Below are 57,671 nucleotides of genomic sequence, written 5' to 3' on the forward strand. Positions count from 1 at the left end.
GTGGCGCAGGCCGTGCATATCTACAACCACGAACGGCCTCATCTGGCCTTGAAATACAAAACGCCCGATGCGGTGCATCGGGCGCTCGGAGACTGAGCACAGTGTCAACCTATGGCAGGACTTGACACCGCAAAATGGGTGCTCAAGCGGGGTAGATCGCGCCAAGGACGCGAGCGCCCGATGCGCCTGTCGCGGTGTGCAGGTTGCCGTGGGCGCGGAGCACGCACTGGCGCGCGAGCCATGCGAAGGCGAGCGCCTCCACCTGATGCGCGGGCACGCCGAACGCATCGGTCGGAGCAACTCTAACGCCCGGCAACTGTTGCCCGATACGTGCCATCAGCGCGCCATTGCGTGCGCCGCCGCCGCAGACGAGCAGTGACGCTGCCTGCGGCGCATGCGCACGTACGGCATCGGTGATGGTGTCAGCAGTGAGGGCGAGCAGCGTGGCTTGAACATCTTCAGGGCGGGCGGTGTTCAGCGCATCGCCGAGGGCTTGTTGCAGCCACGCCGGGTTGAACAGATCGCGGCCGGTGCTCTTAGGCGGGGGCGCCGCAAAGAACGGCTCGGCCTTCAGGCGCTCGAGCAGGGCTTCGTCGACGCGTCCGCTGCGGGCCCACGCGCCGTCGGCGTCGTACGGGCTGTCGCGGTGCGTATGGACCCAATAATCCATCAGCGCGTTGCCGGGGCCGCAGTCGAAGCCAAGTACGGCGTCGCGCGTGTCGGAAGTTTGCGGCGGCAAGACCGTGAGGTTGGCGATGCCACCAATGTTGCATACCACGCGCCATGCATCCGGCAGGCCGAACAGCGCGCGATGCAGCGCCGGTACGAGCGGTGCGCCTTGGCCGCCGGCCGCGATGTCTCGGCTACGGAAATCGGCAATGACGTCGATGCCGGTGCGTTCAGCCAATACCGCGGGGTGCTGGGTCTGGCGCGTGTAGCCGATGCCATCATGCGTGCCGGGCTGATGACGAATCGTTTGCCCATGGGCGCCGATGGCCTGTACATCGTGCGCGGCCAGGCCGGTGGACGCAAGCAGCCGGGCGACGCATTCGGCGTAGATCATGGCCAGCGCGTTGGCGGCCAACGCCTCGCGATGGATCTCGTCGTGGCCGGCGTGCTGCAGGTCCAGAAAGCGCTGGCGCAGTTCGGGCGAGAAGGGTACGTAGGCGTCGGCGAGGACGGCCGGGTGTTCGCCGGAAAAGTCCGCCAGCACGCCATCGACGCCGTCCAGGCTGGTGCCCGACATCAAGCCGATATAGCGATCGGCGGGGAGTGCGGTGGGGTTGGGATGGCTCATGCGCGACAGCTTACCAGCGCAATGGCAGGCCAAATGGACACATCACGGTAAAATCCCCGGATCGCGCGGCCGGCACGCCTGAATCGATGTCGGCTATCGTGCACGCACCGTTTCCCTGATTGTTGATCCGTTCGCGCCGTTTTCCACGTGCGGCGCGGTGACCTTTCCTTTTGCCATGACTGCATCTGCCACTCCCGCCGCTTCCGACAACGCCACGCCGGGCACACTCAAGTATCCGGTCACCCCGGAGGTGGCGCACGCGATGGAAGTCTCGCTGCGCGGCTGCGACGAACTGCTGATCGCCGCCGAGTGGGAGCAGAAGCTGGCCAAGAGCGCTGCCACCGGCGTACCCCTGCGCATCAAGCTGGGCCTCGATCCCACGGCCCCTGACATCCACATCGGCCACACGGTGGTGCTCAACAAGATGCGCCAGTTGCAGGACCTGGGGCATCAGGTGATCTTCCTGATCGGCGACTTCACGTCGACTATTGGTGACCCGTCCGGCCGCAACGCCACGCGCCCGCCGCTGACGCGCGAGCAGATCGAAGCCAACGCGCAGACGTACTACCGCCAGGCCAGCATGGTGCTGGACCCGAGCAAGACCGAAATTCGCTACAACAGCGAGTGGTGCGACCCGCTGGGCGCGCGCGGCATCATCCAACTCGCCGCCAAGTACACCGTCGCCCGCATGATGGAGCGCGATGACTTCACCAAGCGCTACAAGGCCGGCGTGCCGATCTCGGTGCACGAATTCCTCTACCCGCTGATGCAGGGCTATGACTCGGTCGCGCTCAAATCGGATCTGGAACTGGGCGGCACCGATCAGAAGTTCAACCTGCTGGTCGGCCGCGAACTGCAGAAGGAATACGGCCAGGAGCCGCAGTGCATCCTGACGATGCCGCTGCTGGTGGGCCTGGACGGCGTCGAGAAGATGTCCAAGTCCAAGGGCAACTACGTCGGTATCAGCGAGGCGCCCAACGAGATGTTCGGCAAGCTGATGAGCATCTCCGACGACCTGATGTGGACGTACTACACGCTGCTGTCGTTCCGCCCGCTGGCCGAGATCGATCTGATGAAGCAAGAGATCGCGCTGGGCCGCAACCCGCGCGATTGCAAGGTGATGCTGGCGCAGGAGATCGTTGCCCGCTTCCACAGCCAGGCCGATGCCGAGCGCGCACTGGAAGATTTCAACCACCGTGCCCGCGGCGGTGTGCCGGACGACATTCCGCAGATCGAGCTGTCGGGCGCACCACTGGGTATTGCACAACTGCTCAAGCAGGCTGGGCTCTGCCCGTCCACGTCGGACGCCAACCGCAACATCGAGCAGGGCGGCGTGAAGATCGACGGCACCGTCATCAGCGACAAGGGCCTGAAGGTCGACGCCGGCACCTTCGTGATGCAGGTCGGCAAGCGTCGCTTTGCGCGCGTGGTGCTGAAGTGATTGGGCTGATCCAGCGTGTGTCCGAGGCGGCGGTCCGTGTGGACGGCCGCGTCGTCGGCGAGATCGGCCCGGGTTTGCTCGCACTGGTCTGTGCAGAACGTGGGGACACCGCCGCCGAGGCCGATCGTCTGCTGGAGAAGCTGCTGAACTATCGCGTGTTCTCCGACGCGCAGGGCAAGATGAACCTGCCCGTGCGCAACATCGACGGCAACGGGCAGGCGGGCGGCTTGCTGGTCGTATCGCAGTTCACGCTGGCGGCCGATACCAAGTCTGGCACACGGCCGAGCTTCACGCCCGCTGCTGCGCCGGAAGATGGGCGCCGCCTGTACGAACACTTCGTGGCGCGCGCGCGTGCCCAGCATCCCATCGTGGCAACCGGCGAGTTTGGCGCCGACATGAAGGTGTCGCTCGTCAACGATGGCCCGGTCACGTTCTGGCTGCAGATTGCGCCGCAAGCCGCAGCATCTGTTGCCAAGACTGCCGCGCCGGAAGCGGCCAAATCTGTCTGATTCGTCCAGGAACCCTGAGATGCCACGCGCCGCCGCCATCCCCCTGCCGATGCTGCAGATCACCCACATCGTGCTCATCCGCCACGGCGAGACCGACTGGAACCGTGAACGCCGCCTGCAAGGCCAACTCGACGTGCCGCTGAACACGCAAGGGCTGGAGCAGGCTGCGCAGTTGGGCAAGGCACTCGCGCGCGAGCGGTTCGATGCGGTCTATGCGAGCGATCTGTCGCGCGCCAGGCAGACGGCGCGGGCGCTGGCAGATGAAGTGGGCGTGCCCGTGCGCGACGACGCCGGTTTGCGCGAGCGCTGCTACGGCCAGTTCGAAGGTCTGACCTACGCCGAAGTTGCCGCACGGCATCCGGACGACTTTGATGCCTGGCAAAACCGTGTCCCCGAATTTGCCCCGCCCGGCGGCGAGACCCTCACTGAATTCCACGAACGTGCGGTCGAGACTGCGCTCCGGCTGATCCGTCGCCACCCCGGCGAGCGCATCGCGCTGGTCAGCCACGGCGGCGTGCTCGATTGCCTGTACCGCCACGCCAACGCCATGACGCTCACCGAGCCGCGCCAGCACGAGCTGCGCAACGCGAGCATCAACCGGCTTTCATCCGATGGTCATCAACTGACCGTGTTGCAATGGGGGGATGTCGCGCACCTGGATTTGCTGGAGCTCGACGAAGTGGACCGCCGTGTTCCTTAAACCTTCAGCCGGAACGGCGTGAAGTTGGTGTCGCGGTCGTAGTAATCCTCGTTCTCGGCGCGCTTGAGGAAGGCGACGACGCGGTAGGTGAGCGGCGTTGCGACGATTTCCCAGCCAGTCTTGAGGATGTATTGCGCAATGGCGACACGCAGCACCTGTTCGTGGGGCCAGATGCCGTAGAAGGCGATCACGTAGAACAGCGACGAATCGACCGCCTCGCCCACCACGGTGGATCCGACAAGGCGCGTCCACAGCCATTTTCCTTCCGTCGCGATCTTCATCTTCGCCAGCGTGTAGCTGTTGGCGAAGCTGCCACACCAGAACGCAATGAGCGACCCGGCGACGATGCGCGGCGTGTTGCCGAACACGTCGTTCAGGCTCTTCTGATAACCGGCCATGAAGGGCGCCACCGGTAGCGCCAGCACGACCAGCGACATGAACGACGCAAAGATCAGTGCGGCAAAGCCCGCCCACACCACGCGCCGATCACGCCCGTAACCGTACACCTCGGTGAGGATGTCGCCGAAGATGTAGGAAATTGGAAAGAACAGCACGCCAGCGCCGAAGGTGACCGATCCGAGCACCGGCAACGTGACCTGCGCCGCCTTGGACGCGCCGATCAGGTTCGAGCACAGCAGCACTGTGACGAAGGCCGCCATGATGAAGTCGTAGTATCGGAACGTGCGGTTCGGGTGGTGCGGGGCGGCAGACATGTCGGGGTGCGCGGAGGTTATTGGTTGTCGTCCCAGAGGTCCCGCACCGGGCCGCTCTTGGGAGCGCCCAGCCCGAAGTGCTGGTATGCCGAAGCCGTGGCCACGCGGCCGCGTGGCGTGCGCTGCAGGTAGCCTTGCTGGATCAGGTAGGGCTCGAGCACGTCTTCGATCGTGTCGCGCTCTTCGCCGATGGCGGCTGCCAGGTTGTCGATGCCGACCGGCCCGCCATTGAACTTGTGCAGGATCGCTTCGAGCAGCTTGCGGTCCATCAGGTCGAAGCCGACCGCATCCACGTCGAGCATGGCGAGGGCGGCATCGGCGACTTCGCGGGTGATGATGCCGTCGGCCTTGACTTCGGCGAAGTCGCGCACGCGACGTAGCAGACGGTTGGCGATACGGGGCGTGCCACGCGAGCGCTTTGCAATTTCCAGCGCCCCCTCGTCCACGATGTGGGCGTTCAGCAGGCCTGATGAGCGCGTGACGATCTTTGCCAGTTCGGCAGGCGTATAGAACTCCAGCCGCGCGACGATCCCGAAGCGATCGCGCAGCGGGTTGGTCAGCATGCCGGCGCGCGTGGTGGCGCCCACGAGCGTAAAGGGCTGCAGATCGAGCTTGACCGAGCGCGCCGCCGGGCCCTCGCCGATCATGATGTCGATCTGGTAGTCCTCCAGCGCCGGGTACAGGATTTCCTCCACCACGGGCGAGAGCCGATGAATCTCGTCGATGAAGAGGACGTCGTTGGCTTCGAGGTTCGTGAGCAGCGCTGCCAGATCGCCCGGGCGCTCCAGCACGGGGCCGGAAGTCTGGCGCAGGTTGACGCCCATTTCGCGCGCGATGATGTGCGCCAGCGTCGTCTTGCCGAGACCCGGCGGGCCGAACAGCAGCACGTGGTCCAGCGCTTCGCTGCGGTTCTTGGCCGCGGTCATGAAGATGTCGAGCTGGCCGCGCACCTTTTCCTGACCGACGTATTCGTCGAGCAGCTTGGGGCGCAGCGCGCGCTCGAACGCCTCCTCATTGGGGGAGGCGGGGGAGGCTGAGATGATGCGCTCAGCAGAGACAGCCTTGGCGGCGAGCTTGTCGGTTTCGATCATGACGGGCAGACGGCGCCGGAAAGGCGCGAGCAGGCCATTCTACCGTCTTGCCGCGCCCGGGCGTCAGCCCTTGGACAGCGCCTTGAGCGCCAGCTTGATTCCCTCGGACACGCCCGTGCCGGCCGGCACCTGCTTGATGGCGAGCGCCGCTTCCTTGTCGGAATACCCTAGTGCCAGCAGGGCGTTGAGCACGTCGACCGCGTCGTCCGAGACGGCGGGGCCGCCGGGCACCGTACCCAGGTCGGCGCCGAGCTTGCCCTTGAGTTCGAGCAGCAGGCGCTCGGCCGTCTTCTTACCGATGCCCGGGATGCGCGTCAGCCGCCCGGCTTCCTGCAGCGTGACGGCCTGCGCGAGTTCGGCCACCGACATGCCCGACAGCACCGCCAGCGCGATGCGCGCGCCGATGCCCGAAATCTTGATGAGTTGGCGGAAGGTTTCGCGCTCCGCGGCGGTGCCGAAACCGTAGAGCAGGTGCGCATCCTCGCGCACGATCTGCTGCGTGAGCAGGACGACCTTCTCGCCGGTGGCGGGCAGGTTATAGAACGTGCTCATCGGCACGTCGATCTCGTAGCCGACGCCGTGGCAATCGACCAGCAGATGCGGCGGGTTCTTTTCGATCAGCGTCCCGGCGATGCGTCCGATCATGGGTGGGGTTCCTCCTCCAAAACGGGACGCAGTGTAGCCCAAACCTACTGCGCGGCCCGATCCAGGCTCGGCCGCTCGCTACGGTTCCGATGCGCGAAGACTAGCGCTTGAAGGTCGACACGGCTTGCCGCCCGACCGCCGGATCGTCGGTAAAGAAGCCATCGACGCCCGCGCGCAGGAACGCCTGGATCTCCGTGATCGAGCCGTTGACGTTGCGCGTGTTGTCCGCACCGCTGCGCAGCGACGGCGGCAGGAAGGTGTTCTCGGGGCGGAACGTATATGGATGGACCACCAGCCCGGCGTTGTGCGCGTTGCGGATCAGGTCGGTCGGATCGGTCAGCTTGCCGTTCGCATCCAGGCCCATGATGCTGCTCTTGTCCGGGCCGACGCCGTTGGCGTATGCGGCGATGTCGCGCATGCCTTGGCTCGTCATCATGTCGCCGAAGGTACGGCTGTCTTTGGCGACCACAAAATCGTAGGGCTGTCGGCCGGATGTGCCCATCAGCTGCACGAGTTTCCAGTTCGGTTGGCTGCCGCCGATCTTGTTGCGAATGGCCTTGAGATTGGCCACCTCGAACGACTGGATGTAGACCGTCGTGCGGCTGGCCGTGAACGCGTCACGGCGCAGGCCGTCGATCAGCCGGTCTTCCAGCGGCAGGCCGATCGACTGGAAGTACGTCGGGTGCTTCGTCTCCGGATAGATGCCGATGTTGCGGCCGAGCTTGGCGGATTGATCCCGCGCCAGCGCGATGATCTCGTCGAGTGTGGGGATGTCGAACTGGTCGTTGTAGGCGACGTTGTCGGGGCGGATGTTCGGGATGCGCTCGCGTGCGCGCAGCGTTTTCAGTTCTCCAAGCGTGAAATCTTCGGTGAACCAGCCCGTGACGCTCTGGCCGTCGATCGTCTTGGTGGTCTTGCGCCCGGCAAACGCTGCCACGTCGGCCACGTTGGTCGTGCCGGAGATCTCGTTCTCGTGGCGCGCAACCAGCACGCCGTCTTTGGTGGAGACGAGATCCGGCTCGATGATGTCCGCGCCGTCGTCGATGGCTTTCTGGTACGAGGCCAGCGTGTGCTCCGGTCGCAATGCGGAGGCACCGCGATGGCCGATCACCTGGATGGTGGCGATGGGCGTGGTGTTGCCACCGCCACCGCTGCCGTGGTGGTACTCCAGCCGGCAGGCGTAGAGGGCGACGGACGTACTCAAGATCAGCAGGCTCGGCAGGATGAGGCGGCGAGGCATCGGGGGCTCCTGAATACGGGTACCCGCATGGTAGTCGCCGTGCCCGGATGCCGCTACCTGCGGGCTTCAAGAATCCTGTCAGCCGACGAGGCGGCCACGCCGCACGCGCAGCCCCTTTTGCGCAAGCTGTGGCGCCAGACCGGCCATGGCGGCCAGCGTCTCGCCGCCGTGCGCATGGCAGATCGCCACGCCCAGGGCGTCGGATGCGTCCGCGCCGGGTTTGCCCTCGAGGTTGAGCAGGCGCACGACCATCTCCTGCACCTGATCCTTGTTGGCGCGGCCATAGCCGACCACGGCCTGCTTCAGTTGTAGCGCGGTGTACTCGAACACGGGCAGGTTGCCGCTCATCAGGCCGCAGATCACCGCGCCGCGGGCTTGGCCCAGCAGCAGCGTCGATTGCGGGTTGACGTTGACGAACACCTTTTCGATGGAAGCGCAGTCCGGCCGGTACGTGCTCACCAGTTCGGACACGCCGTCATACAGCGTCTTCAGGCGGCTGGGCAGGTCGGCATTGCCGTTGCTCTTGATCGTGCCCGAGGCCACGTAGACGAGCTTGTGGCCGTGCCGTTCGAGCACGCCGAAACCCGTGGTGCGAAGGCCGGGATCGATGCCGAGGATGCGCATGAAGGAAGTGGGCAGAAATGGAAACGGGGCAAGGCGCCAGTTTACGCCTTGCCCCGTTCGTTCGTCGCGTGGACGATGTTGCTTAGTGGCGGAAGTGGCGCGTGCCCGTGAAGATCATCGCCACGTTGCGTTCGTCGGCGGCGGCGATCACTTCATCGTCGCGTACCGAGCCGCCCGGCTGGATCACGCACGAGGCGCCAGCATCGACCACCACGTCCAGGCCGTCGCGAAACGGGAAGAACGCATCCGATGCCACAGCCGAACCGGCCAGCGTCAGGCCTGCGTTCTGTGCCTTGATGCTGGCGATGCGGGCCGAGTCCACACGGCTCATCTGGCCGGCGCCCACACCCAGCGTCATGCCGCCGCCGCAGAACACGATGGCGTTGGACTTGACGAACTTGGCGACGCGCCAGGCAAACATCAGGTCGTCCATTTCCTTTGGCGTGGGGTGGCGCTTGGTAACCACGCGCAGCTCGCTCGGCTGCACGTTCTTGGCGTCCGGGCTCTGCACCAGCAGGCCGCCGCCAACGCGCTTGAAGTCGTACGCATTCACGCCCTTGCCCAACGGAATCTCCAGCACACGCACGTTTTGCTTGGCGGCGAACACGGCACGTGCGCCTTCCGAGAAGCCCGGGGCGATCAGCACTTCCACGAACTGCTTGGCCACCACCTGTGCGGCTGCTTCATCCAGCGGCACGTTGAAGGCGATGATGCCGCCGAAGGCCGAGGTCGAGTCGGTCTTGAAGGCCTTCTCATACGCTTCCTGCGCGGTGCCGCCGATGGCCACGCCGCACGGGTTGGCGTGCTTGATGATGACGCATGCAGCGCCGTGGGCCGCATCGAACGACTTCACGCATTCCCACGCGGCATCGGCGTCGGCGATGTTGTTGTACGACAGCTCCTTGCCCTGCAGTTGCTTGTAATTGGCGAGCGCGCCGTCGACGGCTTTCAGGTCGCGGTAGAACGCGGCGGACTGATGCGGGTTTTCGCCGTAACGCATCTCCTGCACCTTGTCGAAGGCGAGGTTCAGCGTCTGCGGATAGGCGCTGCGCGTGCTGTGCGACTTGTCGGCGCCGAGGCTCGTCAGGTAGTTGGTGATGGCGCCGTCGTACTGCGCGGTGTGCGCGAACACCTTCTTGGCCAGCATGAAGTTGGTTTCGTAGCCGACCGTGTTGTTGTTGGCCTGCATTTCGGCCAGCACGGTGGCGTAGTCGGCCGGGTCAACGATGACCGTCACATCGCGGTGGTTCTTGGCCGCCGAGCGCAGCATGGTCGGGCCGCCGATGTCGATGTTCTCGATGGCGTCGGCCAGCGAGCATTCGTCCTTGGCCACCGTCTGCTGGAACGGGTACAGGTTCACCACCAGAAGGTCGATGGTCGGGATGCTGTGTTCGGACAGTGCGGCCATGTGCTCGGGCAGGTCGCGACGGGCCAGGATGCCGCCGTGCACCTTCGGGTGCAGCGTCTTGACGCGGCCGTCGAGCATTTCCGGAAAGCCGGTGTAGTCCGCCACTTCCGTCACGGGCAGGCCGGACTCGGCGAGCAGCTTGGCGGTGCCGCCGGTGGAGAGGAGCTTGACGCCGCGCTCGCGCAGGGCACGGGCAAAGTCGACGATGCCGGTCTTGTCGGAAACGGAAAGCAGGGCTTGCTGGATCATGGTGGAAACGCCGGTGGGCGGGTGTGGCGCTGGGTTTGCCGAACTGGCAGGAGGCGCCGTCAGAAAGGAAATCGGTTCAAAGGCCGGCCCGCAACCTCAGATGAGGCCGTGCTGCTGCAACTTCTTGCGCAGCGTGTTGCGGTTGATGCCGAGGTAGTCGGCCGCCTGCGACTGGTTGTTGGAAGCCCATTCCATCACGGTTTCCAACAGCGGCCGTTCAATGGCCTGCAGCACCATGTCGTAGACGTTGGACGGGTTCTCGCCGTCCAGGTCACGGTAATACGCATCCAGGCTGTCGCGGATGCAACGTTCGATCGGGTTGCGGCTCATGCGGCAAGCAGTTCCTTGTTGTTGTCGTTGTTGCCCGTCCTGGGGTGGTCGCCACCGGTCGCCTGGTCTTCGTAGACCAGACGGTCGGACAGCGCACGCTGCTCGTCGAAGAACGCATTGACGGCGGCCAACTGGGCCGCGGTGTCCTCGATGGTGTTCATGCGGTGGCGGAACAGGTTGGCCCCCGCCAACCCGCGCGTGTACCAGGCGATGTGCTTGCGTGCGGTGCGCACGCCGGTGTATTCGCCATAGAACGCGTAGTGCTCTTCCAGATGCGCGTTCATGATGCCGCGAATCTCTTCCACCTCCGGAGCCGGCAGCAGCGTGCCGGTCTGCAGGAAATGCTCGATCTCGCGGAACAGCCACGGGCGCCCCTGCGCCGCGCGGCCGATCATGATGGCGTCGGCGCCGGTCACGGCCAGCACGTGCCTGGCCTTGGCCGGCGTGGTGATGTCGCCGTTGGCCACCACGGGAATGCGCACCGACGCCTTGACCGCGGCGATGGTGTCGTATTCCGCTTCACCGTGATACAGATCGGCGCGCGTGCGGCCATGCACGGTCAGCATGCTGATGCCGGCGTCCTGTGCAATGCGCGCCACGCTCAATGCGTTGCGGTGTTCGCGGTCCCAACCGGTACGGATCTTGAGCGTCACGGGCACGCGGTCGCCGACCGCACCCACCACGGCCTCGACAATGCGCTGGACCAGCGGCTCGTTCTGCAGCAGGGCAGAACCAGCGGCCACGTTGCACACCTTCTTGGCCGGGCAGCCCATGTTGATGTCGATGATTTGCGCGCCGCGATCGACGTTGTAGCGCGCGGCCTCGGCCATCATCATCGGCTCGGCGCCGGCAATCTGCACGGCGATCGGCTCGACCTCGCCCGTGTGGTTGGCGCGCCGCATGGTCTTCTCGCTTTTCCAGAGCTGCGCGTTGGACGCGACCATCTCGGACACCGCATAGCCCGCGCCCAGCCGCTTGCAGAGCTGCCGGAACGGGCGATCCGTCACACCCGCCATGGGAGCGACGAACAGGTTGTTGCGAAGGGTATGCGGTCCGATCTGCAAGGCTGTCGAGGAAGACGCGGCTGAAAGAAACGAAAAATCACCCCTTCCGCCCAGAGTCGAATGATGATCGGGCGGAGCGACGGGAGTGAAAAATGCGAGGACGGGATTTTACCGCCAAACCGCCGGATTGCCTAAATGTTGTGCACAAACTATGCGGCAGTGCGGTCGGCGGCCGGGTTCTTGCCGTGGCTGGCGCTAGCGGAACCGTTGCAGGCCGTAGGGGCGGCCGTCGATGAAAGGCGTGCGCTCGCTGACCAGATCGGCGATGAGTCGGGCGGTGCCTGGCGCGCCTGTCATGCCCAGGTGGCCGTGCCCGAACGCGAAGAACACGTTGCGGTAGCGCTCCGAGCGGTCGATCACGGGCAGGCTGTCGGGTAGAGAGGGCCGATGGCCCATCCATTGGCTGTCGTCCGTAAAGCCGAGGCCGGGGAAGAGCTGCTGGCCCTGTCGCATGAGGATGCGGGCGCGGCGGTAGTCGGGCGCAGCGTCCAACCCGCCGATCTCCACGGTGCCGGCAATGCGCAGGCCGCCTTCCATGGGCGTCGCGATGAACTTGCGCTCGCAATCCATGATTGGCCGTGAAGGCTGCACGCTGGGCGCGCGCAGCGTGGCGTGATAGCCGCGTTCCGTGTCGAGCGGAATGCGGATGCTGGTGAGCTTTGCGCCCAGCCGCATCGACCACGCACCCGCGCACAGCACCAGCTTCGACACGGGCAGCGTGCCGCAATCGGTGTGCAGCCGCGTCGGGCCGCCGTAGTCGCTTCGGCCGAATTCCACGTCCAGCACCTTGCGGCGCAGGAAGGTGCCGCCCGCTGCGGCAAAGTTGGCCGCCAGCGTCTTGACCAGACGTTCCGGGTTGACCGTGAAGCCGTTGTCGGGCAGCAGCAGGCCGGATTGGATGTCGGCGGCCAGTGCGGGCTCGAGTTCACGCGCTTCGCCGGCGCTCAGGGCTTGCGAGCGCACGCCGGTGGCATCACGAATGGACTGCGCCAGCACATCGCCCGACGAGCGCGCCAGCGTGCGCCACACATACAGATGGCCCGTCTGACGGATCAGGCCGTCAGATTGCGCGGCGTCGAGCAGGTTTCGATAACCGGGAAAGGTCGCGCTGAAGAGACTCGCCAGCGGCTGCGCCGTCGCACGGGCCTGCGTCTCGTTGCCCGCAAACACCCATTGCAGCAGCCAGGGCAGCGCGCGCGGCAGATAGTGCCAACGTACCGTCAGCGGGCCCATTGGATCGGCCAGCCATTTGGGCACCTGCTTCAGCATGCCCGGTAGCGCCATCGGCACGACCGACGCCACGCTCAGGCAGCCGGCGTTGCCGAACGAGCAGCCTTCGCCAATGCCGGCCTGATCGAGCAGCGTGACCTGGTGGCCATCCCGTTGCAATTGCAGTGCGCACGCCGTGCCGACAATGCCGGCGCCCACCACGGTGATCTGCTGGCGGTCGCCTGCAGCGCCTAACTCGGCACACGCCATCCGTTAGCCTCGCTGCCCGAACATCATCTGCCGGGCGAGCCCATGCTTGAGCGGCGGCAGGCATTCCAGCAGCGTGAGCGCGGCGCCGCGCAGGTGGCCAAACGGCCGGCCCGGCACGGCAAACGCGCGCGGCAGCAAATCGGTCAGGCCGATGGTGACGGCGCGGTCAAATGCGCGTTCGCGGGCGAAACGGGCGAGGGTGGCCGCCGTTGCCCCATCCCGAAGCGCGCGTGCCATTTCGAACGCATCGCGCAGGCCGAGGTTGAAGCCCTGGCCCGCCACCGGGTGGATCGTCTGGGCGGCATTGCCGATGGCGGCGACGCGGCGGTCGACCGGAATGCGCTGGGCGTGCAGCCCGAGCGCGAACGTATGGCGCGGGCTGGCGTGCGTGAAGCGGCCCATGCGCTCGCCAAAGGCAGCGCCCAGTTCGGCGAGGAAGGCGTCGTCGGGCAACGCTGCGCGTCGGCGCGCTTCGTCGGGCGCGCAGCACCAGACAAGGGCGTAGCCGGGACCTTGCGCGTCATCCTGCGGCAGCAATGCGAGCGGGCCTTCGGGCGTGAAACGCTCCCATGCCCAGCCTTCGAGCGGGGCGCTGCAGCGCACGTGCGCGACGATGGCGGTCTGGCCGTAATCGCGCCGGCGCGCCTGGGCGATGCCGCGTTGCTGCTTGCGTGCGTCGTCGAACAACCCGCCTTCGGCCTGGATGACGACTTCGGTTTCGATGGCCAGCGGATGGCGCCCTTCGCGCAGCGCCCGCACGCGTGCCGGGGCGACCGTACCGTCGGCGCGCGGCAGTTGTTCGACGCGCTCCACGGGCGTGTGGTCATAGCGGGTGAGGCGCCCCGGGTGACGCTCCATCTGCGTGTCGAGGGCGGCGTTGAGCGCGGCGCTCAGGTCGCCGTATTGCACGACGTGTCCGAGCGCGGGGACGTCGTAGTCTTCACGGCGGATATGCGCCTGCCCGAAGTGGCCGCGTTGCGAGACGTGGATGTGCGTGATGGGCGTGGCGCGCGTGGGCCAGCCGCCAATCTCCTGCAGCAGCACGCGCGAGCCATGAGACAGCGCCAGCGCGCGCGGGTCTCGCGCGGCGGCTTCGGCATCGCGCGCATCGAACAGGGCGATGCGCCAGTCGGTGTCGCGCAGCAACCAGTTGGCCAGCGCCAGCCCGACGGGCCCGGCGCCAACGATGGCCACGTCGAAGTCCGGTGCGGCGCTGCTCGCTGTGATGCTGTCGGTCATGCCTGGCTCCGCATCACCAGTTCGATTTCGTCCGGGGCTACGGGCACGTCGCGCGTGATGATTTCGCAGCCTTCGGGCGTGACGATGGCGTCGTCTTCAATGCGGATGCCGATGTGCCAGTACTGTTCCGGCACGCCGGGCGCGGGGCGCACGTAGATGCCGGGTTCGACGGTCAGCACCATGCCGGCTTCCAGCGGGCGCCACGGGCGTTCGCCTTCAGCCGGAGCAGCGGTGCCGGGCGTGCGGTATTCGCCCACATCGTGCACGTCCATGCCGAGCCAATGGCCGGTGCGGTGCATGTAGAACTGGCGGTATTGGCCGCCGGCGATCACGTCGTCGAGCGTGCCGACCTTGTCGGCGTCGAGCAGGCCGGTGTCGAGCATGCCTTGCGCCAGCACGCGCGTGGCGGCATCGTGCGGCACGTTGTAAGGCACGCCGGGGCGCGTCTCGGCAAGGGCGGCTTCCTGCGCGGCCACCACCAGCGCATACAGCTCGCGTTGCGGGCCGGTGAAGCGGCCATTGACCGGGAACGTGCGGGTGATGTCTGACGCGTAGCCATCCAGCTCACAGCCGGCATCGATCAGGCAGAGATCGCCGTCGCGCAGTTCTGCGTTGCCGGCGCGGTAGTGCAGTACGCACGCGTTCGGGCCCGTCGCCACGATGGAGTTATAGGCAACGCTTTGCGCACCGTGGCGGCGGAATTCATATAGCAGCTCCGCTTCGAGATGGTATTCACGCAGCCCGGCACGCGACGCCTGCATGGCGCGCACGTGCGCTCCGGCGGAAATGCGTCCGGCACGGCGCATGATGTCGAGTTCGCTTGCGTCCTTGAACAGCCGCATCTCATCGAGGATGGCGCGCACGTCCAGCGCCTGGTGCGGCGACGACACCCCCGCGCGGCCTTGCATGCGCACTGCATCGAGCCAGCGGCGCATGCGGCGGTCGAACGCGCTGCTCTCGGCCAGCGGACATGCCACGGCGGCGGCGTTGGCGAGCAGCTTTGGCAACGTCGCATCGATCTCTTCCACCGAGTGCGCCTCATCCAGGCCGAAGGCGTCCTTCGCTGCTTCGGGGCCGAAGCGGAAGCCGTCCCAGATTTCACGCTCTTCGTGCTTCGGGCGGCAGAACAGCACGCTGCGCGCCGGTGCGCTGCCTGCGGGTACCACGATGGCGAGTACCGCTTCGGGCTCGGTGAAGCCGGTCAGGTAATAGAAGTAGCTGTCGTGCCGGTAGGGATAATCGCTGTCGCGGTTGCGCATCGCCTCGGGCGCGGTCGGCACGATGGCGACCCCGCCACCCGCCGCGCGCAGCCACTGCACGATGCGCTCGCGGCGCTGGCGATAGGTCTGGAGGAAAGCGAGTTCGGTGGCGGACATGTCGTGTTTTCCAGCAGCAGAAAGGATGTGTCGATTGTAACGCCGCGCCTGGCGGTCATTCGGGGAGGGGCATTGCCACATCCAAAAGGAGACTTGTGCGGTGCGGACGGCTTCTCCTAAAGTCCCGGGCGGCGCCCCCCGTTAAGACTGACCTGTTTTGCATCCCGGTTGCGACCTCCGCCTGCCGTGGATTGGCCGCATTGGATCGGCCTGCCCAGGAGAACCGATGCTCGCCAGCAGTTACAACCCTCTTCTCGTCCTGCTTTCCCTCTTTGTGGCCATCCTGGCGTCGTATACGGCGCTGGATATGGCCGGACGGGTCGTCACCGCACAAGGCCGCGCAGCGTTGTGGTGGCTTATCGGCGGCGCGTCGGCCATGGGGCTGGGCATCTGGTCGATGCACTTTGTCGGCATGCTGGCGCTGAACCTGCCGATCCCGGTTGGATATGACGTGGGCATCACGCTTGCCTCACTCGCCATCGGCATTGGGGCGTCGACGTTTGCGTTGTGGCTGGTCAGCCGGCGTGAACTGCCTTGGCCGCGCCTGGTAGGCGGAGCGCTCCTCATGGGGGCCGGCGTGGCGGGCATGCACTACACGGACATGACCGCGCTGCGCATGAATCCGGGCATTCAATACAACCCCGGCAGATTTGGGGTGTCGATCGTGATTGCCGTGCTGGCATCGGGCGTGGCGCTGTGGATCGCATTCCGCCTGCGGCGGCAGTCGCGGCGCGTCCGTGCGCTGCGTGCCGGTTCAGCGGTGGTGATGGGCGTGGCCATTGTCGGCATGCACTACACGGGTATGTCCGCGGCGGCGTTTCCATTGGGCAGCGTGTGTGGCGCTGCGCATACCGGGGCGAGTGCCGATTGGCTGGCGCTGGTCATCATCATCGTCACGCTGGCGGTGCTGGCTATCGCGCTCATCATCTCGGTGCTCGACTTGCGCATGGAGGCACGCACCGCCTTGCTGGCGAACTCGCTGGCCGCGGCCAACAAGGAGCTGGCCTATCTGGCGCTGCACGACAACCTGACCAAACTTTCCAACCGCGTGCTGCTGGAAGACCGTCTGACCCAGGCGATCCGCACCGCCGAACGTGAGAAGCACCGCTTCGCGCTCATGTTCATGGACCTCGATGGCTTCAAGGCCGTCAACGATGTCTATGGCCACCATGTGGGTGACCTGCTGCTGATCGACGTTGCCCAGCGCATCGGTGCGCGGGTGCGCCAGCAGGACACCGTGGCGCGTGTCGGCGGCGACGAATTCGTGGTTCTCGCCTATGTGGACGATCCGGAAGACGCCGGCACCCTGGCCAACGCGCTGCTGGAAGTGGTGCGCGAGCCCTTCATGGCCGGCGGTCACGAGTTGCGCGTCTCCACCAGCATCGGCATCGCGATCTACCCTGGCGACGGCGGCAACCAGCACGACCTGCTGACCAATGCCGATGCGGCGATGTACCACGCAAAGGGCCTGGGCCGGAACGCCTATAGCTTTTTTGAGCCATCGATGAACGCCGACGTGCATCAGCAGTTGCAGCTTGTGCAAGACCTGCGACGCGCGGTCGAGCGGCACGAACTCGTGCTGCATTACCAGCCGAAATTCAACGCGCCCAACGGGCCGATCATGGGCGTCGAGGCGCTGGTGCGCTGGCAGCATCCGCAGCGCGGTCTGGTGCCCGCCGATGAATTCATCCCGCTGGCCGAAAAGACCGGCCTGATCGTGCCGCTGGGCGCGTGGGTGTTGGACGAAGCCTGTCGCCAGATGGCGCAATGGCAACGCGAGGGGCACAGCGGCTGGAGCGTCGCCGTGAATCTCTCCGCGCTGCAGTTCGGCCATGCCGCACTCATCGACAGCGTGCGCGATACGCTCGCGCGCCACGCGCTGGACCCGCGCAGCCTGACGCTGGAGATTACGGAGTCGACGGCCATGCGCGACGTCGATGCGAGCCTGCAGATCCTGCAGCGGCTCGACGCGATGGGCGTGCGGATTTCGATCGACGATTTCGGCACCGGCTATTCCAGCCTGCTGTATCTCAAGCGGTTGCCCGCCAGCGAGCTGAAAATCGACCGCGGCTTCGTGCGCGACCTGGCGCACGACACGGAAGACGCGGCCATCGTCTCGGCCATCGTGGCGCTGGGCCAGACGCTGAACCTGCGCATCGTGGCGGAAGGTGTGGAGACCGCCGAGCAGCAGGCGTTCCTGACGCGGCTCGGCTGCCACTCGCTGCAGGGCTACCTGCTCGGCCGCCCGATGACGGCGGAATCGTTGAGCGCGGCGATGGCGTAAGCGCTTAGCGCGACGCGACTTCAGCGTCGAGCGCGGCCAGCTGGGCTGGCGTGCCCACGTTTTCCCAGCGGCCGTCGAAGCGCTCGCCGGTCGCACGGCCTTCAGCGATGGCCTGGTGGTACAGCGGCGTCATCGCCAGCCGCGTGCCGGGCGCGATGCTGGCAAACAGGCGCGTGTCGTACAAGCCGATGTTGCCGAACGTGAGGCGCTCGGCACCGTCGGCGTGGAGCACGCCTTCGTTATCCAGCGCGAAATCGCCGTGCAGGTGATACGGCGGGTTGGGCACCATCACCAGGTGCATGCTGGGCGCCGCTTGCCCGGCCATTGCGGGCGCCCGGTCGCGCAGCAAGGCGTAGTCATAATCGCAGAACACATCGCCGCTGACGGCAATGAACACGCTGTGGCCATCTCCGGCATGCAGCAGCGGCATGGCCTGCGCGACTCCGCCTGCCGTTTCCAGCGCTTGCCCTTCCGGCGAATACGCCAGGCGTACGCCCCACGCGCTGCCATCCCCGAGCGCGGTTTCGATCTGCGCACCGAGCCATGCATGGTTGATGACGATGTCGCGCACCCCAGCCGCAGCCAGGCGCTCGATCTGCCAGACGATCAGCGGTTTGCCACCCACGGTGAGCAGGGGCTTGGGCGTGTGGTCGGTCAGCGGGCGCATGCGGTCGCCACGGCCCGCTGCAAAAATCATGGCACGCGTCGTCAAGTTCAAGCCATCACCTTCATGAGAATGAGCAGCACAGCCATGCCGCCGACGATGGTCCACATCGCGCTCTTCGTCACCCGTGCGATGACGATGGCAACGATGCCGGCAAGCAGGCGCGGGTTGTCGACCGACACCGCGAGCGCGCCGTCGCGTATCAGCAGGTCGGGCGCGACGAGCGCGGTCAGCATCGCGGCTGGCACGTAGGGCAGGGCGTTGCGGAACCACATCGGCAGGTTCATGCGCCCTTCCAGCGCGATAAACGACAGGCGGATCAGGTAGGTGGCCGCGCCAGAAATCAGCAGCACGCCAAAGAGGATCAGCGCTTTCATGCGGCAGCCCCCTTGTCGGACGGTCGGGCAAGCAAGCGCTCGACCAGCGCGCCGGCGGCAATGCCCACGCACGCCGCGCTCATCAGCCCGAGCTTGTGCGGCCAGCCCGTCCAGGCCACGGCCAGCAAGGCGCCGGTCAGGGCAGCGGCCAGTTGCGCACGCGTGCGCAGCGCCGGCACCACGATGGCGATGAACGTGAGCGGCAGGAAGAAGTCGAGTGGCCACGTCGTCGGCACCTGCGCGCCCAGCACCACACCGACGATCGTCGACGCCTGCCAGTTGGACCACAGCGCCACGCCAGCGCCGAGGAAATACCAATGGCGATATGCGGCTTCCGCGCTGCCGGGCTGCGCGGTGACAACGCGGCGGTTCATGGCGGCGAAGGCTTCGTCGGTCAGCAGATAGGCGATCAGCCATTTCCAGCGGCGCGGCAGGTGCGCCAGCGCTGGCGCAATGCTGGCCGAATACAGCGCGTGCCGCAGATTCACCATCGAGACCGTCGCCGCAATCACCAGCGCGGGCGCGCCACCGGCCCACAACTGCACGAGGATCATCTGCGAGGCGCCACCGAAAACGATGGCGCTCATCGCCACGGCAAGCCACGCGGGCATGCCGGCCGACGTGGCGAGCACGCCGTAGATCAGGCCGAACGGCACCACGCCCAGCAGCATGGGCGCGAGCGCCAGCATGCCGGCGCGAAACTCAACGGCGCGGGGGGAAACCATCAGAACGTGTAGCCGATCTGCTGCGCGCGATCTTCGAGTTGATCGAGCAGGCGAGCCAGCGGCGCCAGCGCGTTGTAGCGGCTGCACACACGGCGCAGGTAGGCGATGAAGCGCGGGGTGTCTTCCACGTAGCCGGTCTTGCCGTCGCGGTAGCACAGGCGCGCGAAAATGCCGGCCACCTTCAGATGGCGTTGCGCGCCCATCCATTCGAGCGCACGGTAGAACTCGCCGAAGTCTTCATCGACCGGCAGCTTGGCGGCGCGGGCGGCCTCCCAGTAGCGCACGGCCCAATCCAGCTCCTGCTCTTCGTCCCAGGACAGGAAGGCGTCGCGCAGCAGCGAGGCGGCGTCGTAGGTGATCGGCCCGTAGACGGCGTCCTGGAAGTCCAGCACGCCCGGCTGCGATGGGTCGGCCGCGTTGATCATCAGGTTGCGCGGCATGTAGTCACGGTGCACGTACATGCGCGGCTGGGCCAGGGCGCTGTCGACGAGCAGCTTGAACACCTTGTCGAGCGATTCGCGCTGGGTGGCGTCCAACGGGCGTTGCAGGTGGCGGTCGACATACCAGTCCGGAAACAGCGACAGCTCGCGGCGCAGCAGCGCTTCGTCGTACGGCGGCAGTTCGCCTTCGCGCGAGGCCGACTGCCAGCGCACCAGGGTATGGATGGCCGGGCGGAACAGCGTATCGGCGTAGGCGAGGTCGAAATTGCGTTCGCGCAGCGATTGCAGATACGTTTGCGGGCCCAGATCGGTGAGCAGCAGGAAGCCCTGCGCAAGATCCTGCTCCAGCACCTGCGGCGCGCGCACGCCGGCACCATTGAGCAGACCAGCCACATGGACGAACGGGCGGCAGTCTTCCTGCGGCGGCGGGGCGTCCATGACGACCAGCGTGCCGGGCTTGCCACTGACGGCGCTGTCCAGGCGGAAATACCGGCGGAAGCTGGCATCGGCCGAGGCAGGTTGCAGCGTGTCGATGCGCAGGCCGTGGGCGGCGGGCAATGTGCCGAGCCAGTCGCGCAGTTGGCTGAGGCGTGCGTCGGTTGCGCCTGCTGCGGCGCCAGGGGTCGAAGCCATGCTGAGAGAATGCTGGAATGAGGCTGGAAGGAAGCCCCGTATAATACTCGACCGAGTTTCGCCGCGAGCGAGCGCCGGCCTTGTCCAGGCTGCGTCCGGCGGCGGGATTGAACGCAGTACCGACTGATTTTGTGCCTGTGCGTGCCGTTGCGCGCGCGGCCCTGTTCCCGATCTGCATGACCGAACCGAACCGAGCCAGGAAGAACCGGCAGCGCGCTGCTGTTGCCGCGCCCGATCAGCGGCCCGCCGACTTGGCCACCATCAGGCGTGGCACGCTGGCATTGCGCCCGCTGGTATTTGCGGTGGCCGGTGTCTGGACGGCGACGTCCGCGGCGCAGGGCGCGGACACCGCGCAAGCGACGGCGCCTGCTGTCACCCCGGCCTCGTCGGTGACGGCGCTGGCGACGTCCGGCCCGGCCACGCCCGGCGGCAGTCTGCTGGTGCCGAAGATGGCCGAGCCCGTCCAGCGACCGGACAATACTGTTCCCACCTTTACCGCGGCCGACAAGATGGACGGCCGCACCAACGAAGACATCCACCTGCGCGGTAACGGCGAACTGCGCCGCAACGGTTCGGTGCTGAAGGGCGACGCGCTCGACTACAACCAGGACACCGACGTTGCCACCGCCACCGGCAATGTGCGTCTGCTCAAGGGCGGCACGCTCGTCACCGGTCCGGACGCCAAGCTCAAGATCACCGCCAACGAAGGCACCATCAGCACGCCCGCGTACGAGTTCCACACGACCGGCGGCCACGGCACCGCAGAGCGCATCGATTTCATTGATAAGGACAACAGCCGCATCACGCGCGGCACGTACACCACGTGCGCGCCCGACAACGTCGACTGGTACTTCAGCGCGAGCCGCATCGATATCGACAGCGACCGCCAGGTTGGCACCGGCCGCAACGGCGTGCTTCACTTCTTCGGCGTGCCGGTGTTTGCCGCGCCGGTCATGGACTTTCCGCTCAATGACGACCGGCGCAGCGGTTTCCTTGCACCGGTGTTCGGCTATAACAGCCGCAGCGGGGCCGACGTCACGCTGCCGTACTACTTCAATATCGCTCCGAACCGCGATTTGACCTTGTATCCGCGTCTGCTCAGTATGCGTGGCCTGCAGCTTGGCGCCGAATATCGCTATCTCGATACGTCGTACAGCGGCGTCCTGCGGGGCGAATTCCTGCCCGATGATCGTGAGGCGGGTCGTAACCGCTGGTCGATTTCGGCAGTACACACGCAGCGACTGGCCCCGGGCCTGACCGGCTACATCAACTACAACAAGGTTTCCGATAACACTTATCCGGATGACCTTGGCCGCAGCATCGTCACGGCGACGCAGCGCCAGTATGTCCAGGAAGGCGGCGTCACCTATTCCATCGGCGATTGGGTTGCGCTGGCGCGCGTGCAGAAGTTCCAGACGCTGTCTACGGCAACTACGCCGCTTTCTGCACCGTACGAGCGGGTACCGGAGTTGAGTCTGACTTACAACCGGTACGACGTTGGCGGCTTTGACATCAATTTCCTGACCGACTACACGCGGTTTTCGATCCCGACGGCCAATACCGTGCAGGGCGAGCGCCTGTTCATGCAGCCGACGATCAGCTACCCGATCGTCCGCCCCGGCTGGTACGTCACCCCGAAGTTCATCCTGAACACCACCGCATACCGCCTGGACCGCCCGGCCGGCGACACGCAGGACACGCAGATCAATCGCACGCTTCCGACGTTCTCGCTCGATTCGGGCATGACCTTCGAGCGCGATGCGCCGCTGGTCTCCAAATTGTTCGGCGTGAGCTACATCCAGACGCTGGAGCCGCGCGTGTTCTACGTGTACACCCCGTATCGCGACCAGTCGCAGATTCCGTTGTTCGATACCGGCCAGTCGGACTACAACCTCGGGCAGATCTTTACCGAGAACCCGTACACCGGTTACGACCGCATTGCCGACAACAACAAGGTGACGGCAGGTGTGACCACGCGTTTTATCGAGGCCGAATCAGGCATTGAGCGCCTGCGTGCCACGATCGCCCAGCGCATCGATCTCGACGGGCAGCGCGTGACGCTGGCGGGTGCGGCCCCGACGTCGGTACGCCGCTATTCGGACCTTCTGGGTGCGACCACGATCCAGATGTTCCGCGGCATCTTTTTCGATACGAACCTTCAGTACAATCAGGACCTCGACCGCATCATGCGTTCGACGGTCGCGTTCAGCTGGAAGCCGGAAGCCAACAAGGTGATCAACCTCGGCTACCGCTATTACCGGCAAGACGCCAATACCGGTCAGTTGCCGCTGGAACAGGCCGATATCTCCACGCAGTGGCCGATTACGCGGCGCCTCTACGGCCTGGGTCGCATCGGTTACGACCTGGATGCGCGCAAGCCATCGGATGTGCTGCTCGGCCTCGAATATGTGGCGGACTGCTGGGTCGGCCGACTGGCGGTACAGCGCTACAGCAATGCGGTTTCGGGCTATACGACGCATATCTTTGCCCAGATCGAATTCAAGGGTTTGTCGAAGGTGGGGAACAATCCGATCGACGTGATTCGTCTGAACGTGCCCGGCTACCAGCCGGTGACCGCACAGCCGATCACGCCGTCCGTGCTGGATCAATATGAATAACGACATCATGGCTTTCCAATCGACCGCTTTCGCCACGCGTGTGGCTCCTCTGGGCCGCTTGCGTGTTGCCACCGGCGTGCTGCTTGCGCTGTTGGCGGGGACCACGCTGTCGCCAGCCGTCCACGCGCAGCAGGCGCAATCGGCAAAAAAGAGTGCACCGGTGCGGGGCATCTTCGCCAACCCCGGTTCGTCGCCGAGCCAGCCGCTGCTGCAGGGCACGCTGCCCGAGCCAACGGCTCCAGGCGCGCCGCGCAGCCAGTTGGTCGACGAGGTGGTGGCTGTGGTCAACACCGACGTCATCACCCGCCGCGAACTGCTCAACCGCGCGGATCTGGTCGAGCGCACGTTCCGCGCACAGAATCGCCCGCTGCCGCCGCGCGCCGATCTGCTCGGCGAAGTGCTTGAGCAGCTCATCTTGGAGCGCGTGCAGGCGCAGACCGCCAAGGAAAGCGGCATCCGCGTGTCCGACGCCGATGTGGATCGTGCCGTGGAAAGCGTGGCCCAGCGCAACAACCTGTCGGTGCCGCAGCTCAAGAGCAAGCTGAAGGACGCCGGCATGACGTACGACAAGTACCGCGACGACCTGCGTCAGGAAATCCTTCTGGCGCGCCTGCGTGAGCGCGAGGTCGACTCGAAGGTGCAGGTCTACGACGGCGAGATCGACAACTATCTGGCGCAGCAGGGTGGCGGCACGGCCCCGGCCGGCGAACAGCAATACAACGTCGCGCAGATTCTCGTGCCCGTTGCCGAAGGCGCCACGGATGCCGAGAAGGCCGCAGCGCGCAAGAAGGCCGAAGGCCTGCTCAAGCAAGCGCAGGGCGGCGCGGATTTCGCCAAGCTGGCGCGTGACAATTCTGGCGCGCAAGATGCCGCGCAAGGCGGCGAGCTTGGGCTGCGGCCGATCGGGCGCCTGCCGGCTGTGTTTGCCAACGCCGTGGTCGACATGAAGGCGGGCCAGGTGGCGAGCCAAGTGGTCGAAAGCCCGGCTGGTTATCACGTGATCAAGCTGTTGGAGAAGCGCGCATCGAGCACGGCCATTGCCGCCAAGGTGCAGCAGACGCAAGTGCGCCACATCCTGATCAAGACCGGTCCGACGATGTCGGCGGACGACGCGCGCCGCCAGTTGGTGGGCCTGCGTGACCGGATCGTCCACGGCTACGATTTTGGCGATGCGGCACGCCGGTATTCGCAGGACGGTTCGGCCGGTGCGGGTGGCGAGCTGGGCTGGGTGTCGCCGGGCCAGCTGGTGCCGGAATTCGAGCAGGCGATGAACCAGCTCAAGCCGGGCGATGTGTCGCAGCCGGTGCAAAGCCAGTTCGGTGTGCACCTGATCCAGGTGGAAGGCCGCCGCGAGGCAGAGGTGTCGGGAGACCGCGAGCGCGACTACGCGCGCTCGGTCATTCGCGAGCAGAAGGTGCAGGCCGCCTATGAGGATTGGCTGCGTGAACTGCGCGATTCGGCACACGTGGAATACCGCGTGAACCGTCAGCAGTAAGCTACGGGCATCCGCATCGCTCACGGCCGCCTGCGGGCGGCCGTGGCGTTTCTAGATCGCTCCAGAAACCATCGCAGGAAAGCGCTGCATGCTGAACATTGCCATCACCACTGGCGAACCCGCCGGTATCGGCCCCGACATCACCGTGGCCGCTTTGCTGCATTTGGCGCGGCAGGCATTGCCGCGTTACGCCGATGTGCAGTGGCACGTGATTGGCGATGCCGCGCTGCTGCAGGCACGCGCGGACGCGATCGGGCAGGGCGATTTCTGGCGCGTTGCCTCGACGGCGCTGACTGTCGTGGAGCGCCCGCTGGGTGCGCCGGTGCGCGCCGGCGTGCTCGATGCCGCCAACGGCCGCTATGTGCTGGACTTGCTCGACGCTGCCATCGACGGTTGCCAGATCGGCACCGAAGATGGCGTCCGTTACGACGCGATGGTCACGGCGCCGGTGCAGAAGAGCACGATCAACGACGCAGGCGTGCCTTTTACCGGCCACACCGAGTACCTGGCCGAGCGCAGCCGAACGCCGCGCGTGGTAATGATGCTCGCCGGTCCGCAGCCGGCGCACGACAACGCCATGCTGCGCGTGGCGCTGGCGACGACGCACTTGCCGCTGCGCGAGGTGCCGGACGCCATCACCCCCGCGGTGCTCGACGAAACGCTGGACATCGTGCAGCGTGACCTGCGCATGCGTTTTGGACTGAACGCACCTCGCATCCTCGTGACGGGGTTGAATCCGCATGCGGGTGAATCCGGCCACCTCGGCCGCGAAGAGATCGAGGTGATCGAGCCCGCCATCGCGCGGGCGCGTGCACGCGGAATCGATGCCCGCGGTCCGTATCCGGCCGATACGCTGTTCCAGCCGCGCCTGCTGGCCGATGCCGATTGCGTGCTGGCGATGTACCACGACCAAGGTTTGGCGCCGCTCAAGTACGGCACCTTCGGCCATGGCGTGAACATCACGCTGGGCTTGCCGTTTGTCCGCACGTCGGTGGACCACGGTACGGCGCTGGACTTGGCCGGCACGGGCCGCGCCGAGTTCGGAAGCATGATCGAGGCGATCGATACTGCCATCGCCATGGCGCGGCACACCGCGCGCTCCTGAGTTTCCTTCACCTCTTCGATTTCGAGTTCGCAATGGCACGATCCACGACCGGCGTTCACCAAGGGCACCAGGCCCGCAAGCGCTTCGGCCAGAACTTCCTGGTCGATGACGGCGTGATCCACGCCATCGTTGCCGCCATCGATCCGAAGCCCGACGATGTACTTGTCGAGATCGGCCCCGGCCTGGGCGCGCTCACCGTGCCGCTGATGGAGCGCGTGCGCACGCTGCAGGTGGTCGAGCTGGATCGAGACCTTGTCGCGCGCTTGCAGAAGCGATTCGGCGATCGGCTGATCGTGCATGCGGGCGATGCACTGGCGTTCGATTTCGGTTCGCTGCAGGAGGCGGGCCGGCCGCTGCGCATCGTCGGCAACCTGCCATACAACATCTCGAGCCCGCTGCTGTTCCACCTCGCCACGTTTGCCGACCGCGTGCGCGATCAGCATTTCATGCTGCAGAAAGAAGTGGTCGACCGCATGGTCGCCGCGCCGGGTAGCAAGGCGTTCAGCCGGCTGTCGGTGATGCTGCAGGTGCGGTACTACATGGAGCTGGTGCTGGATGTGCCGCCGGGCTCGTTCAACCCGCCGCCCAAAGTGGATTCGGCGGTGGTGCGGATGATTCCGTGGCCGGCCGACAAATCGCCGTATGCGCCGGTCGACCTGCGCGCGCTTGGCACGGTGGTGACGATGGCGTTTTCGCAGCGCCGCAAGGTGTTGCGCAACACGCTGGGCGCACTGCGCGATGTGATCGATTTCGAAGCGCTTGGCTTTGACCTGGGCCGGCGCGCAGAAGAAGTGTCGGTGGAAGACTTCGTGGCAGTGGCGAACGCACTGCCGGCTAATCGCATTGCCGGCAGCGTTTCCGACCTTAGCGAAGATTGACGAGCAGGATGCCCGACAGCACGAGCGCCGCCGCCAGAGCAAACCGCAGTCCAACCGGCTCGTGCAACAGCAGCACGCCAAACGCCACGCCAAACAGCGGCGTCAGGAACGAGAACACCGACAACCGCGATGCCAGGTAGCGGCGCAGCAGCCAGAACCACGTCAGGTAACTGGCGAACGCAATCAGCACGGATTGGTAGGCGAGGCTGGCCAGCGCGGTCGGTGTAAGGTTTGCCGTAAAGGCCTGGCCGGTGCCGGCGGCCATCAACAGCAACAGCACAGCCGAGACGGCAAGTTGGTACAGCAGCGTCTTCGCTGCCGGTGCTTCGGAAAGCTTGCTTGCCCGCACGACGATGGTCGTCGCGCCCCACAGCGCGCCTGCCACCACGCCCAGCGCGTCGCCCAGCGAGGTCGACGGCCCGGCCGCCGGGTGCAGGACACCGTCGGCGAACGCCAGCACGATCCCCGCAAACGCAATGCCGATCCCGGCCCACTGGCGCGGGCGCAGGTGCTCACCCGGCACGAAAAAGTGCAGGCCGAGGGCGGTGAAGATCGGCGCGGTGTAAAGGAACACCGCCATGCGCGAGGCAGTGGTGTAGCTCAGGCCAATGAAGATGCACAGGAACTCGATCCCGAAGAGCACACCGGCCATCAGACCACCGGCCAATGTGCCGTCACGCACTGACAGGCACGTGCCGCGCCACAGCGCAAACGCCAGCACCAGGACCGACGCGATTGCCGAGCGCACACCGGCCTGCATAACGGGCCCCACGTCGTGCGCCGCCACCTTGATGGCAACCTGCTGAAAGCCCCAGCACATGCACAGCACCACCATCAGGCCGATGGCAGTGCCGTCCAGCGGCCGGCGGATGGCGTCAGTGGCGGTTGCCATCGGGCATCGAGCGCGCCTGGATCAGCTCGATCTTGTAGCCATCCGGATCTTCCACAAACGCGATGATGGTGCTGCCGCCCTTGACCGGGCCCGCTTCACGCGTGACCTTGCCGCCTGCGTTACGAATCTGGTCACAGGCTTGTGCGGCATCGTCGACCTCGATGGCCAAGTGCCCGAATGCCGTGCCGAGTTCGTACTCGCTCACCCCGTAGTTGTAGGTCAGTTCGATGACCGTGTTGCTGGCTTCCGGGCCGTAGCCGACGAACGCCAGCGAGTACTTGTACTCGGGGTTGTCGCTGGTGCGCAGCAGTTGCATGCCGAGCACCTTGGTGTAGAAGTCGATCGAGCGCTGCATGTCGCCGACGCGCAGCATGGTGTGGAGCATTCGCATGGGGTTTCCTTCCTGGAGGACTGTGGGGAAGGCAATATTGTAGGAGGGTGTGGCCGAGCGTGCAGGACAGGCGTTCTCTGCAACCGCCGCATCCGCCGCAGGAGCGTCGGCAGGGCGAATCAGAACGCCGGCAAGTATTCCGGCGGATGCGAGCGCAGTTGCTCCCGCGCCTCACGAAACTCAGGAAAGATCGACTCCACCGTGTCCCAGAAGCGCGGGCTGTGGTTCATCTCTTTGAGATGCGCCAGTTCATGCGCAACCACGTAGTCGATCAAGCTGAGGGGGAAATGCACGAGGCGCCAGTTCAGGCGGATCTTGCCGTCGGCGGTGCAGCTTCCCCAGCGCGTGGCGGCGGAGGAGAGTGCATACGCGCTATGCCGCACGCCAAGGCGCTCGGCATATACCTCAAGACGCTCGCCGAAGAGGCGTCGGGCCTGCGTCTGCAGCCAGCCTTGCACGCGGTCCTTGATCTGCTGCTCGGTGGTGGTGTGCGGCAGGCCCAGGTGCAGCATGCTGGTGTCGGCATCGAACATCAATGCGCCGATGGGCGATTCCAGCTTGAGCGTGATCGTCTTGCCGAGGAACGGCAATCCGGCGCCGTCCTGCCACTCCATCGTCGGCAGCATGCGGCGTGCGGCGCTCGTGCGCCATTCGGCCAGCTTGGCGAAGATCCACTTCTGCTTTTCGGCGATGGCGTGTTCGATCTCGGCGAGCGTGACCCAGCGCGGTGCCGTGATCGACAGGCCGCGGTCATCGATGACAAAGCCGATGGTCCGCCGCGACGAGCGCTTGAGGTTATAGATGAGCGCGCGCTCGCCCAGCGTCAGGCGGCGCTGGTGGGGGCCAAGCGGTGCGGTGGAAAAATCGAGTGCGGGCGGGGCGAGGAGCGGCGCGTCAGGCGGCTGCGTGGGCGACGAGGCTTCGGGTGCGAGCAGCGGCAGCTCAAGCTGGACGCTGTCGGCGGTGGTGGGCGAAGTCGGTGGGCGCAGCAGTTTCATGCGTGCTCGCGGTAGCTATCGGCGTCGATTCTACGCATTTCCGCTTCGATCCATGCTTCGACTTCGCGGTTGAGTTCGTCGCTGGTCTTGCCTGCAGTCGGGATGGCCGGACCGACCGACAGCGTGATCAGGCCCGGATGCTTCAGGAACGAATTGCGCGGCCACACGCGGCCGGAGTTGTGGGCGATCGGGATGACCCACGCGCCGGTATCCACGGCAAAACGCGCACCGCCGCTCTTGTAGCGCGGCTTCGGGTCGCCCGAGCGCGTGCGGGTGCCTTCCGGGAACATGATCACCCACGCGCCTTCGGCCATGCGTTCCTTGCCCTGACGTGCGACCGAGGCGAACGCGTTGGCGCCGTCCTTGCGGTTGATGTGCACCATTTTGAGCATGCCCAGCGCCCAGCCGAAGAAGGGCACATACAGCAGCTCGCGCTTGAATACGTAGCACAGCGGCCGAGGCATGGTCGCGACATAGGCCATGGTTTCCCACGCGGACTGATGCTTGGAGAGCAGCACCACCGGCTTGTTGGTGGCGACGGCTTCTTCGATGTGCTCCCAGCCCTGGTATTGCCAACGGATGCCGAGCAGCCAGCGCGCCATCCAGATGGCGGATTTGGTCCAGCCCGACACCATCCAGAACCGGCGAGCCGGATTCATGAACGGGAACACGATGAAGCAGGCCACCGCATAGATCGGCGTCCAGACAATCAGGAAAACCAGGTACAGCAGCGAACGGATAAAAGTCATTGGGGGCGAATTCAAGGGGCGCGCGTGGGCGTGCCCTGGGGCGCGGGGGACAGCAGCGCACGCGCAAACGCACGCAGGTCCTCGTGAATTTGGGTGCCCGGGGGCAGGTCGCCGGCATCGCGGGTCTTGGTGCCCTTGCCGGTCAGTACGAGGTGCGGTACGGCGCCGACTTCGACGCCGGCTTGCAGATCGCGCAGCGAGTCTCCAACGACCGGCACGCCCGTGAGGTCCACGTCGAAGCGGCGTGCAATCTCGCGCAGCATGCCGGACTTGGGCTTGCGGCATTCGCAGGCATCGGCGGCGGTGTGCGGGCAGAAGAAGACGGCATCAACCCGCCCGCCGTAGGTGGCGAGCGCCTTGTACATCTTCTCGTGCATGGCGTTGAGCGCGGCGGCCTCAAACAGGCCGCGTCCGATGCCCGACTGGTTGGTTGCCACCACCACCTGGTAGCCCGCCTGGTTCAGTTCGGCAATGGCTTCCAGGCTGCCCTCGAGCGCGATCCACTCGTCGGGCGACTTGATGAACTGGTCGCTGTCTCGGTTGATGACGCCATCGCGGTCGAGAATCACCAGTTTGGGAACGTGGGGCATGGTGGGCTCCGAACGGTGCTTGGGGTGCCGATCAGGCGGCCAGCTTGGAGATGTCCGCCACGCGGTTCATCAGTCCGTGCAGTTCAGCCAGCAGCGCCAGGCGGTTGTCGCGCAGCGCGGTGTCGTCGGCCATCACCATCACGCCGTCGAAGAAGGTGTCGACCGCTTCGCGCAGACCGGCCAACGTCTTGAGCGCAGTGGTGAAATCGCCGCGTGCGAAGGCGTCGTGCACCTGCGGTTCCGCTGAAACCACGGATTGGTGCAGCGCGCGCTCGGCGTCTTCCTTGAGCAGTGGCGGCTGCACGGCACCAATGGCCACGTCCGTCTTCTTCAGGATGTTGGTGATGCGCTTGTTGGCGGCCGCCAGTGCCTCGGCCTGCGGCAGGGCAGCAAAGGCGCGTACGGCTTCTAGGCGCGCGACGATGTCGTCTAGGCGCTGCGGGCGCTGACTCACCACGGCTTCGACCTCGTTGGTGCTGTAGCCCTTGTCCTTCAGGTAGCCGCGCAGGCGGTCGTAGAGGAAGTCGGTGATGGCGGCCAGGTTCGGTTTGACGGCGGCGATGCCGTCGAAGCTGGCAGCGGCGATCTGCAGTGCATCGTCAATCGTGAGCGCGAGCGGCTTCTCGATCAGCATGCGCAGGATGCCCAGCGCGTGGCGGCGCAGCGCGAACGGGTCTTTCTCGCCCGTGGGTTGCAGGCCGATGCCCCAGATGCCGACCAGCGTTTCGAGCTTGTCGGCCAGCGCCACCACGGTACCGGTGGCGGTGCTGGGCAGCGCATCGCCGGCAAAGCGCGGTTGGTAGTGTTCGGAGCAGGCCAGCGCCACATCGTCGGGTTCGCCGTCATGGCGTGCATAGTACGTGCCCATCGTGCCTTGCAGCTCGGGGAACTCGCCCACCATGTCGGTCAGCAGATCGGCCTTGGCCAGCAGCGCGCCGCGCGAGGCGTGCGCCACATCCGCGCCGAGCTTCTCGGCCAGTTGGCCGGCAATGGCTTGCAGGCGCGACACGCGCTCAAGTTGCGTGCCGATCTTGTTGTGATAGACCACGCGCGAGAGCAGCGGCACGCGATCGGCCAGCGGCTTCTTCTTGTCCTGCTCGAAGAAGAAGCGCGCGTCGGCCAGGCGCGGGCGGACCACGCGCTCATTGCCTTGAATGATGGCCTCGGGTGTATCCGTGGCGATGTTCGAGACGATCAGGAAGCGGTTGCGCAGATGGCCCTGCGCGTCGGTCAGCGCAAAGTACTTCTGGTTGGTCTGCATGGTCAGGATCAGACACTCCTGCGGTACGGCGAGGAATGCTTCCTCGAAATGGCAGGGGTAGACCACGGGCCATTCGACCAACGCGTTCACCTCATCGAGCAGCGCTTCGGGCATGACTACCGTATCGGCGCCGGCGGTCTTGAGCAGTTCGGCGCGGATGGCCTCTTTGCGCTTGCCGTAGCCGGCGATGACCTTGCCCTGCGACTCCAGCGTGCTCGCATACGACGCGGCGTCCTGGATGACGATTTCGCCCGCCGACAGGAAACGGTGGCCCAGCGTCACGTTGCCCGATTGCAGGCCGAACGCGCTGACGGGGATGACCTCGCTGTCGAGCAGCGCAATCAGCTTGTGGGCGGGGCGCACGAACTGGACGTTCTCGCCGTTCGGGCGCTGATACGTCATCACCTTCGGGATCGGAAGGTTGGCGATGGTTTGCGACAGTGCAGTCTGAAGGCCGTCAGCCAGCACGGCGCCGCGTGCGGTGTAGCGATAAAACAGCGCTTCGGCCTTGCCGTCGGGCCCGCGTTCCAGCGATTCAGCGGCGATGGCCTCCACGCCCACGGTCTTGGCCAGCGCGGCCAGCTTCTTGACCAGCGGCGCTGCGGGCTTGCCCTCGGCGTCGAAGGCGATGGTCACGGGCAGCACCTTCTCGCGCAGTTCGCGATCGGGCGCGGTGCGGCGCACGCCGGTGATCGATGCGGCCAGGCGGCGCGGCGTGGCAAATCCTTCTACGGCGGCGCCCTCTTCGAGCAGGCCTTGCGCCGACAGACCGTCAAACAGGCCGCGTGCAAACGCCTCGCCGAGGCGGGCCAGCGCCTTGGGCGGCAGTTCTTCGGTCAGCAGTTCGATCAGGAGGGTGGACATAGCGTTTGAATCGGTGACGTCGTTGTTCTGCGCCGCTTGGTGTTCAGATCAGGTGCGGCGGTACGTTGTGTGGTTCGGTTCAGTGATCAGCAGGGCGAGCCGGGCACGGGTTCCACGCCCGAAAGCAGCCACACGCCGTTCTGCTGCTGAAACTGCAATTGCGTGCCGGCGCACTGACCCGGCGGCGGGGGCGGTGCAATCGGCGCGGGCGTGGTGCCAGGCACGGCAGCATCGCGGCGCAGGAAGCGGGCCGACAGCAAGCCCCGTCGCGCGTCGTACCGCACTTCTTGCAGCGTGCCGGACACATTGAATTCCAGACGGCTCGGCAACTGCCCCGCCGATCGGAACACGCGCGCACGGCGCTGTGCCTTGACGCCGGTGCCTTGCCACTCCACCCACGTGAGCGGGAAGCGCAGTGCCGTCGCATACGTGCGCAACGGTACGCGATGCCAGCCGAGGTCCCGTGCGCCGGACAGGTCGCAGGCCATCGTGCGCACCAGGCTCGTCCATTGATCGAGCGACGGCGGCGGCGGCGTCCAGGCCGCGCTCAGCGCTTGCTGGAGCGGCTTGGAATCGGCCACGCAAAGCTGCGTCAAAGTGTTGGGCACGACAAAAACCTTCTCCGCCGATGCCGGCTTGGACGTGCGATGCCGCGCCGCTTGGGCAACGCTCGCCGGTAGCGTCAGCGCGGCGATGGACGCTGCCGTCAGCAGCGCCAGGCCACGCCGTGCTCGGTTGGCCGTCATGCGGCCTCCGTGGTCTTGACAGCGGCAGCGGCCGTGCCGCACATCGGGAAGCCCAGGCGCTCGCGCGAATCGTAGTAAGCCTGCGCGACCAGGCGCGACAAATTGCGGATGCGGCCGATGTAGGCCGCGCGCTCCGTCACCGAAATGGCGCCGCGTGCGTCCAGCAGGTTGAAGGTGTGGCCGGCCTTGAGCACTTGCTCGTAGGCGGGCAGGGCCAGTTGCACGACAGGTGCGTCGCCCTCGGCAGCGGCATCACCTTCTGCGCGCACGCCCATCAGGCGCTTGGCTTCGGCTTCGTGCTCGGCAAAGCGGCGGAACAGCACGGTCGTGTCAGCCTGCTCGAAGTTGTAGGTCGATTGCTCGACTTCGTTCTGGTGATAGACGTCGCCGTAGGTCAGGCGGCGCTTCACGGGGCCGTTCGGGCCCGGCTCTTCCCACTCGGTCCAGACCAGGTCATAGATGTTTTCGACCTGCTGCAGGTACATTGCCAGGCGCTCGATGCCGTAGGTGATCTCACCGGTCACCGGCTTGCAGTCCAGGCCGCCGACCTGCTGGAAGTACGTGAACTGCGTGACTTCCATGCCGTTGAGCCAGACCTCCCAGCCGAGGCCCCAGGCGCCGAGCGTGGGGTTCTCCCAGTCGTCTTCTACAAAGCGCACGTCGTTCTGCTTCAGGTCCAGGCCCAGCGCTTCCAGCGAACCGAGGTACAGGTCGAGGATGTTTTCCGGCGCCGGCTTGAGCACCACCTGGTATTGGTAGTAGTGCTGCAGGCGATTCGGGTTCTCTCCGTAGCGGCCGTCCTTGGGGCGGCGCGACGGTTGCACGTAGGCGGCTCGCCACGGCTCGGGGCCGATCGCGCGCAGGAAGGTGTGCACATGCGACGTGCCGGCGCCGACTTCAAGATCGATCGGTTGCAGCAGGGCGCAGCCCTGGGCGTCCCAGTACGACTGCAGCTTGAGAATGAGTTGCTGGAAGGTGAGCATGGTGGTACCCGTTGGTCCGTGGCGGCACGGAACGATGCGTTGCGCCGCGCGACGGTGGAATGCAGCGGCGGGCACGAGAAGCGCCTGGCTCCGTGCCCGCCGTAAAACGTTGAATTTTAGCGTTTTTTGTCAGCGGCTCCGGAAAGTGGCTCGAAAGCCCTCCGGACGCTGAACGATCAATCTGCCGATGTCCGACGGCGGCGTACGCATGCCACCAGCAGAACCAGCGCGCCCAGGCCCAGCACGGGTGCGTTGCCGGCCCGCACGAATGGCGTCAGACCTTGCGTGCCTTGCACGTCAGCCTGCAATGTGCCGAGCGTGAAGACAGGCAGGCGCGCCTGTACGCTGCCGTCCGGCCGCACCACTGCGGTCGCGCCCGTGTTGGTGGCGCGCAGCATCGGACGGCCCGTTTCCAGGGCGCGCATGCGCGAGATCTGCAGGTGCTGATCCAGTGCGATCGTGTCGCCAAACCACGCCAGGTTCGTCACGTTGGCGAGCATCGTGGCGGGCTGATCCGCATGCCGCAGCGAGGCGGCAATTTCCTCGCCAAACAAATCTTCGTAGCAGATGTTGGGTGCGACGCGCTGGTCGGCCACCGCCATGGGCGGCTGCACGGGCAGGCCACGCCGGAAGTCGCCCAGCGGCATGTTCATCATGTTGACGAACCAGTGGAAACCGAAGGGGATGAACTCGCCGAACGGCACGAGGTGGTGCTTGTTGTAGCGGTACACGCCCTGGAATTGCGGGCCGATGCCGAACACGCTGTTGGTGTAATCGACGCGGGAGTCCTCGCTGGCGGCGCCGAACAGCACGCTGGAGCCGGTGGTATCCACATAGGTGCGGAGGGCCAGCGCGATCTCCTGCGGCATCTCCTGAATCATGATCGGGAAGGCCGTCTCGGGTGTGACCACGAGTTGCGCGGGCTTCTCGGTGACCATCTTGGTGTACAGCTCCAGCGAGCGCTCGATGCCGGTTTGCTGGAACTTCACGTCCTGCGGCACGTTGCCCTGCAAGAGACGCACGGAGATCGGCTTGCCCACCGGCTGCGTCCACGCAATGCCGTGCAGCGGCCAGCCGGCCACCAGCAGGAGCGCACCCGCGATGCCCGCCAGCCAATGCAGGCGGCGCTCGGCCGCGACGCACAGCAGGCCAGCCAGCACGGCGGCGATCAGCACGATGCCGTATACGCCCACCAGCGGCGCGTAGCCGGCCAGCGGGCCATCGGTGTGCGCGTAGCCCCCGTTGATCCAGGGGAAGCCCGTCCAGACTGTGCCGCGCAGCCATTCCGTGACGGCCCATGCCGCGCCAAATATGAGCGCGGATGCGGTACCGGACCACCGCCCGCGTCTCGTCAGCCACTGCCATGCCCACACCGCCAGCGCCGGATGCAGCGCCAGGTAGCCGGCAAACAGCAGCACTGCCAGCGCGGCCATCCACGCCGGCATGTCGCCGTAGACATGCATGCTGATATAGAGCCACCAGACGCCCGACAGGAACCAGCCGAGCCCGAACGCATATCCGACCCACGCCGCTTCACGCAGGCGCGCGGCGCGCTGCACGAGCGCGGCCAGCCCCGTGAGCGAGAGGATCTGCAGCCACCACCAGTGGTTCGGTGCAAACGACAGCGTATGCATGACGCCAAGCAACGCTGCAAGCGGCATCGCGAAACGCAGCCGCGCGAGCGGCACAGCTTGGGCATCCTGCCGACGGGATGGTGCGGCAGGGGAAGAGAACTGAGCGGGCACGGAGGGATCAGGCGGGGTGAGAACCAGAGGTGTCGGCTGTGGCATTGCCGCCGGCCGGCGTGGTGAGGCGGCGCACGAGCAGCACCTGCACCTGGCGCGCATCGGCGCGCAGCACGTCGAATTGCAGCGTGCCCATGACGATCTTTTCGCCCCGGTGCGGCACGCGGCCCAGGTGGTTGGACAGCAGCCCGCCCACGGTATCGACGTCTTCGTCGGAGAAATGCGTGCCGAAGGCTTCGTTGAACTGGCTGATTTCGGTCAGGCCGCGCACGCGCATGTGGCCATCGGCGGTCGGCAGAATGTTGTCTTCTTCCTGATCGAAGTCGTATTCGTCTTCAATGTCGCCGACGATCTGCTCCAGCACGTCTTCGATGGTGATGAGGCCTGCCACGCCGCCGTATTCGTCAACGACGATGGCGATGTGGTTGCGGTTGACGCGGAAGTCTCGCAACAGCACGTTCAGTCGCTTGGATTCGGGGATGAATACGGCCGGGCGCAGCATGTCGCGCACGTCGAAGTCTTCATCGGTATAGAAGCGCAGCAGATCCTTGGCGAGCAGAATGCCGATGATGTTGTCGCGACTGCCTTCGTAGACGGGGAAGCGCGAATGCGCGGCTTCCTGCACGAAGGGGATGAATTCTGACGGTGCGTCGGCGATGTTGAGCGCGTCCATCTGCGCGCGCGGGATCATGATGTCGCGCGCACACAGATCTGAGACCTGGAAGACGCCTTCGATCATCGACAGGGAGTCGGCGTCGATGAGGCTGCGCGCATGGGCGTCTTGGAGGATTTCGAGCAACTCGGCCCGTGATTCGGGCTCGGGCGAGATGAGGTCGGTCAGGCGTTCCAGCAGCGTACGGGGTTTGTCGGCTGGCTTCGGACTGGGATACGGATCATTCATGGCGCGGTCGCGCGTCGTTAAACATCGGCCCAGCATACACCAAAAGCCCAGCCGTCCCGATGACGCAGGGTGGCTGCCAGGTCTCCAGAAGTGCGGTTTATTTCACATCTGGAGGCCGGGCTCGGGCGCGTTAAGACGGTCGATCTGCCGAGGGGAAAGCGGTCAGTCGTGCCCGCCCTCGCCGCCGCGGTCCTGGTCTCCGCCGTGGCTGCCGTCGCCGCCATGATTGTGGTCGCCACCGTGGTTGCGATCGCCGCCATGATCGTGATCGCCGCTGTGGTCATGATCGTGGTCGTGATCATGGTCGTGCCCGTGGTGGTGGCCGCCTCCGTGGCAACTTACGCACGGCGATGGGACGGGCGATGGGCTCGGCGTCGGCGTCGGGGTGGGTGTCGGTGTTGGGCTCGGAGTCGGGCTAGGCGATGGAGTCGGCGACGGGCTAGGCCCGGGGCTCGGTGTTGGTGCCGGCGTGGGGCCAGGGCTGGGCGACGCACCGGGTGCGGGGGCCGGTGTCGGGCTGGGCTTGGACGGCGGCGTGTTGTTGCCGCTGGGGGGCGGTGCGTCGTTGTTGCCAGTCGGCGTTGTCGCCGCCGGTGCCGGGTCTGCGGGATGCGAATTGCTGTGATACCGGCCCAGCGTGCTCGCGCCGCCGTAGGCTGTCCAACGTCCGGCGATTTCCATGTCGACGCCGGCGAGCCAGTGGTCGCCCGTGGCTCCGACGCCCACCAGCGCCTTGCTGCTCGCAAAGTCGTATCCGCCGCCGATGAGCGCCTGCACGCTTGTGCTGCCGACCACCGCCTGCACGCGCGGCCGGATGGTGCCTTGCGCGACCATGAGGTTCACCTCGGCGCCAACCACGTTGTTGCTGTCGGAGATGTTGACCGTGCGGCAGCCGACCACCGCGCCCGGATGCCAGGCACCGTCGAATACGACGACGATGCCCGCATAGCACGATTGCTTGTGATCAGCGTGTGCGATGCGCGGCGTGACCGCGAGCGCCGTGCCGACACCCACGCCAACCAGCAGCGTGGTCCACGGAATGCTGTCCATGAAGCGTTGACGCATGATGACCTCCCCGCGGTGGCCTTGCCCGTCTGTGCGCGGGCTGGCCGATGGCGCTCGTTTGCGCCGAATTCGTGAAGCGCGCTCGAGCGGCGGCTTATGCGTGGAGGATAGAAATCTCTACGGCAAAACCCATGCGCCATACGGAGAGCAGCAAGGGTCCCGGATGGCGGACGGCCTGTGCGACGTGTATGCGCGATTCGAACGGCGCGAGCATGCGCCGAATGGCGGAGGAAAACCCGGAAACCGTTGTCAGGACTGGGTTTTCTTCAATGCGGGTTGATTCACCGTTGAAACGGCATGCTGCAAGAATGGAACATGAAAAAGCAAAACGCCGGCGCGAAGCCGGCGTCTGAGCATCAAGCGCGTGGCGCTTTAACGATCTGCGTACGGATCGGCAAAACCGAGGTCGCGGAGGATCTCCGTTTCGATGCCTTCCATTTCCTTTGCATCGGCCGCGTCTTCGTGGTCGTAGCCCTGGGCGTGCAGCGCGCCGTGCACGATCAGATGCGCGTAGTGCGCGAGCAGCGGCTTCTTCTGTTCCTTCGCTTCCTTTTCGACCACCGTGCAGCACAGCACGATGTCGGCCGAGACCGGGTCTTCTGCGCTCTCTGCGTACGAGAAGGTCAGCACGTTGGTCGCGTAGTCCTTGCCGCGGTAGGTGCGGTTGAGCGTGCGACCTTCTTCCTCGCCGACAAAGCGCACGTTGAGTTGCGCATCGGCAAACAGCGCGGGGGCGATCCACGCCTCGATGTCGCGTTCTTTGGGCAGCGCCTTGCGAGCGGCAGCCTTGAGTTCATCGCCGTACTGCACGGTCAGGTCGAGCGTGAGCATCTCGGCGCCGGCGGTGTCGTCGTCGAAGGCTTCTTCCGTGGAGTCGGCCAATTCGGCGGGCTGGGTTTCGATGCGCAACGTGATGCTGTCGTGATGCTCGGGGCGCAGCGAGAGCATGGCGTGCATGTCGGCGTCGGCGTGCTCGGCAACGAGGGTGATCGGCCCATCCACGGTATTCGGCAGACCGAGGATCAGGCTGCGGCCATCGGCAAAGGCAATGCGCAGTGCGCTTGCATCCACCGTCCTGGGTTTGCCCTGGGCGTCGAACACGTCGACGCGCGGGCCGAATGACTCGGCGGCCGCGGGTTGGGTCTTCTTGGTTTTTGCTTTGGTATCGGTTTTTGCTTTAGCCACGTTCAGGCGTCCTTATGCATCTTTATGCTGGGCATGGAATTCGTCATAGGCCTCGACGATGCGGGCCACCAGCGGGTGCCGCACCACGTCGACGCTGGTGAAGCGCGTCATCGCCACGCCGCGCACGTCACGCAGCACGTGCTGCGCTTCGATCAGGCCGCTCTTCTGGCCGCGCGGCAGGTCGATCTGCGTGGTGTCGCCGGTGATCACCGCCTTGGAGCCGAAGCCGATCCGCGTGAGGAACATCTTCATCTGTTCCGGGGTGGTGTTCTGGGCTTCGTCCAGGATGATGAAGGCGTGATTGAGCGTGCGCCCGCGCATGTACGCCAGCGGTGCGATCTCGATCATCTGGCGCTCGAACATCTTTTGGGTCTTGTCGAAGCCGAGCAGGTCGTACAGCGCGTCGTACAGCGGGCGCAGGTATGGGTCGACTTTCTGCGCCAGATCGCCGGGCAGGAAGCCCAGGCGTTCGCCGGCTTCCACCGCCGGGCGGGTCAGTACGATGCGCTTGATGGCGTCGCGCTCCAGCGCATCCACCGCGCAGGCCACAGCGAGATACGTCTTGCCCGTACCCGCCGGGCCGATGCCGAATGACAGGTCGTGCGAGAGGATGTTGCGCAAATACGCGCGCTGCATTGGTGTGCGGCCATGCAGATCGGTGCGCCGCGTATGCAGCACCGGCGACAGGTCATTGCCGTCAGGCGTATCGGCGCTCGATTCCGGCAGGTAAGCGCCGTGCGCAGCCACCTGGCGGGTTTCCACCAGGCCAAGCTGGATATCGTCCACCGACAGCGGGTCGCGTGCGGCGTTGTAGAACGTCTCCAGCGCGTTGGCCGCGCCTTGTGCGTTGGCGCCCCGCACGGTGAACTTGCTACCGCGCCGGTTGATGGTCACGTCCAGGGCCTGCTCGATCTGGCGCAGGTTTTCGTCCAGCGGCCCGCACAGGTTCTGCAGGCGCGTGTTGTCGTTCCTGGGCGCTGTGAATTCTGCGATGGTGGGTTTCATCAAGTCAGGTCGTGTTGATGATCAGTGAGTCGCGCTGGCCGTACGCTGTTCGGCCACTTCGCCACGCAACGAATGCGGGAACGCGTGCACGATACGCACGTCCAGCATCTGGCCGATCAGCTGGTCGCGACGCGCTTGCGGCAGATCGGGCAGGGCGAAGTTGACGACACGGTTGTTCTCGGTGCGGCCGTGCAGTTCGGTCGGATCCTTGCGCGACGGGCCTTCCACCAGAATGCGCTGCACGCTGCCGACCATGCCTTGGCTGATGCGCGCCACGTTCTCTTCAATGGTCGCCTGCAAGTGTTTCAGGCGTTCGAGCTTGACGGCCTGGGGCGTATCGTCGTGCAGGTTCGCGGCCGGCGTGCCCGGGCGCGGGCTGTAGATGAAGCTGAACGAGGTGTCGTAGCCGATCTCGTGAATCAGGTCCATCGTCTTGGCGAAGTCTGCATCGGTCTCGCCCGGAAAGCCGACGATGAAGTCGGTGGCGATCGAGATGTTCGGCCGGATCGCGCGCAGCTTGCGGATGCTGCTCTTGTATTCGAGCACCGTGTAGCCGCGCTTCATCGCCATCAGGATGCGGTCGGAGCCGTGCTGCACGGGCAGGTGCAGGTGGTCGACGAGCTTCGGGTTGGTGGCATAGGCCTCGATCAGGCGCGAGCTGAATTCCTTCGGGTGGCTGGTCGTGTAGCGGATGCGCTCGATACCCGGAATCTCAGCCACGTATTCGAGCAGCAGCGCGAAATCCGCACGCTCGCTCGTGTCGCCCATCTTGCCGATGTAGGCGTTGACGTTCTGGCCCAGCAACGTGACTTCGCGCACGCCCTGTTCGGCCAGGCCGGCCACTTCGGCCAGCACGTCGTCGAACGGGCGCGAGACTTCCTCGCCGCGCGTGTACGGCACCACGCAGTAGCTGCAGTATTTCGAGCAGCCTTCCATGATTGACACGTAGGCGCTGGCGCCATCCACGCGCGCGGGCGGCAGGTGGTCGAACTTCTCGATCTCGGGGAAGGACACGTCGACCTGCGAGCGGCCCGTGCGGCGGCGTGCTGCGATCAGGTCGGGCAGGCGGTGCAGCGTCTGCGGCCCGAACACCACGTCAACGTAAGGGGCGCGCGCCACGATGGACGCACCTTCCTGGCTGGCCACGCAGCCACCTACGCCGACCACGAGATCCGGTTTGAGCGCCTTGAGTGCCTTCACGCGGCCGAGTTCGGAGAACACTTTCTCCTGCGCCTTCTCGCGTACGGAGCATGTGTTGAAGAGGATCACGTCCGCATCTTCGGGCGTGTCGGTGGGGACGAGACCTTCAGCCGCGTTGAGCACGTCGGACATCTTGTCCGAGTCGTACTCGTTCATCTGGCAGCCGTAGGTTTTGATGAAGACTTTTTTCATGTGCCGTTCACAGTGGTTGACCTGGGGGCACGTGCTTCGTGGGGCGTTCTGACTACTGGGACTGCGCTTGCGCCTGACTTTGTGCCGCCACCGCAGCCTTGTAATCGTCATCGCTGACAACCCAGGCTGTCAGCAACTGCTGATACAAGTCGAGCTGATAGCGCACCTTGAACGTCTGGCCGACCACCGAAGAAGTCGGCAGCAAACGCCCATCCAGCGACAGGATCCGCACGCCCGGGGCGAAGCGGATGTCAGCGCTGCTGCTCCCGAAGCCCAACAACAGGATGCGCACGATGCCAGTGCTGCCGGTACTCAGCGTGCCGCCGTTGGCCGAGTTGATGGTCAATTGGGCCGCCGGGGCCGTTGCCGGAATGTTGCGCAGCACTTGCGCGTGAGACAGCAGCGGCGCCGATGCCGCAGCAACGGCAGCAACAGCGAGGGCGAGGACTTGGCGTCGGGTGCGCATGGCATCGTCAGGAGAAAGCCACCGCCGGGTGAGCGACCCGGCACACGAAACACGAGACAACCCGGTATTGTAGCGTTCCGGGGCGAAGTCTTATAGCGCTTCGGCAATCTTGGCGGCCAGCGCAATACCGCTCAGGAACGCGGCTTCCACGCGCGGGCCTTCGCACCAGTCACCGCAGGCACCCAGGCGGGCGGCGGCGTCCCAGTGGCAGGGCACACCGGCGGACTGCTCGACCAGCGCGTGCGGCCACAAGTGCGCGGCCATCACATCGGGCTGAGGCGTGCCCGGGAAGGCTTCGGCAAAGCGGGCGTGCATGGCGTGCAGCGCCTGCTCGGGGGTGTCCTGGGCATGTGCGGCCGACCAGCCCGGCGACGCATGCACCACCCAGGATTCATCGACCATGACGCGGCCCGGCTTGCTGTTGTCGCGGGCGGCCCAGGCGAGCACGTCGTCGTCGATGCGGATGCCGTCATACGGCAAGCCGAGCGGTTGCGCAAAGCCCATCATCAGCGCCCAGCACGGGGCGTAGTGCACCGGCGCGATGGCTTCTTGCAGCGAGGCTGGCGTGGCGCCATGAAACAGCGCCGGCAGTTCGGGCGCGGGCAGGGCCAGGGCGATGATGTCGGCATGCGCGGCGTCGGTGCCATTGCGCTCGATCGTCCAGCGCCGGCCATCGTGCGCCACACGCGTGACGGCGTGGCCGAAGCGCACATCCAGCGGCGCGGCCAGGCTGCGCACCAGCGCGCCCATGCCGGGCAGGCCGACGTAGCGGGCTTCGTCGCGCGAGTCGGCTTGCAGGGCGTCGATCGTGCGATGGCCCCAGCGCGCGGGCCACGGCAGCACCGAGCCCTGACGGCCAGCGGCATCCACCGCGCGCCGGAAGACCTCGCTGCGCACGTTGAACGACTGCGCACCATGGTCGAACGCATACGCCGGGGCGGACTCGGGCAGCACCGTGGTAGCCAGCCGGCCCCCGACACCGCCGGCGCGCTCATAGACCGTGGTGGCAATGCCTTCTGCGGCAAGCGCGTTGGCACAGGCAACACCGGCAATGCCGGCTCCGACGATGGCGATGGAAGGCTGGCTCATGGATGTGAGGTGGGTTCGGGGCGAGGAATCCGGAAATCGGCGCGCCAAACGGCGCGTCGTAGTAGTCCGCCATGATATCGGGTCGCGCCCCAATGAAAAACGCCACCCGGAGGTGGCGTCTTGCGATGGAGCAATTGTGCGGCTTAGAACTTGTAGCCCACAGCCAAGCCGAACACGATCGGGTCGACCTTGATGTCGGTCTTGTTGACCGCCAGCACCTGGCCTTGCTGGCTGCGGATCGTGATGGTGGAGGTCGTCTTCAGCGGCAGGTAAGACACCGTGCCGATGGCGGTCCAGTTCTTGGCGAACTCATACGAGACGCCTACGTTGGCCACCGGCGTCCACGAGCTCGACGTTTCCGCCGTCACCTTGGCCGGGCCAGTCGGAACCTGGCCCATGCCCAACTGCAGCACCTGCCCCAGGTTCTGCAGGCCGTTGACGAAGTTCTGGTTCAGTTTCAGGTTGGTGAAGAAGTTGTAGCTGACGCCTGCGCCGACGAACGGGCGCAGCTTGCTTTCCTTGGTGCCGAAGTAGTACTGCGCGACGATCGCCGGGCTCCATTCACGCACGGTGGCGACCGGGTTGTTTTGCGGCAGGCCCAGGTTGACTAGCGTCAGCGGCCCGACCACCGGCACCGGCGCGATCACATTGCCGCTGCCGTACAGGTTGAACTTGGGCGGAACGCCACCCACGAACGTACCGGCGATGTTGTCGTTAAAGAAGTGCGTGAACGTGAGCGACAGCGTATTGGCATTACTGACTTTCACGTCAGTTCCTGGCGACTGGTAGGTGCCCAGGCCCAGCGCGCTGGTGGTGGTGGTCAGCGGCGTGGCCGAATCCATCGGGCGGATGTAGAACCAGCCCAGCGCCATGACGTTGCGGCCCCAGACGTAGTTGTCCATGAAGCCGCTGAAGCCGCCACCGCCACCGCTGCTCATGCCACTGCCGCTGCCATTGCTGGCGCTTGCGGCCACGTTGGCCTCTGCGGTGGATTGGGCGTGAGCCAGGGGGGCAGCAAGGGTGCTGGCGGCGGCGCAGGCAATGGCTGCAGCAAGGCGGCGGGCGGTGCGGTTCATGTGGTTGTCTCTCTGGATTGGATTGTTATCACGCCTTGGTGTGGCGATTTGTGTTTCCGCAGCATAGCGCAGCGCTTTTGTTCGGTTGCGCTGCGATGACCGAAGTTTTCCTCTAGCGTGTACGCACGCAACAAGGGGTTTCCCCTAGTCTCATTTCATACTCTCCGCCGGTCGGCGGAGCCTTGGCCCACAACGGTCTTCGGGCGGCGGTCTAAAACTTGTATTCCGGATTCTTGGGGTTGAAAGTCTGGTCGTTCCAGGTCTTGCGCGTCACGCTTTCAATGACGATTTTCTCGAGCTGATTGCCCGATTCGTCCCACGCTTCTTCAATGCGCACCCACGGGTTTTTGAGGTCGAAATACAGGCGCACGCGCTTGGCGTAGAACGTGGGCGGACCGCTTGGCGTATCCCAGGTCAGCCGCAGCATGCGTTCACCGTCTTCGGTCACCATCTTGGCTTCGTTGAACTTGCCGCTGCCGCCGGCTGCCACGTGGGCGCGTCCGTCACGCTCGACCGTATCGACGATGAACTGCAGCCCAAGCTCCCGCGCCGTGTGGTTCGACTGCGATCTGGCCAGCGAGCCATCCAGCGCACTCCAGATCGCCACGAAGCCGACGAGCCCGCCAAGGTGGCCATACATCTCGTTCTTGCGCACGGTTTCGTCGTAGATGATTTCCTGGCCGGCGTGCGCGCCGCCCTTGAGCCAGCGCGCGTAGACCTGCCGTGGGGCGTTGCGGTAGCGGATGAGCATGAGCGCCGGTTGGCTTTGCCACTGGTCTTTCACGCGTTCCTGGCGGCGCATGCGGTATTCATACTCAGGCAGCTTGGCCACTTCGGCCTTGAGCCAACGCACCAGCGTTTCGGGCTTCATGGCATGCGCCATGGCCAGGACGTCTTCGTCGGACCAGCCCGCAAACGCGTTGGCGTTGACCTGGCTGCCGAGCCAAACCGTCTGCCTGGCGATATCCATCGCGGCAAAGCTGCCGATGGCCGCCGATTGCGATGCGGCGGTCGGGGCGGCGGTCTGTGCGGCCGCGGCAGGCGCGGAAGCATCCGGCGCGGCAGGCTGGCCCCAGGCGTGTGCGGCGCCGGCCAACACAGTGGCCAGGGCGAGGGTACGCAAATGCATGCAGGTCTCCGGTGTTGGCGTTATTGCTGCGCCTGTGCACGGGCGCGCTTGATGTCCGGATCGGCATCGCGCAGCTCGCGGCGCAGGATCTTGCCCACGGTCGACTTGGGCAGCTCTTCGTGGCGGAACTCAACGATGCGCGGCATCTTGTAGCCGGTCAGATGGGCGCGGCAGTGTTCGAGCAGCGCGGGCTCGGTCAGGGCGCCAGTGCGCGGCACCACGATGATCTTCACGCGCTCGCCGGCCACCGGATCGGGCACGCCAATGGCCGCCACCTCCAGCACGTCGGGGTGCAGCGCCACCACGTCTTCGATCTCGTTCGGGTACACATTGAAGCCCGAGACCAGGATCATGTCCTTCTTGCGGTCGATCAGGCGGATGTAGCCGTTGGCGTCCATCACCCCGATGTCGCCGGTGGAGAACCAGCCTTCGGCGTCGATGGACTTGGCGGTTTCCTCCGGGCGCTGCCAGTAACCGCGCATGACTTGCGGCCCACGCACCTGCAGTTCGCCGGGTTCGCCCAGCGGCGCGATGGTGCCGTCGTCGCGCTTGAAACGCACTTCGGTGGACGGCGCGGGCAGCCCGATCGTGCCGCTGAATTCGGTCACGTGCGGCGGGTTCATCGAGACGACGGGCGAGCATTCCGTCAGCCCGTAGCCTTCAACGATGGTGTGGCCCGTGACTTCTTTCCAGCGCTGCGCGATCGCACGCTGCACCGCCATGCCGCCCCCGATGGTGATCTTCATGGCCGAGAAGTCGCGCTTGGCGAAGTCCGGATCTTCCAGCAGTGCGTTGAACAGCGTGTTGACCCCCGCAATGCCCGAGAAGCGTTCGTTGCGCAGGATGAAGATCACGCGCTTGGTGTCACGCGGATTGGCGATCAGGATATTGCGCCCGCCCAGCGTCATGAACATCAGCAGGTTCACCGTGAGCGAGAAGATGTGATACAGCGGCAGCAGCGTGACGTTGGTTTCCACGCCGCCGTTGAGCATGCTCTTGGACCACTCTTCTGCCTGCAGCAGGTTGGCGATGATGTTGCGGTGCGTGAGCATCGCGCCCTTGGCCACGCCCGTGGTGCCGCCGGTGTATTGCAGGAAGGCGATGTCTTCCGGCGCCAGTTGCACCGGTTGCATCGTGCGCGAGCCGCCCACGGCCAGCGCATCTCGCAGCCAGACCGGCGAGGGCAGCTTGTAGGGTGGCACCTGCTTCTGCACGTGGCGCATCACGAAGTTCAGCGCGCGGCCCTTGAGGTTGAGCGCACCGCCCATCAGGTCGCCGATGCCGGTGATGACGATGTTGCGCACCTGGCTGCCGGGCAAAGCCTGCTCCAGCGTGCGCGCGAAGTTCTCCAGCACGACAATCGTCTGCGCGCCGGAGTCGCGCAACTGGTGCGCCAGTTCCGGCACCGTGTACAGCGGGTTGACGTTGACGACGATGGCGCCGGCCAGCAGCGTGCCAAAGAGGCACACGGGGTACTGCAGGCTGTTGGGCAGCATGATCGCCACGCGGTCGCCCTTCTTCACGCCGCGCGATTGCAGCCACGCTGCAAATTGCTTCGCTTGTCGTTCGCACTCGTCGTACGTCATTTCGGTGCCGACACTCACGTAGGCGATGCGGGTGCGGTACTTTTCCACCGATTCGCGAAACACCTCGACCAGTGAGTGATAGCGATCGGGGTTGATTTCGGCGGGCACGCCCTCGGGGTACGACTTCAGCCAGATGCGGTCGGTAAGGCTGTTGCGGTCGGCAACGGTGTTCATGGTGTCTCCGTCCATGAAAAACGCGGCGTGGTTTTATTGTGTGCCGCGCGGGTTTTTGAATCTTGGTAGACCCGGGCCGTTCCCGTTTTGGCCCGAGCGGTTTAGTGCGACATCGTTTCGGGGCGCTCCAGAATGGCAACGACACCTTGGCCGCCAGCGGCACAGATCGACACCAGCCCACGCCCGCTGCCGCGCTGCGCCAGCATCTTGGCCAGCGTCGCGACAATGCGCCCGCCCGTGGCGGCAAACGGATGGCCCGTGCCAAGCGAGCTGCCATTCACGTTCAGCTTGCTACGGTCGATGCTGCCCATGGGGGCGCTGCGGCCGAGCTTTTCGCGGCAGTATTCAGGCGATTCCCAGGCCGCCAGCGTGCTGAGCACCTGTGCGGCAAAGGCTTCGTGGATCTCGTAGTAGTCGAAGTCCTGCAGGGTGAGCCCCGCGCGTTGCAGCATGCGCGAGACGGCATAGGCCGGCGCCATCAGCAGCCCTTCGTTCTGCTCCGGCGTGCCGCTGAAGAAATCGACGGCAGCCGTATCCGCGCAGGTCATGTAGGCGAGCACGGGCAGGTTGTGTGCGCGCGCCCAGTCTTCGCTGGCAAGCAGTAAGCACGATGCGCCATCGGTGAGCGGCGTGGAGTTGCCGGCCGTCATGGTGCCGGCCGCGCTGCGGTCGAATACCGGCTGCAGCTTCGCCAGTTGCTCGATGGTCAAGTTGCTGCGCAGGTTGTTGTCGCGATCAAGCCCCAGGTGGGCGGTCATCAGGTCGGTGAAGAAGCCCCGCTCGTAGGCGGCCGTGAGGTTGTGGTGGCTGCGCAGGGCCAGCGCGTCCTGGTCTTCGCGGCGGATGCCCCAGCGCTTGGCCATCAGCTCGCAGTGTTCGCCCATCGACAGGCCGGTGCGCGGCTCGCTGTTGCGCGGCAGCAGCGGGCGCACGAACATCGACGGCCGCAGGCCGGCCAGCGCTTTGACGCGCGCGCCTGTGGACTTGGCGCGGTTGGCCTCCAGCAGGATCTTGCGCATCTTTTCGTTCAGGCCGACGGGCGCATCGGAGGTGGTGTCCGTGCCGCCGGCAATGCCCACGTCGATCTGCCCCAGTGCAATCTTGTTGGCAACGAGAATGGCGGCTTCCAGCCCCGTGCCGCAGGCCTGCTGGATGTCGTAAGCGGGCGTCTGCTTGGCGAGCGTGGTGGAGAGCACCGTTTCGCGCGTCAGGTTGAAATCGCGCGCGTGCTTGATGACCGCTCCGGCCACGACTTCATCCAGACGCTGGCCGTGCAGGTTGAAGCGGTCGATCAGGCCCTGCAGCGCGGCGGTCAGCATCTGCTGGTTCGATGCGGTAGCGTAGGCCGTATTCGAGCGGGCGAACGGAATGCGGTTACCGCCAAGGATGGCGACGCGGCGCAACTGCGCGTTGACGAGCATGAATTCAGTCTCCCGTGTTGTCGTGTTGTGCGTGCGGCAGCGTCAGCATGCCGCGCAGATAGGGCTTGTCGCCCGTGGCGTTGCGCACCTCAAACGCGCGGCCGGGCGTGGCTTCGTTGGCTTGCCACAGCGTCGCCGCGCCGGGCAGTGATAGCGGGGTCTTGAACTCGGCCACCACTTCGCCTTCCGTGAGCGGCGCGGCCGGCAGCAGCGCGGCCAGCGCACGGGCCTTCGTCCACATGCCGTGGGCGATGGGGTGCGCAAAGCCGAACAGCTTCGCGCCGATGTTGGATACGTGGATGGGGTTCCAGTCCCCCGACACGCCGGCGTAGCGCCGGCCGGTGTCGGCAGGCACATCCCAGCGGCCGTCGGGCGACAAGTTCTGCACGCTTGGCAGCGCAATCAACGGTGCCCCCTGCGGCGACGGCACGCCCACGCGCAGGTAGGTCGACAGCGATTCCCACACCACTGCGCCGGCCTTGACGATCGCGGTTTCGATGGCGAACGCCTGCCCGCGCGCATGGTGGAACAACCGGCGGGGCCGCACTTCCACGCGCACGCGCTCACCCACCTGCAAACGCTGGTGTTGGCGGATCGTGTTGCACAGGTGCACCAGGCCGATGACCGGATAGGGAAACGCCGATTCCGTCATCAGCATGAGCTGCAGCGGGAAGCCCAGCAAGTGCGGATACGTCATCGGCACGCCATGCGCCGCGGAGAAGCCGCACACCGCTGCGTACTGAGCGATGTGCCCGGCGTCGAGCGGCACTTCCTGCCGCACCAGGGTGTGGCGCGGCAGCGGTCCGCCGCGCCTGCCTTTGCGTTGCGACAGCAGCGCGCGCCAGGCCAGTGCCCCCGGCGACGGCGGCTCGGTTACCAGCGTCTGGGTTGCGACCATCGGAAAGGGCTGGGCCAGCGTGCGCATGGTCGCGTCAGGCTCCCAGCAGGCTTTGCCCGCACACGCGCACGATGTTGCCCGTCACGCCGTTGGACGCCGGGTTGGCGAACCACGCGATCGTCTCGGCCACGTCGACGGGCTGGCCGCCCTGGCTCATCGCGTTCATGCGGCGGCCGGCTTCGCGGATGGCAAACGGCACGGCCGCTGTCATCTGCGTCTCGATAAAGCCCGGCGCGACAGCGTTGATGGTGATGCCGCGCTCTGCCAGCAACGGTGCGCCTGCTTGCACGAGCCCGATCACGCCGGCCTTGGACATCGCGTAGTTGGTCTGCCCAAGGTTGCCTGCAATGCCGCTGATGGACGACACGCACACGATGGACCCGCCTGCGTGCAGCGCATTGGCCGCAAGCAGCGCGTCGTTGATGCGCAACTGCGCGGCGAGGTTGATATCGAGCACGCTGCGCCAAGCGGGCTCGGTCATGCGGGCGATGGTCTTGTCGCGCGTGATGCCGGCGTTGTGCACGAGGATGTCGATGCCGCCCAATGCAGCAAGTTGCTGCGCGAGCAGGGCGGGTGTCTCGGGCGCAGCAATGTCGTAGGCCATGGCCTCACCGCCGATTTCCTGCGCGACCGCGTTCAGCGCTTCCTGCGCGGCGGGCACATCCAGGCAAAGTACGCGCGCACCGTCACGCGCCAGCACGTGCGCAATGGCCGCGCCGATGCCGCGCGAGGCGCCGGTCACCAACGCGGTGCGCCCGGCCAGCGGCTTCTGCCAGTCCACCGAGACCGCTGCCGCCCGATGCACGCGCACCACCTGCCCCGACACATACGCCGAGCGTGCCGACAGCAGAAAGCGCAGCGTCGATACGGCCACGTTCTCCGCTCCCTCAGCCACGTAGACGAGCTGCGCCGTGCAGCCGCGCCGGACTTCCTTGCCAAGAGAGCGCGTCAGCCCTTCCAGCGCGCGCTGCGCAATCGCCATCTCGGGCGTCTTGCAACCTTCCGGCGGCCGGCCGATCACCACGACGCGCCCACAACGGCCGATGGCCCGCACGCCATCGTGGAACACGTGATACAGCGCGTCGAGGCCGTCGACCGTCGCAATGCCCGTGGCATCGAAGACGATGCCGCCAATGCGATCAAACGCCTCGCCGTCCTTGCCCGTCGGGGCGACAAAGCGGCCCGTGATCTGGCCGTGCCGGTTGGCGGCACCAAGCCATTCCGGATCGCTTTCATGAAAGCGCGTAGGGACGCCGGTCTCGGCAAACAGTGCGGCGAGCGTTTCGCGCATGGAGCCGCCCGGCGCCGCGCCCACCAGGAACGGCCCGACAAATTCCGGTTCGCCGGGCACATAACGGCGCAACGGCACAGGCTGCGGCAGGCCGAGGTTGGCCGACAGCCACTTGCCGAAACCGGAACCGACGAAATCGAGGTACTTGTCTTGCATCGTTGTTGTTGTCGTTAGTCAGGCCCCTGCGCCATCAGGCTGCGCGGCGCTCGGCGGCCTGCAGGGCATCGAGTGCATCCTTGCGGCGCTGCAGGTCGGCCATCAGGTTGAAGTCGGGCGGGAAGTCATCCACGGCAACCGCGTGTTCGCCGTAGCGCGCGTAGTCGCACAGCTGCTTTCGCTCGCCTTCGTCAATGAGGTTTTGTGCCACGGCTTGTGCGGTCCAGGCTTCGAAGTCGGGCAGGCTCTGCGGCACGGGCGGCAGCTTGCCTGCGCGGATGGCTGGTTTCAAGCGCTGCTCGATTGCGTCCACGGTCGGCTGCAGGCGGAAGGCCGCTTCGCCATAGGCGATCGGGTCGACTTCGGGCGTCGGGCAGTACGAGTCGGCCAGCAGGCGATCGCGCACAGCGCCCGGCGTTTGCATCAGCTCGGCGACCTGCGCGGCCAGCGCATCCGACGGCTTGCGATACGGCGTACCGAACGGGAAGATCAGCGCGCGCAGCAGCGCCGCGATGCCAGTGTTCGGGAAATTGGCCAGCACGCCGTCGAGCGCATCGTGCGCCTTCACCAGCGCGTCCTGAACCGACCAATGCACGAGCGGCGCGTCCTCGGCAGGGCGGCCGTCATCTTCAAAGCGCTTGAGCGTGGACGAGATCAGGTACATCTGCGAGAGGATGTCGCCCAGCCGCCCCGTGATTCTCTCGCGGCGCTTGAGCGTGCCGCCCAGCGTGAACATCGACACATCGGACAGCAGCGCCAGCGCCGTCGAGAAGCGGTTCACGGCGCGGTAGTACCGCTGCATTTCCGGTGCGGCATTGCCCGGCGCGCTTCCCACGCGCCCGCCGGAGAGCGCATGCAAGAAGGCGCGCACCAGGTTGCCCGCGATGAATGCGCCGTGGCCGAACAGCGCCGTATCGAACGCACGCAGCGTCTCGGTTGAATCGGCGCCTTGCGCGGCCGTCATCTCGCGCAGCACATACGGATGGCAACGGATCACGCCCTGCCCGAAGATGATCAGGCAGCGCGTCATGATGTTCGCGCCTTCCACCGTGATGGCGATCGGCACCTGCTGATAAGCGCGCGCCAGGAAGTTGTTCGGGCCCATGCAGATGCCCTTGCCGCCCACGATGTCCATCGCATCGGTGACCACATCGCGCGCACGTTCGGTGACGTGGTATTTGGCAATGGCGGAGATGACCGAGGGCTTCTCGCCCAGGTCCACGGCCAGCGCGGAAAGACGCCGCGCCGCATCCATCATGTACAGGTTGCCGCCCATGCGGCCGAGCGCTTCCTGAATCCCTTCGAACTTGCCGATGGGCGTACGGAACTGGCGTCGCACGGCGGCATAGGCGCCGGTGCTGCGCACGGCCAACTTGGCCATGCCCACGTTGGACGACGGCAGCGAAATCGCCCGGCCCGCTGCCAGACATTCCATCAGCATGCGCCAGCCACGGCCGACTTGCGCCTGGCCGCCGATCACCCAGTCGATGGGGATGAACACGTCCTTGCCGGAGTTCGGGCCGTTCTGGAACACCGCATTGAGCGGCCAATGGCGGCGGCCGATGTTCACGCCCGGGTGCTTCGTCGGGATGAGCGCGCAGGTGATGCCGGGCTCCTTGTCGCCGCCGAGCAAGCCATCCGGATCGACCGCGCGAAATGCGAGCCCCAGCACCGTGGCGATGGGGCCGAGCGTGATGTAGCGCTTGCTCCATGTCACGCGAAAGCCGAGCGTCTCGCGGCCTTCGTGCACGCCGCGGCAGACCACGCCCACATCGGGAATGGCGGCGGCATCGGAGCCGGCATATGCGTTGGTCAGCGCAAAGCAGGGGATTTCTTCACCGCGTGCGAGGCGCGGCAGGTAATGATTTTTCTGCGCTTCGGTGCCGTAGTGCAGAAGCAGCTCAGCGGGGCCGAGCGAGTTGGGCACCATGACCGACACGGCCGCGGCAGAGCAGCGCGTCGACAGCTTCATGATGACCTGCGAGTGAGCGTATGCCGAGAACCCTTTGCCGCCGTATTCCTTCGGGATGATCATGCCCAGGAAGCCGGCGCGCTTCGCATAGTCCCACGCGTCGGGCGACAGGTCTTGCCAGATCTGCGTGCTTTCCCAATCGTTGGCAAGGTCGCAGAGCTTTTCAGTTTCGACGTCGAGGAAGGATTGCTCTTCCGCCGACAGACGAGGCGGCGGGGAAGACAGCAATCGCGACCAATTTGGCCGCCCCGAGAACAGCTCCGCATCCCACCAGACCGTGCCCGCTTCAATGGCGTCGCGCTCGGTTTGCGACATCTCCGGCATGATCTTGCGGAACATTGCCAGTACCGGGCGCGTGATGAGTGCCCGGCGCAGCGGCTTGAGCGCGAGCACCAGCGCCGGCAGCACAAAGACGATGGCGAGTACCGTAGTCATCACCGGGCCCACCGAGCCCAGCCAGGCGCCTGCCACGAGCCACACGGCGGTCGCGACCAGCCAGGCGAACGCCGAGGCTTCCATGCTGGCGAGCCCAAGCACGCCGATGCAAAGCAGGACGATCCAGATCGTCATCATGAGGGTCTCCATTCGATGCGTCTACGGGCCGGATATCTCGAACACCGGCGGCACCTGCAGAATGCCGGAGCGACTCCCGTGCCTGCACACGGCAGACATACGGGAACTCCAGGCGGCACCAGCGTTGTCAGGCGTTAGGGCTGCGCCAGGGGCGCATCGGATTGGCTGGGAAGATCGCGCGTGCTGCATTGCTGCGGCGAATGGCCAATGCCCTGGTGCGTGCGGTGGGCGCGGGGCCGCCGACGTCGCTGTCGTCACCATGAGTATCGTCGTGCGCACCGGCGCCGAGATCGTCGTGGGCGTCCGCGGCATCGTCGGCGCTGGCGCGCGCGGGTGTGCGGCCGAACAGGTCACTGGCGAAGGGCGAGGCGGTGGTGGGCGTCGCGCTGCGTTCGGCGCGGCCATTGCCGTGCCCGGCGTGGCGACCTGAGCCGCCGTTGCCGCTCTCGTTGCCGTTGGGGGCGTCATCTGCTTGCGCGACGGGCGTGGGAACTTGCGCTTCGGCCAGCTCGACCACCTGATCGAGCGCACCGGCCTCGCCGGGCAGCGGGGCGTTGAGCGTAGCCACCACCAGCGCCGTCAGGCGTGCCAGCAGCGAGGCATCGTTCATCGTCTTGCCCTGCGTGAACAGCGGCAGCAGGTTGTTGAGGTCGTCCCCGGCCAGCACGCCGGCGAGCGCCTTGAGCGCAAAGTGCAGGCGCCAGCCGAGTTCAGCGCGCGGCAGGTGCGGCAGCGCACGCGAGAAGGCTTCGAAGAAGCGATCGAACACCAGCGCATAGTGGCCGAGCAGATAGCTCTGCACGAACGGTGAGGTGTCGGAATACACGCGCCCCATCAGGCGCAGGAATGCGGGGCCGCCGGTGTCGGGGTTGCGCGCCATTTGCAGCGCTGGCACAAACAGCGCGCCGAGCACGTGGTCGCAGGTCAGTTGCTCCTTGGCCCAGCGTTCTTCGCACGCGGTCAGCAGCGCCAGCCGGCGCGTGTTGAGCGGGTCGAGCCGGCGCCCAAGCACCGACTGCATCAACGCTTCCTTGCTGCCGAAGTGATAGTTGACCGCCGCCAGATTGACTTTGGCGCGCGCCGTGATCTGCCGCAACGACATCGCCTCGTAGCCGAACTCGATGAACAACAGTTCGGTGGCTTCCAGAATGCGGCCCTTGGTGTCTCCTGCTCCAGGACGTCCCATGTCTCCTACCTCGTTTTTTTAGGCCTGATATCGCGCTCGATTGCTGCGGTGCAGCGCTCGAACGTACGATTCAAACATGTGTATGGGGGTTGCCCGGGCATGTTAGGAACAGACGTTTGAAAACACCAAGCGCCCAATTCGAGCAAGCACTCTAGACAGGAGGAGCGTGCACAGCCAACGTATGAAACACGAGGCCTGGAAAGTGAGTGGGCGCAAACATCAAGAAACAAGCGAGAGAGGTTTTCGCCCCCCTTTGGTGACCCTGGGCGGGTCAGCCGGCTGGCTGATGGAGCGATGTCAGGCCGCCGAAGAATGCGGCAGCGTTTTGTGCAAGGGTGGGGAGGTGATAGCCACCTCTTCCTGGACGACAAGCGTCGGCAGACCGATCGCGCCGATGGCCTGGCCAAGCCTGCCAAAGCCCTGCGTCGAGACATCCACCTGCGCTTGCGGGTCTTCGCGAGAGAGAGATGGGAGCGGTCTGGCGCCGGCCGAAGAAGCGTTCCTGGCGCATTTCCGGCGGTATATGGCGCGGTATTCGCTGGCCGAACGGCTGGGGATATGGTGAACGCGCCGTTGGCTGCGTTGCGCGCCCCGGTGGGGTAAACACCATCACCTGTTAAACTAGATTCCTTCTTGCAGTCCCCGGGGTCCAGTCGCCCCGTCACCTACCCAGGCTTTGTCCACGATTGGCGCACGAACGAATGCGCGGGACACGCCGGTCCAATCGCTTTTCCATGTCGTTTTCCGAACTCGGCTTGTCAGACAAGCTGGTACGTGCCGTGGCCGAACTCGGCTACGCAGAACCCACTCCGATTCAACGCCAGGCCATCCCCGCCATCCTCAAGGGCGGTGACCTGCTCGCCGGTGCTCAGACCGGCACCGGCAAGACCGCCGGTTTCACGCTGCCGCTGCTGCACCGCCTGTCTGCGGCGCAACCGAACAAGGTGCAGACGCCGCAGGGCATGCGCTTCCCGATCCGTGCGCTGGTGCTGACGCCCACGCGTGAACTTGCCGCGCAAGTTGAAGAAAGCGTGCGCGCCTATGGCAAATACCTGCCGCTCAAGTCCATGGTGATGTTCGGCGGCGTCGGCATCAACCCGCAGATCGATGCGCTCAAGCGCGGTGTCGATATCGTCGTGGCCACGCCGGGCCGCCTGCTCGACCACGTCGGTCAGCGCACCATCGACCTGTCGCACATTGAATTGCTGGTGCTGGACGAAGCCGATCGTATGCTGGACATGGGCTTCATCCACGACATCCGCAAGATCCTCAACATCCTGCCGTCGAAGCGACAGAACCTGCTGTTCTCGGCAACGTTCTCCGACGACATCCGCGAACTGGCTGACCGTCTTCTCGACAAGCCGGCGCTGATTGAAGTCGCGCGTCGCAACACGACGGCCGAGACGGTCGAGCAACGCATCTATCCGGTCGACCGCGAGCGCAAGCGCGAACTGCTGGCCAAGCTCGTGCGCGACAACGACTGGCACCAGGTGCTGGTGTTCACGCGCACCAAGCACGGCGCGAACCGCCTGGCCGAGCAGCTCACGCGCGACGGCATTCCCGCGCTGGCCATCCACGGCAACAAGAGCCAATCGGCGCGCACGCGTGCGCTGACGGAATTCAAGGCTGGGACGCTGCGCGTGCTGGTTGCCACCGACATCGCCGCGCGCGGTATCGACATCGACCAACTGCCGCACGTGGTCAACTTCGACCTGCCGAACGTGCCGGAAGACTACGTGCACCGTATCGGCCGCACGGGTCGCGCGGGTGCGCAGGGCGAGGCGATCTCGCTGGTCTGCGTGGACGAGCATGGCTTGCTGCGCGACATTGAGCGCCTCATCAAGCGTGAGCTGCCGCGTACCGTGCTGGAAGGTTTCGAGCCCGACCCGACCATCGCGGCGGAGCCGATTCCGAACGGGCGCAACCCAGCGGGCCGCGGCGGCAACGCGCGCGGTGGCCGCCCGGGCGGTGGCCGCAGCCAGCAGCCTCGCCAGGCCAGCGGCAACGCTGCCCCGCGCGAGCCGCGGGCACCGCGTGAGCCTCGCGAACCGCGTCGCGAGTCGAGCGGCAACGGTCAAGGGCAGGGGCAGGGGCAGAATCAAGGCCAGGGTCGCAATGGTGGCGGCAGCCGCCAGCGCCAGGCGCAAGGCCAACGCGACGGTCAAGCCGCACCCAAGCCGCGCACCGGCCACGGTGCCGGCAACGGCCAATCGCAAGCGCGCGGCCAGCGCCAGGGCAATGGTCAAGGCCAGGGCCAAGGCAATGGACAAGGCGGGCAGGGCGGTCAACAACGCCGTGCATCGAACACGCAAGCCGCGCAGCCGGCCCACAAGGGACAGCCGGCCAAGCAGCCGTTCAATGGTTTGTTCGCCAAGGCGGCTGCGTTGCTCGGCGGCCGTAAAGCCTGACGTTCATGCACGACGATGGCCCACCCGCATCAGTTGACGCGCCCTACGACGGCCTGACGCCCGACAGCATCCTCGATGCGCTGGCGCAGGTCGGGCTGATGCCGGACGGCCGCATGTTCGCGCTCAACAGCTACGAGAACCGCGTCTACCAGGCCGGCGTGGAAGATAGCGCGCCGGTGGTGGTCAAGTTCTACCGCCCGAGCCGCTGGACCGATGCGCAGATCGTCGAGGAACACGCCTTCACGGCAGAACTCGCAGCGGCGGAGATCCCCGTGGTCGCGCCGCTGGAAATCGACGGCCGCACGCTGCACGCGTTCGAGCGTTGGCACTTCGCGGTCTTCCCGCGTTGCGCAGGCCGCGTGCCGGCCATCGACCAAGACCACACGCTTGAGTGGATGGGCCGCTTCCTTGGCCGCATCCACGTCGTGGGTGCGCGGCGGCCGTTCGTGGCCAGGCCCGCACTCGACATCGACACCTTCGGCGTGCAATCGCGCGACTGGCTGCTCGAACACGATTTCATCCCGCCCGATTTGTTGCCGGCTTGGCGCAGCGTGGCTGACGCCGCACTCGACGGCGTGCGCCGCTGCTACGACCGCGCAGGCGACGTTTCATTGCTGCGCCTGCACGGCGATTGCCACGCCTCGAACGTGCTCTGGATCGAAGAGGCCGACGCCAAGCAGGGCGATCCACTGCGCAGCGCCGGTCCGCATTTCGTCGACTTTGACGACAGCCGCACCGGCCCGGCCGTGCAGGATCTGTGGATGCTGCTCTCGGGCGATCGCGCGTCGATGCAATCGCAGCTCGCCAGCCTGCTGGCCGGGTACGAGGACTTCTGCGAATTCGACACGCGCGAGC

General features: G+C 65.9%; 49 protein-coding genes and 3 pseudogenes (1 of these 52 running past the window's edge). 11 read left to right on the forward strand and 41 right to left on the reverse strand.

Features of this window, described 5'->3' with window-relative positions:
• Positions 1–84 (forward strand): annotated as a pseudogene (locus CFE42_RS22380) (integrase core domain-containing protein); the annotation flags it as partial.
• Positions 85–142: 58 nt separating this feature from the next.
• On the opposite strand, the gene CFE42_RS22385 reads toward CFE42_RS22380, so the two are convergent.
• A complete protein-coding gene (locus CFE42_RS22385; RefSeq protein ID WP_004635587.1) occupies positions 143–1,297 on the reverse strand; it encodes an anhydro-N-acetylmuramic acid kinase in 1,155 nt (384 codons plus the stop codon).
• A 175-nt stretch (positions 1,298–1,472) separates the two neighbouring features.
• Between CFE42_RS22385 and tyrS the strand changes: the two genes are divergently transcribed.
• The 3 genes from tyrS to CFE42_RS22400 are packed head-to-tail and all read left to right on the forward strand — an operon-like array spanning position 1,473 to position 3,947.
• Positions 1,473–2,738 carry a tyrosine--tRNA ligase gene (gene tyrS, locus CFE42_RS22390; RefSeq protein WP_004635586.1) on the forward strand — a complete coding sequence of 422 codons (1,266 nt, stop codon included), beginning with the start codon at positions 1,473–1,475 and terminating at the stop codon, positions 2,736–2,738.
• Complete coding sequence (dtd, locus tag CFE42_RS22395) at positions 2,735–3,247, forward strand: D-aminoacyl-tRNA deacylase (RefSeq protein ID WP_004635584.1); 513 nt, start codon at positions 2,735–2,737, stop codon at positions 3,245–3,247. Before tyrS ends, dtd begins: the two co-directional genes overlap by 4 nt.
• A 19-nt stretch (positions 3,248–3,266) precedes the next feature.
• On the forward strand, positions 3,267–3,947 hold the full coding sequence (locus CFE42_RS22400) for a histidine phosphatase family protein (protein ID WP_004635582.1): 681 nt from the start codon (positions 3,267–3,269) through the stop codon (positions 3,945–3,947).
• Here CFE42_RS22400 and CFE42_RS22405 read toward each other — a convergent pair.
• The 11 genes and pseudogenes from CFE42_RS22405 to CFE42_RS22455 form a co-directional block, all read right to left on the reverse strand.
• A complete protein-coding gene (locus CFE42_RS22405) occupies positions 3,944–4,660 on the reverse strand; it encodes a queuosine precursor transporter (protein WP_004635580.1) in 717 nt (238 codons plus the stop codon). The two genes, CFE42_RS22400 and CFE42_RS22405, sit on opposite strands and share 4 nt — an antisense overlap.
• A 17-nt stretch (positions 4,661–4,677) precedes the next feature.
• On the reverse strand, positions 4,678–5,751 hold the full coding sequence (gene ruvB / locus CFE42_RS22410) for a Holliday junction branch migration DNA helicase RuvB (RefSeq protein WP_004635579.1): 1,074 nt from the start codon (positions 5,749–5,751) through the stop codon (positions 4,678–4,680).
• A gap of 63 nt (positions 5,752–5,814) precedes the next feature.
• Positions 5,815–6,396, reverse strand: coding sequence for a Holliday junction branch migration protein RuvA (gene ruvA / locus CFE42_RS22415; protein WP_004635578.1), 582 nt, complete (start codon positions 6,394–6,396; stop codon positions 5,815–5,817).
• Between the two features lie 100 nt (positions 6,397–6,496).
• Positions 6,497–7,513 (reverse strand): annotated as a pseudogene (locus tag CFE42_RS22420) (glycerophosphodiester phosphodiesterase); the annotation flags it as partial.
• A 201-nt stretch (positions 7,514–7,714) separates the two neighbouring features.
• Positions 7,715–8,260: a crossover junction endodeoxyribonuclease RuvC gene (ruvC, locus tag CFE42_RS22425; protein ID WP_004635567.1), complete on the reverse strand. Its 546-nt coding sequence runs from the start codon at positions 8,258–8,260 to the stop codon at positions 7,715–7,717.
• 82 nt (positions 8,261–8,342) lie between these two features.
• Positions 8,343–9,917: a bifunctional phosphoribosylaminoimidazolecarboxamide formyltransferase/IMP cyclohydrolase gene (purH, locus tag CFE42_RS22430; protein WP_004635564.1), complete on the reverse strand. Its 1,575-nt coding sequence runs from the start codon at positions 9,915–9,917 to the stop codon at positions 8,343–8,345.
• Between the two features lie 96 nt (positions 9,918–10,013).
• A complete protein-coding gene (locus tag CFE42_RS22435) occupies positions 10,014–10,247 on the reverse strand; it encodes a Fis family transcriptional regulator (protein ID WP_004635563.1) in 234 nt (77 codons plus the stop codon).
• Positions 10,244–11,311 (reverse strand): tRNA dihydrouridine synthase DusB, encoded by a 1,068-nt coding sequence (dusB, locus tag CFE42_RS22440; RefSeq protein ID WP_037044899.1) that lies wholly within the window; start codon positions 11,309–11,311, stop codon positions 10,244–10,246. Before dusB ends, CFE42_RS22435 begins: the two co-directional genes overlap by 4 nt.
• 195 nt (positions 11,312–11,506) lie before the next feature.
• Positions 11,507–12,790: an FAD-dependent oxidoreductase gene (locus CFE42_RS22445; RefSeq protein ID WP_004635559.1), complete on the reverse strand. Its 1,284-nt coding sequence runs from the start codon at positions 12,788–12,790 to the stop codon at positions 11,507–11,509.
• Between the two features lie 3 nt (positions 12,791–12,793).
• Entirely contained in the window at positions 12,794–14,029 is a 1,236-nt protein-coding gene (locus tag CFE42_RS22450; RefSeq protein ID WP_004635557.1) for a UbiH/UbiF/VisC/COQ6 family ubiquinone biosynthesis hydroxylase, read from the reverse strand.
• A complete protein-coding gene (locus CFE42_RS22455; protein ID WP_004635556.1) occupies positions 14,026–15,405 on the reverse strand; it encodes an aminopeptidase P N-terminal domain-containing protein in 1,380 nt (459 codons plus the stop codon). The genes CFE42_RS22450 and CFE42_RS22455 overlap by 4 nt, the downstream gene beginning before the upstream one ends.
• 226 nt (positions 15,406–15,631) lie before the next feature.
• Here CFE42_RS22455 and CFE42_RS22460 point away from each other — a divergent pair, with 226 nt between their 5' ends.
• Complete coding sequence (locus CFE42_RS22460) at positions 15,632–17,689, forward strand: bifunctional diguanylate cyclase/phosphodiesterase (protein WP_004635555.1); 2,058 nt, start codon at positions 15,632–15,634, stop codon at positions 17,687–17,689.
• A 4-nt stretch (positions 17,690–17,693) separates the two neighbouring features.
• Here the strand turns inward: CFE42_RS22460 and murU are convergent, their stop codons facing one another.
• Genes murU through CFE42_RS22480 form a run of 4 tightly spaced genes read right to left on the reverse strand, consistent with a single transcriptional unit; the run spans position 17,694 to position 20,528 of the window.
• Positions 17,694–18,386: an N-acetylmuramate alpha-1-phosphate uridylyltransferase MurU gene (murU, locus tag CFE42_RS22465; protein ID WP_004635553.1), complete on the reverse strand. Its 693-nt coding sequence runs from the start codon at positions 18,384–18,386 to the stop codon at positions 17,694–17,696.
• Positions 18,387–18,403: 17 nt separating this feature from the next.
• Entirely contained in the window at positions 18,404–18,730 is a 327-nt protein-coding gene (locus tag CFE42_RS22470) for an AzlD domain-containing protein (RefSeq protein WP_004635552.1), read from the reverse strand.
• A complete protein-coding gene (locus CFE42_RS22475; protein WP_004635548.1) occupies positions 18,727–19,455 on the reverse strand; it encodes an AzlC family ABC transporter permease in 729 nt (242 codons plus the stop codon). Before CFE42_RS22475 ends, CFE42_RS22470 begins: the two co-directional genes overlap by 4 nt.
• Positions 19,455–20,528: an aminoglycoside phosphotransferase family protein gene (locus CFE42_RS22480; protein WP_004635546.1), complete on the reverse strand. Its 1,074-nt coding sequence runs from the start codon at positions 20,526–20,528 to the stop codon at positions 19,455–19,457. Before CFE42_RS22480 ends, CFE42_RS22475 begins: the two co-directional genes overlap by 1 nt.
• A gap of 176 nt (positions 20,529–20,704) precedes the next feature.
• Here CFE42_RS22480 and CFE42_RS22485 point away from each other — a divergent pair, with 176 nt between their 5' ends.
• From CFE42_RS22485 to rsmA, 4 genes are all read left to right on the forward strand, one after another.
• Positions 20,705–23,146, forward strand: a complete 2,442-nt coding sequence (locus tag CFE42_RS22485) for an LPS-assembly protein LptD (protein WP_037044907.1) — start codon at positions 20,705–20,707, stop codon at positions 23,144–23,146.
• A complete protein-coding gene (locus CFE42_RS22490; RefSeq protein WP_004635541.1) occupies positions 23,139–24,641 on the forward strand; it encodes a peptidylprolyl isomerase in 1,503 nt (500 codons plus the stop codon). Before CFE42_RS22485 ends, CFE42_RS22490 begins: the two co-directional genes overlap by 8 nt.
• An 88-nt stretch (positions 24,642–24,729) precedes the next feature.
• Entirely contained in the window at positions 24,730–25,746 is a 1,017-nt protein-coding gene (pdxA, locus tag CFE42_RS22495) for a 4-hydroxythreonine-4-phosphate dehydrogenase PdxA (protein ID WP_004635539.1), read from the forward strand.
• A 32-nt stretch (positions 25,747–25,778) separates the two neighbouring features.
• Positions 25,779–26,624: a 16S rRNA (adenine(1518)-N(6)/adenine(1519)-N(6))-dimethyltransferase RsmA gene (gene rsmA, locus CFE42_RS22500; RefSeq protein ID WP_004635537.1), complete on the forward strand. Its 846-nt coding sequence runs from the start codon at positions 25,779–25,781 to the stop codon at positions 26,622–26,624.
• Here rsmA and CFE42_RS22505 read toward each other — a convergent pair.
• The 25 genes and pseudogenes from CFE42_RS22505 to CFE42_RS22625 all read right to left on the reverse strand — a co-directional run.
• Positions 26,611–27,516 (reverse strand): DMT family transporter, encoded by a 906-nt coding sequence (locus CFE42_RS22505; protein WP_004635535.1) that lies wholly within the window; start codon positions 27,514–27,516, stop codon positions 26,611–26,613. The genes rsmA and CFE42_RS22505 overlap by 14 nt on opposite strands.
• The gene (gene gloA / locus CFE42_RS22510) at positions 27,500–27,907 is read right to left on the reverse strand and encodes a lactoylglutathione lyase (RefSeq protein ID WP_004635533.1); all 408 of its coding nucleotides are present in this window, start codon (positions 27,905–27,907) and stop codon (positions 27,500–27,502) included. The genes CFE42_RS22505 and gloA overlap by 17 nt, the downstream gene beginning before the upstream one ends.
• Before the next feature lie 119 nt (positions 27,908–28,026).
• Complete coding sequence (locus CFE42_RS22515) at positions 28,027–28,905, reverse strand: SprT family zinc-dependent metalloprotease (protein WP_004635531.1); 879 nt, start codon at positions 28,903–28,905, stop codon at positions 28,027–28,029.
• Positions 28,902–29,654 (reverse strand): lysophospholipid acyltransferase family protein, encoded by a 753-nt coding sequence (locus CFE42_RS22520; RefSeq protein WP_004635529.1) that lies wholly within the window; start codon positions 29,652–29,654, stop codon positions 28,902–28,904. The genes CFE42_RS22515 and CFE42_RS22520 overlap by 4 nt, the downstream gene beginning before the upstream one ends.
• A gap of 11 nt (positions 29,655–29,665) precedes the next feature.
• On the reverse strand, positions 29,666–30,244 hold the full coding sequence (gene gmhB, locus CFE42_RS22525; protein WP_004635527.1) for a D-glycero-beta-D-manno-heptose 1,7-bisphosphate 7-phosphatase: 579 nt from the start codon (positions 30,242–30,244) through the stop codon (positions 29,666–29,668).
• 31 nt (positions 30,245–30,275) lie between these two features.
• Positions 30,276–32,369 (reverse strand): glycine--tRNA ligase subunit beta, encoded by a 2,094-nt coding sequence (gene glyS, locus CFE42_RS22530; protein WP_004635526.1) that lies wholly within the window; start codon positions 32,367–32,369, stop codon positions 30,276–30,278.
• A gap of 86 nt (positions 32,370–32,455) precedes the next feature.
• Positions 32,456–33,115, reverse strand: a complete 660-nt coding sequence (locus CFE42_RS22535; RefSeq protein WP_004635523.1) for a hypothetical protein — start codon at positions 33,113–33,115, stop codon at positions 32,456–32,458.
• Positions 33,112–34,098 carry a glycine--tRNA ligase subunit alpha gene (gene glyQ, locus CFE42_RS22540; RefSeq protein WP_004635521.1) on the reverse strand — a complete coding sequence of 329 codons (987 nt, stop codon included), beginning with the start codon at positions 34,096–34,098 and terminating at the stop codon, positions 33,112–33,114. The genes CFE42_RS22535 and glyQ overlap by 4 nt, the downstream gene beginning before the upstream one ends.
• A gap of 176 nt (positions 34,099–34,274) precedes the next feature.
• A complete protein-coding gene (gene lnt / locus CFE42_RS22545; RefSeq protein WP_004635520.1) occupies positions 34,275–35,786 on the reverse strand; it encodes an apolipoprotein N-acyltransferase in 1,512 nt (503 codons plus the stop codon).
• A 64-nt stretch (positions 35,787–35,850) separates the two neighbouring features.
• Complete coding sequence (locus tag CFE42_RS22550; RefSeq protein WP_004635518.1) at positions 35,851–36,744, reverse strand: HlyC/CorC family transporter; 894 nt, start codon at positions 36,742–36,744, stop codon at positions 35,851–35,853.
• A gap of 162 nt (positions 36,745–36,906) precedes the next feature.
• Positions 36,907–37,809: a hypothetical protein gene (locus CFE42_RS22555; protein ID WP_296159641.1), complete on the reverse strand. Its 903-nt coding sequence runs from the start codon at positions 37,807–37,809 to the stop codon at positions 36,907–36,909.
• A 372-nt stretch (positions 37,810–38,181) separates the two neighbouring features.
• Positions 38,182–38,994: an rRNA maturation RNase YbeY gene (ybeY, locus tag CFE42_RS22560; protein WP_004635513.1), complete on the reverse strand. Its 813-nt coding sequence runs from the start codon at positions 38,992–38,994 to the stop codon at positions 38,182–38,184.
• Between the two features lie 12 nt (positions 38,995–39,006).
• Positions 39,007–39,999: a PhoH family protein gene (locus tag CFE42_RS22565; protein WP_004635511.1), complete on the reverse strand. Its 993-nt coding sequence runs from the start codon at positions 39,997–39,999 to the stop codon at positions 39,007–39,009.
• Between the two features lie 21 nt (positions 40,000–40,020).
• Positions 40,021–41,391, reverse strand: a complete 1,371-nt coding sequence (gene miaB / locus CFE42_RS22570) for a tRNA (N6-isopentenyl adenosine(37)-C2)-methylthiotransferase MiaB (protein ID WP_004635509.1) — start codon at positions 41,389–41,391, stop codon at positions 40,021–40,023.
• Positions 41,392–41,443: 52 nt separating this feature from the next.
• The gene (locus CFE42_RS22575; RefSeq protein WP_004635508.1) at positions 41,444–41,857 is read right to left on the reverse strand and encodes a hypothetical protein; all 414 of its coding nucleotides are present in this window, start codon (positions 41,855–41,857) and stop codon (positions 41,444–41,446) included.
• Between the two features lie 90 nt (positions 41,858–41,947).
• A complete protein-coding gene (locus tag CFE42_RS22580; RefSeq protein WP_004635506.1) occupies positions 41,948–42,946 on the reverse strand; it encodes an NAD(P)/FAD-dependent oxidoreductase in 999 nt (332 codons plus the stop codon).
• A 143-nt stretch (positions 42,947–43,089) separates the two neighbouring features.
• Positions 43,090–44,022, reverse strand: a complete 933-nt coding sequence (locus tag CFE42_RS22585; RefSeq protein ID WP_004635503.1) for an OmpW family outer membrane protein — start codon at positions 44,020–44,022, stop codon at positions 43,090–43,092.
• Between the two features lie 211 nt (positions 44,023–44,233).
• Positions 44,234–45,151, reverse strand: coding sequence for a DUF1571 domain-containing protein (locus CFE42_RS22590; protein ID WP_004635501.1), 918 nt, complete (start codon positions 45,149–45,151; stop codon positions 44,234–44,236).
• Between the two features lie 20 nt (positions 45,152–45,171).
• Complete coding sequence (locus CFE42_RS22595) at positions 45,172–46,911, reverse strand: long-chain-fatty-acid--CoA ligase (RefSeq protein ID WP_004635499.1); 1,740 nt, start codon at positions 46,909–46,911, stop codon at positions 45,172–45,174.
• Positions 46,912–47,012: 101 nt separating this feature from the next.
• Positions 47,013–48,332 (reverse strand): acetyl-CoA C-acetyltransferase, encoded by a 1,320-nt coding sequence (locus CFE42_RS22600; RefSeq protein ID WP_004635496.1) that lies wholly within the window; start codon positions 48,330–48,332, stop codon positions 47,013–47,015.
• Between the two features lie 4 nt (positions 48,333–48,336).
• A complete protein-coding gene (locus CFE42_RS22605) occupies positions 48,337–49,257 on the reverse strand; it encodes a MaoC/PaaZ C-terminal domain-containing protein (protein WP_004635494.1) in 921 nt (306 codons plus the stop codon).
• Positions 49,258–49,264: 7 nt separating this feature from the next.
• Complete coding sequence (locus CFE42_RS22610; RefSeq protein ID WP_004635492.1) at positions 49,265–50,677, reverse strand: 3-oxoacyl-ACP reductase; 1,413 nt, start codon at positions 50,675–50,677, stop codon at positions 49,265–49,267.
• Positions 50,678–50,711: 34 nt separating this feature from the next.
• Positions 50,712–53,219, reverse strand: a complete 2,508-nt coding sequence (locus CFE42_RS22615) for an acyl-CoA dehydrogenase (RefSeq protein ID WP_037044905.1) — start codon at positions 53,217–53,219, stop codon at positions 50,712–50,714.
• A 130-nt stretch (positions 53,220–53,349) separates the two neighbouring features.
• A complete protein-coding gene (locus tag CFE42_RS22620) occupies positions 53,350–54,408 on the reverse strand; it encodes a TetR/AcrR family transcriptional regulator (protein WP_004635488.1) in 1,059 nt (352 codons plus the stop codon).
• Between the two features lie 271 nt (positions 54,409–54,679).
• Positions 54,680–54,873, reverse strand: a pseudogene (locus CFE42_RS22625) (hypothetical protein); the annotation flags it as partial.
• 269 nt (positions 54,874–55,142) lie between these two features.
• Here CFE42_RS22625 and CFE42_RS22630 point away from each other — a divergent pair.
• Together CFE42_RS22630 and CFE42_RS22635 are read left to right on the forward strand one after the other, a co-directional pair.
• Positions 55,143–56,816 (forward strand): DEAD/DEAH box helicase, encoded by a 1,674-nt coding sequence (locus CFE42_RS22630; RefSeq protein ID WP_004635486.1) that lies wholly within the window; start codon positions 55,143–55,145, stop codon positions 56,814–56,816.
• A gap of 5 nt (positions 56,817–56,821) precedes the next feature.
• On the forward strand, positions 56,822–57,671 hold the 5' portion of the coding sequence (locus CFE42_RS22635; protein ID WP_004635483.1) for a serine/threonine protein kinase. 185 nt of this gene lie beyond the right edge of the window; only the first 850 of its 1,035 coding nucleotides appear in the window; it begins with the start codon at positions 56,822–56,824; the stop codon falls past the right edge of the window.

The sequence above is a fragment of the Ralstonia sp. PBBBR1 genome (assembly GCF_002256165.1).
Lineage (GTDB): Bacteria > Pseudomonadota > Gammaproteobacteria > Burkholderiales > Burkholderiaceae > Ralstonia > Ralstonia thomasii.

Coding starts and splice junctions, on each gene's coding strand:
- CFE42_RS22610 (WP_004635492.1), bottom strand. CDS start 50,677: ATGCAAGACAAGTACCTCGATTTCGTCGGTTCCGGTTTCGGCAAGTGG.
- CFE42_RS22615 (WP_037044905.1), bottom strand. CDS start 53,219: ATGACGATCTGGATCGTCCTGCTTTGCATCGGCGTGCTTGGGCTCGCC.
- CFE42_RS22400 (WP_004635582.1), top strand. CDS start 3,267: ATGCCACGCGCCGCCGCCATCCCCCTGCCGATGCTGCAGATCACCCAC.
- CFE42_RS22480 (WP_004635546.1), bottom strand. CDS start 20,528: ATGGCTTCGACCCCTGGCGCCGCAGCAGGCGCAACCGACGCACGCCTC.
- CFE42_RS22455 (WP_004635556.1), bottom strand. CDS start 15,405: ATGTCCGCCACCGAACTCGCTTTCCTCCAGACCTATCGCCAGCGCCGC.
- CFE42_RS22575 (WP_004635508.1), bottom strand. CDS start 41,857: ATGCGCACCCGACGCCAAGTCCTCGCCCTCGCTGTTGCTGCCGTTGCT.
- CFE42_RS22490 (WP_004635541.1), top strand. CDS start 23,139: ATGAATAACGACATCATGGCTTTCCAATCGACCGCTTTCGCCACGCGT.
- CFE42_RS22620 (WP_004635488.1), bottom strand. CDS start 54,408: ATGGGACGTCCTGGAGCAGGAGACACCAAGGGCCGCATTCTGGAAGCC.
- miaB (WP_004635509.1), bottom strand. CDS start 41,391: ATGAAAAAAGTCTTCATCAAAACCTACGGCTGCCAGATGAACGAGTAC.
- CFE42_RS22475 (WP_004635548.1), bottom strand. CDS start 19,455: ATGGTTTCCCCCCGCGCCGTTGAGTTTCGCGCCGGCATGCTGGCGCTC.
- CFE42_RS22580 (WP_004635506.1), bottom strand. CDS start 42,946: ATGAGCCAGCCTTCCATCGCCATCGTCGGAGCCGGCATTGCCGGTGTT.
- purH (WP_004635564.1), bottom strand. CDS start 9,917: ATGATCCAGCAAGCCCTGCTTTCCGTTTCCGACAAGACCGGCATCGTC.
- glyQ (WP_004635521.1), bottom strand. CDS start 34,098: ATGCTCACCTTCCAGCAACTCATTCTCAAGCTGCAGTCGTACTGGGAC.
- ruvC (WP_004635567.1), bottom strand. CDS start 8,260: ATGCGCATCCTCGGCATCGATCCCGGCCTTCGCACCACGGGTTTCGGC.
- CFE42_RS22600 (WP_004635496.1), bottom strand. CDS start 48,332: ATGCTCGTCAACGCGCAGTTGCGCCGCGTCGCCATCCTTGGCGGTAAC.
- CFE42_RS22605 (WP_004635494.1), bottom strand. CDS start 49,257: ATGCGCACGCTGGCCCAGCCCTTTCCGATGGTCGCAACCCAGACGCTG.
- CFE42_RS22590 (WP_004635501.1), bottom strand. CDS start 45,151: ATGCATTTGCGTACCCTCGCCCTGGCCACTGTGTTGGCCGGCGCCGCA.
- murU (WP_004635553.1), bottom strand. CDS start 18,386: ATGATTTTTGCAGCGGGCCGTGGCGACCGCATGCGCCCGCTGACCGAC.
- rsmA (WP_004635537.1), top strand. CDS start 25,779: ATGGCACGATCCACGACCGGCGTTCACCAAGGGCACCAGGCCCGCAAG.
- CFE42_RS22565 (WP_004635511.1), bottom strand. CDS start 39,999: ATGAAACCCACCATCGCAGAATTCACAGCGCCCAGGAACGACAACACG.
- CFE42_RS22520 (WP_004635529.1), bottom strand. CDS start 29,654: ATGACTTTTATCCGTTCGCTGCTGTACCTGGTTTTCCTGATTGTCTGG.
- gmhB (WP_004635527.1), bottom strand. CDS start 30,244: ATGCCCCACGTTCCCAAACTGGTGATTCTCGACCGCGATGGCGTCATC.
- CFE42_RS22470 (WP_004635552.1), bottom strand. CDS start 18,730: ATGAAAGCGCTGATCCTCTTTGGCGTGCTGCTGATTTCTGGCGCGGCC.
- CFE42_RS22485 (WP_037044907.1), top strand. CDS start 20,705: ATGACCGAACCGAACCGAGCCAGGAAGAACCGGCAGCGCGCTGCTGTT.
- CFE42_RS22535 (WP_004635523.1), bottom strand. CDS start 33,115: ATGACGGCCAACCGAGCACGGCGTGGCCTGGCGCTGCTGACGGCAGCG.
- pdxA (WP_004635539.1), top strand. CDS start 24,730: ATGCTGAACATTGCCATCACCACTGGCGAACCCGCCGGTATCGGCCCC.
- CFE42_RS22450 (WP_004635557.1), bottom strand. CDS start 14,029: ATGACCGACAGCATCACAGCGAGCAGCGCCGCACCGGACTTCGACGTG.
- CFE42_RS22435 (WP_004635563.1), bottom strand. CDS start 10,247: ATGAGCCGCAACCCGATCGAACGTTGCATCCGCGACAGCCTGGATGCG.
- CFE42_RS22515 (WP_004635531.1), bottom strand. CDS start 28,905: ATGAAACTGCTGCGCCCACCGACTTCGCCCACCACCGCCGACAGCGTC.
- CFE42_RS22585 (WP_004635503.1), bottom strand. CDS start 44,022: ATGAACCGCACCGCCCGCCGCCTTGCTGCAGCCATTGCCTGCGCCGCC.
- CFE42_RS22595 (WP_004635499.1), bottom strand. CDS start 46,911: ATGAACACCGTTGCCGACCGCAACAGCCTTACCGACCGCATCTGGCTG.
- CFE42_RS22460 (WP_004635555.1), top strand. CDS start 15,632: ATGCTCGCCAGCAGTTACAACCCTCTTCTCGTCCTGCTTTCCCTCTTT.
- CFE42_RS22445 (WP_004635559.1), bottom strand. CDS start 12,790: ATGGCGTGTGCCGAGTTAGGCGCTGCAGGCGACCGCCAGCAGATCACC.
- CFE42_RS22630 (WP_004635486.1), top strand. CDS start 55,143: ATGTCGTTTTCCGAACTCGGCTTGTCAGACAAGCTGGTACGTGCCGTG.
- CFE42_RS22505 (WP_004635535.1), bottom strand. CDS start 27,516: ATGGCAACCGCCACTGACGCCATCCGCCGGCCGCTGGACGGCACTGCC.
- ruvB (WP_004635579.1), bottom strand. CDS start 5,751: ATGATCGAAACCGACAAGCTCGCCGCCAAGGCTGTCTCTGCTGAGCGC.
- CFE42_RS22385 (WP_004635587.1), bottom strand. CDS start 1,297: ATGAGCCATCCCAACCCCACCGCACTCCCCGCCGATCGCTATATCGGC.
- CFE42_RS22550 (WP_004635518.1), bottom strand. CDS start 36,744: ATGAATGATCCGTATCCCAGTCCGAAGCCAGCCGACAAACCCCGTACG.
- tyrS (WP_004635586.1), top strand. CDS start 1,473: ATGACTGCATCTGCCACTCCCGCCGCTTCCGACAACGCCACGCCGGGC.
- CFE42_RS22405 (WP_004635580.1), bottom strand. CDS start 4,660: ATGTCTGCCGCCCCGCACCACCCGAACCGCACGTTCCGATACTACGAC.
- gloA (WP_004635533.1), bottom strand. CDS start 27,907: ATGCGAATGCTCCACACCATGCTGCGCGTCGGCGACATGCAGCGCTCG.
- ruvA (WP_004635578.1), bottom strand. CDS start 6,396: ATGATCGGACGCATCGCCGGGACGCTGATCGAAAAGAACCCGCCGCAT.
- CFE42_RS22555 (WP_296159641.1), bottom strand. CDS start 37,809: ATGCGTCAACGCTTCATGGACAGCATTCCGTGGACCACGCTGCTGGTT.
- glyS (WP_004635526.1), bottom strand. CDS start 32,369: ATGTCCACCCTCCTGATCGAACTGCTGACCGAAGAACTGCCGCCCAAG.